This window comes from Accumulibacter sp. (genome assembly GCF_029255285.1).
Lineage (GTDB): Bacteria > Pseudomonadota > Gammaproteobacteria > Burkholderiales > Rhodocyclaceae > Accumulibacter.
Genome location: NZ_JAPUVI010000023.1, coordinates 55,449 through 113,119 on the forward strand (window position 1 = coordinate 55,449; position 57,671 = coordinate 113,119).

At 65.7% G+C, this 57,671-nt stretch carries 46 protein-coding genes (2 of these 46 cut by a window edge); 22 read left to right on the forward strand and 24 right to left on the reverse strand.

What is annotated here, in order from left to right; all coding sequences use genetic code 11:
• Positions 1 to 692 carry the 5' portion of a transcriptional regulator GcvA gene (gene gcvA / locus Q1M07_RS02815; RefSeq protein ID WP_300450406.1) on the reverse strand. 208 nt of this gene lie to the left of the window's left edge, so only the first 692 of its 900 coding nucleotides appear in the window; its start codon is at positions 690 to 692; the stop codon falls past the left edge of the window.
• A 6-nt stretch (positions 693 to 698) separates the two neighbouring features.
• Positions 699 to 1,739 carry a helix-turn-helix domain-containing protein gene (locus tag Q1M07_RS02820; protein WP_300450409.1) on the reverse strand — a complete coding sequence of 347 codons (1,041 nt, stop codon included), beginning with the start codon at positions 1,737 to 1,739 and terminating at the stop codon, positions 699 to 701.
• Between the two features lie 134 nt (positions 1,740 to 1,873).
• On the opposite strand from Q1M07_RS02820, the gene Q1M07_RS02825 reads away from it, so the two are divergent.
• Positions 1,874 to 2,641, forward strand: coding sequence for an HD domain-containing protein (locus tag Q1M07_RS02825; RefSeq protein ID WP_300450412.1), 768 nt, complete (start codon positions 1,874 to 1,876; stop codon positions 2,639 to 2,641).
• Between the two features lie 234 nt (positions 2,642 to 2,875).
• Positions 2,876 to 3,067: a hypothetical protein gene (locus Q1M07_RS02830; RefSeq protein ID WP_300450415.1), complete on the forward strand. Its 192-nt coding sequence runs from the start codon at positions 2,876 to 2,878 to the stop codon at positions 3,065 to 3,067.
• Between the two features lie 60 nt (positions 3,068 to 3,127).
• Here the strand turns inward: Q1M07_RS02830 and Q1M07_RS02835 are convergent, their stop codons facing one another.
• The 7 genes from Q1M07_RS02835 to Q1M07_RS02865 all read right to left on the reverse strand — a co-directional run bounded on the left by Q1M07_RS02835 (position 3,128) and on the right by Q1M07_RS02865 (position 8,836).
• Positions 3,128 to 5,065, reverse strand: a complete 1,938-nt coding sequence (locus tag Q1M07_RS02835) for a tetratricopeptide repeat protein (RefSeq protein WP_300450418.1) — start codon at positions 5,063 to 5,065, stop codon at positions 3,128 to 3,130.
• 102 nt (positions 5,066 to 5,167) lie between these two features.
• Entirely contained in the window at positions 5,168 to 6,061 is an 894-nt protein-coding gene (locus tag Q1M07_RS02840; protein ID WP_300450421.1) for an ABC transporter ATP-binding protein, read from the reverse strand.
• A complete protein-coding gene (locus Q1M07_RS02845) occupies positions 6,058 to 6,903 on the reverse strand; it encodes a hypothetical protein (protein WP_300450424.1) in 846 nt (281 codons plus the stop codon). The genes Q1M07_RS02840 and Q1M07_RS02845 overlap by 4 nt, the downstream gene beginning before the upstream one ends.
• Entirely contained in the window at positions 6,903 to 7,706 is an 804-nt protein-coding gene (locus Q1M07_RS02850) for an ABC transporter permease subunit (RefSeq protein ID WP_300450427.1), read from the reverse strand. The genes Q1M07_RS02845 and Q1M07_RS02850 overlap by 1 nt, the downstream gene beginning before the upstream one ends.
• Before the next feature lie 72 nt (positions 7,707 to 7,778).
• The gene (locus Q1M07_RS02855) at positions 7,779 to 8,174 is read right to left on the reverse strand and encodes a hypothetical protein (RefSeq protein ID WP_300450429.1); all 396 of its coding nucleotides are present in this window, start codon (positions 8,172 to 8,174) and stop codon (positions 7,779 to 7,781) included.
• A gap of 30 nt (positions 8,175 to 8,204) precedes the next feature.
• On the reverse strand, positions 8,205 to 8,387 hold the full coding sequence (locus Q1M07_RS02860; RefSeq protein WP_300450431.1) for a prepilin-type N-terminal cleavage/methylation domain-containing protein: 183 nt from the start codon (positions 8,385 to 8,387) through the stop codon (positions 8,205 to 8,207).
• Positions 8,388 to 8,650: 263 nt separating this feature from the next.
• Complete coding sequence (locus tag Q1M07_RS02865; protein ID WP_300450433.1) at positions 8,651 to 8,836, reverse strand: type IV pilin protein; 186 nt, start codon at positions 8,834 to 8,836, stop codon at positions 8,651 to 8,653.
• Between the two features lie 201 nt (positions 8,837 to 9,037).
• Between Q1M07_RS02865 and Q1M07_RS02870 the strand changes: the two genes are divergently transcribed.
• The 11 genes from Q1M07_RS02870 to Q1M07_RS02920 all read left to right on the forward strand — a co-directional run bounded on the left by Q1M07_RS02870 (position 9,038) and on the right by Q1M07_RS02920 (position 23,717).
• Positions 9,038 to 10,609 carry a cytochrome b N-terminal domain-containing protein gene (locus Q1M07_RS02870; RefSeq protein WP_300450436.1) on the forward strand — a complete coding sequence of 524 codons (1,572 nt, stop codon included), beginning with the start codon at positions 9,038 to 9,040 and terminating at the stop codon, positions 10,607 to 10,609.
• Positions 10,602 to 11,099, forward strand: a complete 498-nt coding sequence (locus Q1M07_RS02875) for a hypothetical protein (RefSeq protein ID WP_300450438.1) — start codon at positions 10,602 to 10,604, stop codon at positions 11,097 to 11,099. The genes Q1M07_RS02870 and Q1M07_RS02875 overlap by 8 nt, the downstream gene beginning before the upstream one ends.
• Positions 11,100 to 11,192: 93 nt before the next feature.
• Positions 11,193 to 13,106 (forward strand): 2Fe-2S iron-sulfur cluster-binding protein, encoded by a 1,914-nt coding sequence (locus Q1M07_RS02880; RefSeq protein WP_300450440.1) that lies wholly within the window; start codon positions 11,193 to 11,195, stop codon positions 13,104 to 13,106.
• 332 nt (positions 13,107 to 13,438) lie between these two features.
• Positions 13,439 to 13,750 (forward strand): metalloregulator ArsR/SmtB family transcription factor, encoded by a 312-nt coding sequence (locus Q1M07_RS02885; RefSeq protein ID WP_300450443.1) that lies wholly within the window; start codon positions 13,439 to 13,441, stop codon positions 13,748 to 13,750.
• Positions 13,751 to 13,780: 30 nt separating this feature from the next.
• Positions 13,781 to 15,016, forward strand: a complete 1,236-nt coding sequence (locus Q1M07_RS02890; protein WP_300450446.1) for an amidohydrolase family protein — start codon at positions 13,781 to 13,783, stop codon at positions 15,014 to 15,016.
• On the forward strand, positions 15,013 to 16,893 hold the full coding sequence (locus Q1M07_RS02895) for an MFS transporter (RefSeq protein ID WP_300450448.1): 1,881 nt from the start codon (positions 15,013 to 15,015) through the stop codon (positions 16,891 to 16,893). Before Q1M07_RS02890 ends, Q1M07_RS02895 begins: the two co-directional genes overlap by 4 nt.
• Before the next feature lies 1 nt (position 16,894).
• Positions 16,895 to 17,797 carry a 4-hydroxybenzoate octaprenyltransferase gene (gene ubiA, locus Q1M07_RS02900; RefSeq protein ID WP_300450451.1) on the forward strand — a complete coding sequence of 301 codons (903 nt, stop codon included), beginning with the start codon at positions 16,895 to 16,897 and terminating at the stop codon, positions 17,795 to 17,797.
• Positions 17,794 to 18,222: a cytochrome C gene (locus Q1M07_RS02905; protein WP_300450453.1), complete on the forward strand. Its 429-nt coding sequence runs from the start codon at positions 17,794 to 17,796 to the stop codon at positions 18,220 to 18,222. Before ubiA ends, Q1M07_RS02905 begins: the two co-directional genes overlap by 4 nt.
• Positions 18,219 to 19,682 (forward strand): 4-hydroxy-3-polyprenylbenzoate decarboxylase, encoded by a 1,464-nt coding sequence (gene ubiD, locus Q1M07_RS02910; RefSeq protein ID WP_300450456.1) that lies wholly within the window; start codon positions 18,219 to 18,221, stop codon positions 19,680 to 19,682. The genes Q1M07_RS02905 and ubiD overlap by 4 nt, the downstream gene beginning before the upstream one ends.
• A gap of 82 nt (positions 19,683 to 19,764) precedes the next feature.
• On the forward strand, positions 19,765 to 20,163 hold the full coding sequence (locus Q1M07_RS02915; RefSeq protein ID WP_300450459.1) for a hypothetical protein: 399 nt from the start codon (positions 19,765 to 19,767) through the stop codon (positions 20,161 to 20,163).
• Between the two features lie 80 nt (positions 20,164 to 20,243).
• Positions 20,244 to 23,717 carry an EAL domain-containing protein gene (locus Q1M07_RS02920; RefSeq protein ID WP_300450461.1) on the forward strand — a complete coding sequence of 1,158 codons (3,474 nt, stop codon included), beginning with the start codon at positions 20,244 to 20,246 and terminating at the stop codon, positions 23,715 to 23,717.
• A 192-nt stretch (positions 23,718 to 23,909) separates the two neighbouring features.
• Here Q1M07_RS02920 and tmpT read toward each other — a convergent pair whose 3' ends face one another.
• Positions 23,910 to 24,557, reverse strand: a complete 648-nt coding sequence (gene tmpT / locus Q1M07_RS02925; RefSeq protein WP_300450463.1) for a thiopurine S-methyltransferase — start codon at positions 24,555 to 24,557, stop codon at positions 23,910 to 23,912.
• Between the two features lie 96 nt (positions 24,558 to 24,653).
• Complete coding sequence (gene hrpA, locus Q1M07_RS02930) at positions 24,654 to 28,685, reverse strand: ATP-dependent RNA helicase HrpA (protein WP_300450464.1); 4,032 nt, start codon at positions 28,683 to 28,685, stop codon at positions 24,654 to 24,656.
• Positions 28,686 to 28,919: 234 nt separating this feature from the next.
• On the opposite strand from hrpA, the gene Q1M07_RS02935 reads away from it, so the two are divergent.
• Both Q1M07_RS02935 and Q1M07_RS02940 read left to right on the forward strand, forming a co-directional pair.
• Complete coding sequence (locus Q1M07_RS02935) at positions 28,920 to 31,802, forward strand: toll/interleukin-1 receptor domain-containing protein (RefSeq protein ID WP_300450466.1); 2,883 nt, start codon at positions 28,920 to 28,922, stop codon at positions 31,800 to 31,802.
• 264 nt (positions 31,803 to 32,066) lie between these two features.
• Positions 32,067 to 35,021 (forward strand): hypothetical protein, encoded by a 2,955-nt coding sequence (locus Q1M07_RS02940; protein ID WP_300450469.1) that lies wholly within the window; start codon positions 32,067 to 32,069, stop codon positions 35,019 to 35,021.
• A 97-nt stretch (positions 35,022 to 35,118) separates the two neighbouring features.
• Here the strand turns inward: Q1M07_RS02940 and Q1M07_RS02945 are convergent, their stop codons facing one another.
• Positions 35,119 to 35,475 carry a hypothetical protein gene (locus tag Q1M07_RS02945; RefSeq protein WP_300450471.1) on the reverse strand — a complete coding sequence of 119 codons (357 nt, stop codon included), beginning with the start codon at positions 35,473 to 35,475 and terminating at the stop codon, positions 35,119 to 35,121.
• 63 nt (positions 35,476 to 35,538) lie between these two features.
• Here Q1M07_RS02945 and Q1M07_RS02950 point away from each other — a divergent pair, with 63 nt between their 5' ends.
• Positions 35,539 to 36,882: a phospholipase D family protein gene (locus Q1M07_RS02950; RefSeq protein ID WP_300450474.1), complete on the forward strand. Its 1,344-nt coding sequence runs from the start codon at positions 35,539 to 35,541 to the stop codon at positions 36,880 to 36,882.
• A 253-nt stretch (positions 36,883 to 37,135) separates the two neighbouring features.
• Here the strand turns inward: Q1M07_RS02950 and Q1M07_RS02955 are convergent, their stop codons facing one another.
• From Q1M07_RS02955 to Q1M07_RS02990, 8 genes are all read right to left on the reverse strand, one after another.
• On the reverse strand, positions 37,136 to 37,276 hold the full coding sequence (locus Q1M07_RS02955; protein ID WP_300450526.1) for a hypothetical protein: 141 nt from the start codon (positions 37,274 to 37,276) through the stop codon (positions 37,136 to 37,138).
• A 16-nt stretch (positions 37,277 to 37,292) separates the two neighbouring features.
• Positions 37,293 to 37,937 carry a hypothetical protein gene (locus Q1M07_RS02960; protein ID WP_300450477.1) on the reverse strand — a complete coding sequence of 215 codons (645 nt, stop codon included), beginning with the start codon at positions 37,935 to 37,937 and terminating at the stop codon, positions 37,293 to 37,295.
• A 3-nt stretch (positions 37,938 to 37,940) separates the two neighbouring features.
• Complete coding sequence (locus Q1M07_RS02965) at positions 37,941 to 39,176, reverse strand: AAA family ATPase (RefSeq protein ID WP_300450479.1); 1,236 nt, start codon at positions 39,174 to 39,176, stop codon at positions 37,941 to 37,943.
• Between the two features lie 37 nt (positions 39,177 to 39,213).
• Complete coding sequence (locus tag Q1M07_RS02970; RefSeq protein ID WP_300450481.1) at positions 39,214 to 42,099, reverse strand: site-specific DNA-methyltransferase; 2,886 nt, start codon at positions 42,097 to 42,099, stop codon at positions 39,214 to 39,216.
• Positions 42,100 to 42,103: 4 nt separating this feature from the next.
• Entirely contained in the window at positions 42,104 to 43,192 is a 1,089-nt protein-coding gene (locus Q1M07_RS02975; RefSeq protein WP_300450483.1) for a Fic family protein, read from the reverse strand.
• Positions 43,193 to 43,282: 90 nt separating this feature from the next.
• Positions 43,283 to 46,336, reverse strand: coding sequence for a BPTD_3080 family restriction endonuclease (locus tag Q1M07_RS02980; RefSeq protein WP_300450485.1), 3,054 nt, complete (start codon positions 46,334 to 46,336; stop codon positions 43,283 to 43,285).
• A 217-nt stretch (positions 46,337 to 46,553) separates the two neighbouring features.
• Positions 46,554 to 47,030 (reverse strand): TlpA disulfide reductase family protein, encoded by a 477-nt coding sequence (locus Q1M07_RS02985; protein WP_300450488.1) that lies wholly within the window; start codon positions 47,028 to 47,030, stop codon positions 46,554 to 46,556.
• A gap of 61 nt (positions 47,031 to 47,091) precedes the next feature.
• Complete coding sequence (locus Q1M07_RS02990) at positions 47,092 to 47,427, reverse strand: DUF1622 domain-containing protein (RefSeq protein WP_300450490.1); 336 nt, start codon at positions 47,425 to 47,427, stop codon at positions 47,092 to 47,094.
• Between the two features lie 206 nt (positions 47,428 to 47,633).
• Here Q1M07_RS02990 and Q1M07_RS02995 point away from each other — a divergent pair, with 206 nt between their 5' ends.
• Positions 47,634 to 48,221 carry a ferritin-like domain-containing protein gene (locus tag Q1M07_RS02995; protein ID WP_300450521.1) on the forward strand — a complete coding sequence of 196 codons (588 nt, stop codon included), beginning with the start codon at positions 47,634 to 47,636 and terminating at the stop codon, positions 48,219 to 48,221.
• A gap of 2 nt (positions 48,222 to 48,223) precedes the next feature.
• A complete protein-coding gene (locus tag Q1M07_RS03000) occupies positions 48,224 to 48,592 on the forward strand; it encodes a c-type cytochrome (protein ID WP_300450491.1) in 369 nt (122 codons plus the stop codon).
• Positions 48,593 to 48,789: 197 nt separating this feature from the next.
• Here the strand turns inward: Q1M07_RS03000 and dacB are convergent, their stop codons facing one another.
• From dacB to Q1M07_RS03015, 3 genes are read right to left on the reverse strand one after another with little or no spacing between them, the layout of a single operon-like run.
• On the reverse strand, positions 48,790 to 50,268 hold the full coding sequence (gene dacB, locus Q1M07_RS03005) for a D-alanyl-D-alanine carboxypeptidase/D-alanyl-D-alanine-endopeptidase (RefSeq protein WP_366983900.1): 1,479 nt from the start codon (positions 50,266 to 50,268) through the stop codon (positions 48,790 to 48,792).
• A gap of 26 nt (positions 50,269 to 50,294) precedes the next feature.
• Entirely contained in the window at positions 50,295 to 51,773 is a 1,479-nt protein-coding gene (locus Q1M07_RS03010) for a CYTH and CHAD domain-containing protein (RefSeq protein WP_300450493.1), read from the reverse strand.
• 48 nt (positions 51,774 to 51,821) lie between these two features.
• On the reverse strand, positions 51,822 to 52,514 hold the full coding sequence (locus tag Q1M07_RS03015; RefSeq protein ID WP_300450495.1) for a Crp/Fnr family transcriptional regulator: 693 nt from the start codon (positions 52,512 to 52,514) through the stop codon (positions 51,822 to 51,824).
• 225 nt (positions 52,515 to 52,739) lie between these two features.
• On the opposite strand from Q1M07_RS03015, the gene Q1M07_RS03020 reads away from it, so the two are divergent.
• Together Q1M07_RS03020 and Q1M07_RS03025 are read left to right on the forward strand one after the other, a co-directional pair.
• A complete protein-coding gene (locus Q1M07_RS03020; protein ID WP_300450498.1) occupies positions 52,740 to 54,104 on the forward strand; it encodes a cbb3-type cytochrome c oxidase subunit I in 1,365 nt (454 codons plus the stop codon).
• Positions 54,101 to 54,685, forward strand: coding sequence for a TlpA disulfide reductase family protein (locus tag Q1M07_RS03025; protein WP_300450501.1), 585 nt, complete (start codon positions 54,101 to 54,103; stop codon positions 54,683 to 54,685). Before Q1M07_RS03020 ends, Q1M07_RS03025 begins: the two co-directional genes overlap by 4 nt.
• A gap of 18 nt (positions 54,686 to 54,703) precedes the next feature.
• Here Q1M07_RS03025 and Q1M07_RS03030 read toward each other — a convergent pair whose 3' ends face one another.
• Positions 54,704 to 56,344 carry an ATP-binding protein gene (locus Q1M07_RS03030; RefSeq protein WP_300450504.1) on the reverse strand — a complete coding sequence of 547 codons (1,641 nt, stop codon included), beginning with the start codon at positions 56,342 to 56,344 and terminating at the stop codon, positions 54,704 to 54,706.
• Between the two features lie 224 nt (positions 56,345 to 56,568).
• Between Q1M07_RS03030 and Q1M07_RS03035 the strand changes: the two genes are divergently transcribed.
• Positions 56,569 to 57,189 (forward strand): response regulator, encoded by a 621-nt coding sequence (locus Q1M07_RS03035; RefSeq protein WP_300450507.1) that lies wholly within the window; start codon positions 56,569 to 56,571, stop codon positions 57,187 to 57,189.
• 210 nt (positions 57,190 to 57,399) lie between these two features.
• Positions 57,400 to 57,671: the 5' portion of a response regulator gene (locus Q1M07_RS03040; protein ID WP_300450511.1), read on the forward strand. The gene runs 97 nt beyond the window's last position; the window shows 272 of its 369 coding nt (coding positions 1–272); it begins with the start codon at positions 57,400 to 57,402; its stop codon lies off the right edge, out of view.

Below are 57,671 nucleotides of genomic sequence, written 5' to 3' on the forward strand. Positions count from 1 at the left end.
CCGGCGACGGCGGTTTCGATCATCATCACCGCATCGTCGAACTGCACGCCGCTGCCGGGTTCCGGCCAGTCGAGGCCCGCCGCGTCGAGCCAGGGCCGCCAGGGCAGGCTGGGGTGACGCAGCAGCCTGGCTTTGGCCAGATCGTCCGGCTTTTCCAGGCCGCCGACGCGCGCCGGATAGTCCGGGCTGCACACCGCCACCAGCACTTCGTCGGTGAGTTTGTAGGCCACCAGGCCCGGCCAGTGGCCGAGGCCATAGCGCACGCCGACGTCGACCTCGCCGGACTTGATGTTGACCAACTGGGTCGACGCCGAAAGAATGAGATCGATCTCCGGGTGCTGGCGCTGGAAGTCCGCCAGCCGGGCGACCAGCCACTTGCTGCCGATTGCCGGTGCGACGCTGATGCGCAGCGTATGGCGCACGGCGTGCGTCACGCCGCGTGTCGCCAACTCGATGTCGGCCAATGCCTTGCGGATCGCCCCGAGGTAGACCTCCCCTTGTGGCGTGAGCGCGATGTTGCGGCTGATGCGCAGGAAGAGCTTGACGCCGAGGTCGTCCTCGAGCTGCCGAATGCGATGGCTGATCGCCGACTGCGTGACGCACAGTTCGTCGGCCGCCTTGACGAAGGACTGGTGACGGGCGGCGGCCTCGAAGGCCACGAGGGCATGCAGCGGCGGCAGGCGGAAGGCCATCGCGTGCTAGCGGCGACCGCGCAACTGGCCGGGTGCCAGGCGCAGGTTCTTGAGCGTCAGTTTTCTGAGCGCCGTGGCGTCGGCGTAGCCGACACGGCTCGCCACTTCGCTGATCGGCAAGCGCGTCGCCTCGAGCAGATGCTGGGCGTGTCGCAAACGGACAGACTGGATCACCGCCAGCGGCGTCTGGCCGGTAGCACGCCGCACCCGGCGGGCAAGCGTTTTTTCGGACACGTGCAGCGAATCGGCGAGAGCCGACAGCGACGGCACCTCCGGCAGGCTCTTCTCGATCAGCATCTCCAGCCGCCGCACCGTATCGTCGGTGCTTTGCAGGTGCGACCAGGCCATGTAGCGCGACTGGCTCGGCCGACCGTCGAGCAGCAGATAGCGCATCACCAGGTCGGCGACCTCGAGTCCGTAGTGCTCACCGATCAAGACCAGCATGAGGTCCATCTGAGCCAGCGCCGCGCCTGCCGTGAGAATGTTCCCGTCGCGCAACACCATCTGCGTCGTATCGACCTTGCAGGCCGGGTAGCGCCGCTGGAGGTAAGCGTTGAGACGCCAGTGGGTGGTCGCCCGGCGGCCGGCCAACAGCCCGGCGGCGGCCAGTACCAGCACGCCGGAGCACGAGGCACTGACCAACTCGCCGCTCGCCGCCAGCGCCTGCGCCTTGGCCGCCAGGAGCTGCGCATCCGGCAGCTCGATCCGTCGGCCGACGAGATTCCCGTCGAAACGGCGGGCCGCGTCGGACGCGGCGGACGCTTCGCCGGCCGCGTCCAGCGACGGATGGTCGAGGCCCAGGCCGGGAATGATCAGCGTCGTCCGACCGAGTTCGGTTTCCGCCAGCAAGGGTTCGGCCGGCAACAGGAGGCCATTCGACAGCGGCACCGAAGCGCGGCTGCCGAGCACCCGCCACGCCAGCCGCCGCCGGCCCAGCGCCTCGGCCAGGCGATTCGCCGAGCGCAAGGCATCGAGCGTGACGGCCACGCTGGATGCCAGCGCCCAATCGAGAACCGCAACAGTGAACTCGGGTTCGGCAGCGCTCACGTCTTTTTTCGCCTCAAACAAGTCGTATTGGACACTCGCATCATGAAGCGATCGCTGCTGAAATGCAAGCAGCCATCACGGTTGGAAAAAATAGTCGCTGTCTGGCACGCTCACCTTGAACGGAGAAGGGAATCATGAAAAACACGGGATCTCTCGCCTGGTCGCGACGCACGGGTGGCGCCCTCAGTCCCGGTGACCGCCTGCACCTCGTCGTCCAGGCGCTGCTCGCCCGCCTGACGCGTCTGACGCCGCACAAGCCTCGGCGCATCGGTCTCGAGAGCGACGCCTGGCGCCGCTTCGACGTGGACAGCCTGCGCCTGCCCGATACCGCCGATGCGCGCCGGGCAGTCGAGCACTCCGCCCTGCTCACCCCTGGCTGGCTCCACCAGCACAGCCTGCGCACCTATTTCTGGGCCGCCTTGCTGGGCAAGGCGCGTGGCGTCAGCTTCGACGAGGAACTCCTGCTCGTCGCCAGCGCACTCCACGACCTGGGCCTGGCCGAAAAACCATGCGGCTGTGACTTCGATCATGCCTGTTTCGCCGTCGAGAGCGCCACGGCGGCAGGCCGCTTCGTCGACCGGCTCGGCTGGTCGGCCGAACGCCGCGACCGCGTCGCGGAAGCCATCACCTTGCACCTCAACATCCGCGTCGGCCTGTCGGCCGGCCCCGAAGCCCATCTGCTGCACGCCGGAGCGGCGCTCGATTGCGTCGGCAGCGGGTGGCACGAAATCCCGTCGCCACTCATCGCCCAGGTGCTCGCGCGCCACCCCCGGCAGAGCTTCAAGCAGCACATGAGCACCGTCATGGGCGATCAGGCGAGCGTCCGTTACGCCTCGCGCGCCGCTTTTCTCGGCAGCCAGGGGTTCACCCGTCTGATCCACGCGGCGCCCTTTGCCGAGTGATCGCCCCACCGACGGCGGCGGCTGGCCGGCCTCCGCCGTCGGCGTGCTGCGCAAGCGCAAGCGACGTTTGCCCGTCGCCTTTCGTCATTCAAAATCGCGGCCACCCGCCCTGGTTAGGCCTTGCAGGCCGGCCAGCACGTCACCGACGGGGCGACGCGGCGCCATGCAACAGAGACCGACGCCTTCCTGCACAGCACTTCACTTGAGAAGCCTGGGACAAGCATGAGCGCCAGCGTGACACCCCCCATGGTCGACAACGTACGAGTCGTCGTCCCCGATTCTCTGGATTTGATCACGCCTTACGTCCTGCTGGAGCAACAGGACTGGTTCGAAGACGAAATCAAGTTTCTGCGACGGCTCCTGCAACCTGAGCAAGCAGTCATCGACATCGGCCCAAGTGCCTGCTTATGGCCCCACCGCGCTTAGCGGCTATGCAGGGCTATTACGGCAGCGAAATGGAACGTCCGCAGCGGCTGCGGGCGAAGGTCAAACCTGGACTTCTGGCCTACCGTTCGCCGAGAGCTCGGGCGTCGCGCCTCCGGGATCGAGCCTTGACTGTTGCCATCTGTCCCACATTCCGAAGTACACCCTTTCCAGCGAGCCAACGAAGCGCGGCATGTCGAAGAGCGGACAGCGGCTTTTCTCCTCGGCCAATTTCATCCTCAGGCCCCGCAGTCGCTCGGGGTGGCGCGCCAGCGCCAGAGCCAATTCGTAGTATTCATCGGGCGAGCCGGCAATCAGTTCGCCAAGGCCCGCCGCCTGCAGCAGACTGGCACCCACCCGTCCGGGAAAGGTATCGCCGAGTAGTGCGACCATCGGCACGCCGGCCCACAAGATATCGACTCCGGTCGAATGCGAGTTGTACGGAAACGGATCCAGCGCCAGATCGGCCAACTGCAGGCGCGTCAGGTGGTCAACCCGCGTCTCGACTCGCGGAGCGAAGATCAGGCGCGCCGGATCGACGCCGCGGACCTGCACCTCGCGCCGCAGACGTTCCGGAGCGGAGCCTGCCGGCAGACTCAACCACAGGTAACTGCCGTCGGACTCGCGCAGCAAGCGGCACCAGAGGTCGAAGACCTGCGGGTTAAACTTGTAACTGTTGTTGAACGAGCAGAAGACGAAGCCCTCGGCCGGCAGTCCAGCGTCACGTCGCGACGGTGGCCGACCGAGGGCGATCGTGCTGTCCGCCGGCAGATAGCAGTGCGGCAGATGCGCGATCGTCTCGGTGTAGTAAGGCGCCTGCGACAGAGGCGTGACCACCGGATCGCCGAGAAGATAATCGGCCAGCCTCGGGTGCCCGATCGTCCCTGCGTAACCCAGCCAGTTGACCTGGACTGGCGCACAGCGCAAGGCCAGCGCCTCGGGCCGGCCATCGGCCGTCCAGCCGCTGAGATCGATCAACAGGTCGATCGCGTCAGCCCGGATGCGCTCGGCGGTCTCGCTGACGCTGCAGTCGCGCAGATCGACGAAATGATCGAAAGCCGCTTCCAGGCGTCGTCGAACGTCGCTCTGGTCGTCTGGCCCCATCGAATAGCCGAACACCTCGACGCGCGCGCGGTCGTGCAACTCGATGACTTGCGGCATGATGAAGCCCACCGGATGATTGCGGTAATCGGCCGACAGATAGCCAAGCCGCAGACGCGCCGGTGCCGCCGCACACCTCTTGCGCTCCGTCCAATCGACTGCGGGCGCTTCGAGTATGCTCGCCGGAATGCTGTGGCGAGCGAAATTGGACGCCACCCGGCGCTGCTCCTCGGGACTTGCCCCGGGAAACGACAGGATGACGAAGGGGTTGTCACTCAGTTCCCGATAGCCCTGGCTCAGCGATCTCAGCCTCTCCAACCTTGGCTGCAGTTCCTCCCAGTCGCAGCGCTTGAGGCTCGCGCAAAGGAGCTGCGACAGGACGCCGGGGTTCGCCGGATCGTTCTTCCACAGCTCGTTGAGGCAGACCCAAGCCTCGTCGGTCCGATTGCTGCTGAGCAGTGCGGCGGCCAACTGCTCGATGGCCTCGACATAATCACCGGGATGAAACTCGATCGCCTTGAGGAAGTACGGAACCGCTGCGTCCCACTTGTGCATGCGCACCAGCGCCACGCCGTAGTTCTTGAGCACCTCGGGGTCATCGGGTTTGAGTTCGATCGAACGGCTGAAGCAGGAGATGGACTCATCCCAGCGCATCATCGCCGAAAGCACGATACCGAGGTTGTTGTGCGCTTCCGGGTCCTCCGGGTGGCGGGTCACCGACAAGCGGGTGACCGGCAAGGCTTCTTCGTAACGCCCCTGCCCGATCAGGGCGAAGCCCAGGGCTTTCAGTGCCAGCGAATGATTCGGCTGCACGGCAAGTAGCCGCTTGGCCGCCGCCTCGACCTCGGGATACCGGAATGCCTCGACGAGACGCAGCAGGGCGATACTGTCCGGACTCAAGGTCCGCCGTCCGCCCCTTACGGTCGACTTCCTGCCCGAATGCTTCATCGACTCCCCGGCATTTTCTCCCGCCCGTGGCGGGCAAGTTCGCAGCGTGGCAATTCAGGACTTTCCGACGGCGTGCATGAACGCGACTTCGAGCGACAGCGTCGGGCGCACCTCGAGCAGCACGTGCCCGGCCTGGCGCAGCGCTTCGAGACGCGGCCACAGATCGGCACGCGGCACTTCGCCGATCCAGCGTCCGGAAAAATCCTCGCGCATCCCGGCCACCGGCACCTGGCCGAAGGTGCGGACGAGCACCTGTTCCTGATCGCCGCTGAGTTCGGCCGGCGCGCGCACGGCACGCAGCACGCCCTCGTGAATCAGGCCGAAACGGTCGGCGAGTCGCTCGACGTCATGCAGCACGTGCGAGGTAAAGAAGAGGGTTCCGCCGCTACGCTTGTAGTCGGAAAGAATCTCGACGACATCGCGCCGGCCGATCGGGTCGAGGCCGGACAAAGGCTCGTCGAGCACCAGCAGGCGCGGCTGGAGGCACAGTGCCTGGGCGATCGCCACGCGCTGCGTCATCCCTTTGGAAAAGGAGCGGATCGGCTTGCCAGCCACCGCCGCCAGCCCGAGGCGTTCCAGCCATTGGCGACAGTGCGCTTCGAGCCGGTCGATCTTGACCCGATGCAAACGCATGCCCATCGCCAGGATTTCGAGCGGCGTCAGGTAGTCGTAAAGATAGGGGTTCTCGGGCACGTAGCCCAACCCCAGCCGCGAGCGCGGGTCGTCCACCGGAACGCCGAAGATCTGCGCGCTGCCGGCACTGGCGCGGATCAGTCCGATGAGGATCTTGATCGTCGTGCTCTTTCCCGCGCCGTTTGCGCCGATAAAACCGAAGGCCTCGCCGGCCTCGACGGTCAGCGAAACGCCGCGCAGCGCCAACACCGACGACGGCGTCCATTTCTTGCGATACGACTTGTCGAGCCGCTCGATAATGATGGCGTTGGTCATGGCTTCGCCTGTGCCGTCGGCGTATTGAACACCGGCCATCCGGACGGATCGAGAGCGAACCCGACGCCCAGCGGATCCTGCGGGATCTCGGTCAGCAAACCCGCCTCGACCAGCTCGTCGAGCCGAGCCACACCCTGGCCGTGGCGTTCGCGGTACTGCGTCACGGCGTTCTGCAGGCGCTCGAGATCGCGCAGCCGGCTAGCCCTGACTTGCAGATACCTGCGGAAGTTGCCCGCCGGCGAACCCGCCGCCATCGCCTCGACCATGCCGGCCGCATCACCGGTCTGGTAACCCTTCTCGATCCACAGCGCGGCCATGTTTTGCAGCGCCCACTGGTCCTGAACGCTATCGGTCACTCGCGGCACGCCCTGCAGCAACCAATGCGCCCCGGTCGCCGGGTCGCGGCGAAAATGGTAAAAAAGAAATCCGTAGTGAAAGAGCGGATACCAGTCGAAAGTCCGCGCTGCCGAGGCCCGGCCCAAGACGTACTGCGCGGCGTCGAGCTGGCCATTCCAGGGAAGTATCGCGGCCGCGATGTAATAATTGTCGGCGTGCATCGGGTTGAACCAGGCAATGTCGCGCTGCAGTTTCGCCTGCACCGCGTAGTCCGCTGGCGCCATCCGCCCCGTGTCGGCCACCAGAACGCGAAAGCCGGCCAGATTGGCCGCCAGGTAGCGATCGCCGCCGGCCATCAAGACCTGCGCAAAGCGCGGCAGAGAGATCAGCAGTTCGGGCTCGGTGCGATCCCTGGCAAGACCGGACAGGCGCTGCTGAGCCAGGCCGTAGACCAACAGCGACAAGACCCCGGCCAGCCAAATCAAGGCGCCCAGCGAGCGATGCATCAGGAAAACTCCCGACGTGCGAAGAGCAGGCTGGCGCCGCTTAACAGCAGGGCAATGTAGGCCACGGCCATGCTCACCGACCATATGATCGCCTCGTTACCCGGCGGTACCTGATACATTGCCCATTCGCGCCAGTCGAGGCGCGACAGGTCTGGTAACACCCGCTGGATCAGATCAATCGTCGGTTGGTAAGTACCGAGCAATTGTTGATCGCCGTCGGCACCGCGCGCCAAGTAGTCGACCGTTGCGCCCAGCGCCTTTCCCGCCACCGCGAAAGCCGCCCCAAGCGCCAGAGGCAAAACGGAAACGGTGGACAGCGCGGCGATGCACAGCGAAAAAGCGCCGACCACAGCGGCATCGAGGGTAAGGCCGGCGATCGTGCTCCAGAACGGCAGGCCCAGCGCGGGCGGGAACTCCTGCGCATATCCGCCGCCGGCCAGCAACACGGACAGCAAGAGCAGCAAACCGAGCACCGTCGCCGCCAGCGTCGACAAAATCATGATCGCGACCAAGCGACCGGTCAGGAAAGCGGCACGCGAAACCGGATAGGCAAGCGAGAAGAGGATGACCCGCCGGTCGATCTCGCGTGCCACCAGCTCCTGCACCCAGAACAGGTTCATCAGGATGAGCGAGAATCTGACCCCGGAAAACCCGACGTCCAGCGCCACGGTCTGCGGCTGACGCGGTGAAAAGAACCCCGAAAGATAGGCGACGCCGATCAACAGAACACCGAGGACGAAAACCGCCTGGAAACTTCTCCCCCGCAAGCCGGAACGCAGCCCCGAGACGATGAACTCACGCATGGATGGCATCCAGCAAAGGGGCGCACCCGCGGGTGCGCCCCGATTTCGAAGCCGTACTGGAAAAAGCGTCGACTAGGTCGCCGGACAAGTGGTTGTCGCTGGAGTTGCCGATTGTGCAGTCACTTCCGCCGCCGTTGCCGCAGTCGTCAGGGCAGCGGTACAGCCGCTAGAAGGGCAGTCACTTGCCGCGGCAAGCGCGCAGACGGCCCCGCCGTTGCTCGAGCCGACGAACAGCTTCTTGCCCTTGGCCGATCCCGCACCGACGACAAACAGTGTGCTGCTGGAGTCAACACCGTCCACGAAAGTATTCGCCGAGCACTTCGGTGTGAAGGACACTTGGACGAAACTGCCCGTGGCGACCGACGCCCCATCCTTGGCAGGCCCCCCGGCACAAATGGTCGCGGCATTGGCCGACATTGACGCTACCGCAGCGATGGCAAACACTGCACCAAGAACGATCTTCTTCATGTCATATCTCCTGTCATCATTCCGTGTCGGTTAGCGGGTCGAGTTGCCGATGGCGGCAGTCAACAAGTTGCGAGCGTCCGACTGCGCCGACTTGTCTTCACCTTTCTTGGTGTACTCCGAGAACTGCGGAATGGCAATGGCCGCGAGAATGCCGATGATCGCGACAACGATCATCAGTTCGATCAGGGTGAAACCCTTTTGCAGCTTTTTCATATGAATGAACTCCTTCGCGTTGAGTGCAACGGACAATCCGTCGAACGAGTACTATCAAGTTCCGTGCCAAGATGGAATCTTCGAAAAACCTCGGCTTTTCGCTTCGTTTGATATCACCGACTGCCCATTGGCGTCACCTGCCTGACGAAAAGCGTCAGCACATCCGATGTCGAAGCCTTCCGCAACCAACCTCGAACTCGGATTTAACAGTCGATGTGGCTGTGACGAACCGGTCGTCGGCGCCCGCCGATCAGCGATGACCACTACGGCCGAAAACTGGCGATCGTCGCCGCCGTTAATAGATTCCTCGCATCGGACTGCGCCCCCTTGTCCTCACTCTTCTTCATGTACTCGGAGAACTGAGGCATCGCGACGGCGGCGAGGATGCCGATGATCGCCACGACGATCATCAACTCGATCAGGGTGAAACCTCGTTGTGGCATCTGCATGGATTCAAGAACTTTCCGGTAGATGCGACGGCCAATCGGTCGCGTCGTTGGTTATCCACAAATTGTACGCCATAGCCAAGAGCCAGCGACACGGCCCGCATCTGCTTCTGTGGAATTTGACACGAGTCAATTCGCCGCCGGCTTCCGGCCAATATAATCAACGGCTAATAGTTACCGCCGAAACGGGTCCAGGATCTTTCCTTGAGTTTCCACGCGACATTGCGCCAGGGCGTGAGCAGCGTCTTGCGGCGCATCGAAGAAGCTCTCGATGCTCCCTTTGGCGGCGAGGACAATCCGCTACGCCACCTCGGGGCGGTGGGGCTTTATCTGCTATGGATCGTGGTCGGCACGGGTCTCTATCTGTATACCGTCCTCGACACCGGCATCGACGCGGTCTACCGCTCGATCGGCTACCTGTCGCTCGAACAGTGGTATCTCGGCGGCGTGCTGCGCAGCCTGCACCGCTATGCGTCGGACGGTTTCATGCTGATCATGCTGCTGCATCTGCTGCGCGAATGGTCGTATGGGCGCTACCACGGCTTCCGCCTTTATTCGTGGATGACCGGCGTGCCGCTGATCTGGCTGGCCTACGCGGCGGGAATAGGCGGCTACTGGATCGTCTGGGATCAACTGGCGCAGTTGTCGGCTACGGCGACCACGGAACTGCTCGACTGGCTGCCGATCTTCAGCGAACCGGCGGCACGCAACTTCCTGGCCCCCGACTCGATTACCGACCGCTTCTTCACGATGCTGATCTTCATCCATATCGGCCTGCCGCTGCTGCTGATCCTCGGCCTGTGGGCACATGTCCACCGCATCGCGCACGTCGACTACCTGCCATCGCGGCGCGTCATGCTCGGTACGCTGGCCGCGCTGCTGGTGCTCGCGCTGCTGCGGCCGGCGCTCAGCCATCCGCCGGCGAATCTGGCGACGGTGCCGGGCGCGCTCGCTTTCGACTGGTTCATCCTGTTCATCCATCCGTTGACCGACCTCACGTCGCCGGCCATCGTCTGGGCGCTGCTCTTCAGCGTCACGGCGCTGCTCTTCGCGCTACCGCTGCTGCCGCACCCGGCGCCGGCACCGGTCGCCGTGGTCGACGCCGCGCACTGCACCGGCTGCGACCGCTGCCTCGCCGACTGCCCGTACGCGGCGATCGGCATGGCGCCGCACCCGACGCGGCCCGGCGTGAAACTCGCCGTGGTCGACGCCGATCTGTGCGCCGCTTGCGGGATCTGCGCCGGCTCCTGCCCCTCGTCGACGCCTTTTCGCCGACGCGAGACGCTCGTCACCGGCATCGACCTGCCGCAACGGCCAGTCGATGCCTTGCGCAAGCAGCTCGAGAAGGCGCTGGCGGAACTCACCGGCCGCTGCCGGATCGTCGTTTTCGCCTGCGCGCGCGGCGCGCCGGCGAAGGCGCTGGCGGCCGACGACACGGCAGTGATCGATCTCCTCTGCAGCGCCCAATTGCCGCCCGCTTTCGTCGAATACGCCTTGCGCAGTGGCGCCGACGGGGTGCTCGTCGCCGCTTGCCGTGTCGGCGGCTGCGAATTCCGCCTCGGCGAGCGCTGGACCGCCAAACGCCTGCTCGGCGAACGCGAGCCGCACCTGCGCCGGACGGTTCCGCTGGCGCGCCGGCAACTCGTCTTCGCCGCGGCGCCAGACACCGCTGCGCTGGCCGCCGCGCTGGCCGAATTCAGAAGCCGGCTGGAGAGACAGCCGGCGGATAGCGACCGCCTTCCAACCTACCTGCGGAGAACTTCCGATCATGCCTAAACCCGCCGCCATCGTCGGCCAGGTGATCCTCTACGGCGCCTTTGCCGCTTTCATCGGCACCTTTGCCAGTTGGCCGAAGTACCGCCAGATCCCGGACGACGTCGCGCTGATCAAGCTGTCGATCAGTCACCTCGGCGACCGCGAATGCCGCAAGCGAAGCCCGGAAGAATTGGCGAAGCTGCCGCCGAACATGCGCGCGCCGATGGACTGCCCGCGCGAACGCTCCGACATCCGCCTCGAAGTCGACCTCGACGGCCAGCCCATCCTGCGCACCGTGATGCATCCGACCGGCCTCTACAAGGACGGTGTATCGACGGTTTACAAGCGTTTCGAGGTGCCGGCCGGAACGCACCGGCTGGCGGTCAGGATGGACGACAACCTCGTGCGACCCGGCTTCGACTACGTGAAGGACGAGCCGATCACGCTTGCCCCGGCGCAGGTGATGGTGGTCGACTTCAATCCGGACCGCGGCGGCCTGTTCTTCAAGTGAGCGCCCCTTCCGCCACGCGACGCCAGGCTGGCGGCCGACTCCACGCCACACCGGCCAGCCGCGACGCTTCACCCATTTCCTGAGCCGACATCCATGGTCAAACTGCTGCAACGCCTCCTGCGCTGGCTGTTCATGCGCATCGAGAATGTCTTCAACGTCGCTTTCGGCGACAAGCTGAACCCCTTCTACCATCTCGGAACGATCAGCTTCTGGCAATTCTGGCTGCTCGTCGGCTCCGGGCTCTATCTCTACATTTTCGCCGATACCGGCGTCCACGACGCTTTCGACTCGGTCGAACGGATCACGCACGACCAATGGTGGGCCGGCGGCATTCTGCGCAGCATTCACCGTTACGCGACCGACGGGATGATTCTGACGATGCTGCTGCACATGCTGCGACACTTCGCCTACGACCGCTATCGCGGCTTCCGCTCGTTCTCCTGGCTGACCGGCGTCGCCTTGCTGTGGCTGGTCTACGTGGCCGGCGTCAACGGCTTCATGCTGGTCTGGGACAAGCTCGCCCAGTTCGTCGTCATCGCCACGGCCGAGTGGTTCGACATCCTGCCGATGTTCAACGGCACGCTGATCCGCAACTTCCTCTACCTCGAAACGGTCAATAGCCGCCTGTTCACGCTGCTCGCTTTCATCCACATCGGCGTGCCGCTGATCGTCGCGATCATCATGTGGGTGCACGTGCAGCGTGTGCCGCGCGCGCACATCAACCCGCCGCGGCCGATCGCCATCGCCGTGACGCTGATGTTTCTCCTGCTCTCGCTGGTCAAGCCGATTCTCAGCCAGGGCGGCGAGGCCGACATGGCGGTCGTGCCGACCGGCATCGAGTTCGACTGGTTCGAACTGCCGGTACTGGCACTGGTGTACGTGCTGCATCCACTGCACGTCTGGTACTGGGTGCTCGGTCTCACGGCGCTGCTCTTCCTGGTCCCCTGGCTGCCGCCGAAGCGACTCGGTTCGGCCAAGGCGCTGACCACGATCACTTTCCACCCCGACCAGCGATCGGTCAGCGCACGCTTCGACGAAACCTTGCTCGACGCCGGCCTGCGGCAGGAAATCGACCTGCCCTACGAATGCCGCAACGGGGGTTGCGGCGTCTGCAAGTGCACCGTCCTGCAGGGCAAGGTCGACCCCGGCCTCTACCAGCCAAGCGCGCTGTCGGCCGAGGAACTGGCCCAGGGCAAAGTGCTGATGTGCTGCGCCTCCGCCCTCGAGGACGCCGTCGTCGAGTACGAGGCCGGCGCTTTCGCCCGCAGTTTCCAGGAATACCGCGCGCGCGTCGTCGGCCTCGAGAAGCTTACCCACGACGTCATGCGCGTTCTGCTCAAGTTGCCGGACGGCCAGCAAATCCGCTTCAAGGCCGGGCAGTACGTGAACATCCTCCTCGACGACGGGCAACGGCGTGCCTTCTCGTTTGCCAATCCGCCGCACGAGGACGAATTCGTCGAACTGCAGATCCGTCTGATGCCCGGCGGCCGCTTCACGACGCATGTCTTCGAACACATGAAGGAAGGCGACGAAGTCCGCTTCGAGGGGCCGATCGGCGACTTTTCGCTGCGCGAGTCGGAGCGGCCGATCGTTTTCGTTGCCGGCGCCACCGGCTTCGCGCCGGTCAAGAGCATGGTCGAGGACGCTTTCGCACGCGGGCTGAAGCGTGAAATCCATCTCTACTGGGGAGTCAGGAGCCTGCGCGACCTCTACCTGCCCGAACTGCCGACGCGCTGGGCGCGCGAGCACGCCAACTTCCACTTCATCCCGGTGCTCTCCGAACCGGCACCCGACGACCACTGGAACGGACGCACCGGTCTCGTCCACGAAGCGATTCTCGAGGATTTCCCGGAGCTCAAGCAGCACGAGATCTACGCCTGCGGTTCGGTGCGCATGGTCGAGGCGATTTTTCCCTTCCTCAAGCAGCACGGGGCGGAAGACGGCGCCTGCTTCTCCGACGCCTTCAGCGTCTCGGCGCGCTCGCTGGCTTTCCAGCCAAGAAAGTAGCCGAACCGCCGCAGCGAGGCGGCGAAACCCAGTCACCGCCGGCACCTCGGTGCGACCCGTCGTCGGGCGACGCGCCGGGCGCACGGCTTCCCGCCAGTCGACCCGCGTCCCGCCGTGGAAGCGACGGTTTGCCTGCGGCAACACGACGGTGAGGCTTGACTTCTATATCGATACACCTACACTGGTCGATACGTTTTTGAGTGGAGTTATGCTGATCGGCTGGTGCGGCCGCGCAGTGGTCGGCGAGGATGGCGGCCGGCGCGGCGCCAAGCCAACGCATGAAGCCCGCGGAGCGGCGCAGCGACAACACTCTCGGGTTGGAAAGGGAAAGCATGCGGCGTGATTACGGCCGGACGATTCCGGCGGAGTGGCAGGCCATGTCGAAGGTTTTTGCGGCGCTCGGCGACGAGCACCGGCAGCGCATCGTGCTGCTGTTCGAGGACGGCGAGCGTCTGAACGTCGGGCAGATAGCCGAGGTGTCCACGCTCGCGCGATCGACCGTTTCGCATCATCTCAAGACCTTGCGCGAAGCGCAGGTGTTGTGCTCGGAAAAGGTCGGCAAGGAGGTCTTCTTCTGGGTGAATAAGGCTTTCCTCGAAGACTGCCTGAGCCGCGTTCTCGGCTACCTGCAGGAATCGGTCTGATGCCAGCCTCGTCTGCGGCCTGGAAATGAGATGAGCCCGCGGCGTCGTCGGCTGCTGCTCGGTGGTCTGGCGCTGGGCGGCGTCGGGCTGTCGGCCTTCGTCGCCGATCGCTCGCCGACCGTCTTCAATAGCTGCCTGGCGAGTCTGCCGCAGAGCGCGGCGGTGGACGATCTGGTCGCCGAAGCCTGGTCCGGCATCAGCGCGCAACGCTTCCTCGATTGCCACGTGCATCTGGTGGGCACCGGCGATTCGGGTAGCGGCATCGAAATCAATCCGCAGATGGAAAGCCTTTTCCACCCGCTGCAATACGCGCAGCGCCTGTTCTATCTCAACGCCGGCTGCGTCCATGACGCTCCCGGACAGGTGGACGAAAGCTACGTCGAGCGGATGCAGAACCTGGTCGACGGTCTGCGGCCGGGAGCCCGGCTGCTGCTCTTCGCCTTCGACCGCTACCACACGGCCGACGGCCGTGCCGATCCCGAGCGGAGTTCGTTCTACACGCCCAACGCCTACGCGCGCGCCGTCGCCGCGCGCCACCCGCGGTACTTCGAATGGGCGGCGTCGATCCATCCGTATCGTCCCGACTGCGTCGACGAGCTGGCGGCCGCCGTCGCCGGCGGCGCGCGGGCGCTGAAGTGGCTGCCGCCGGCGATGGGAATCGACCCCTCGTCGCCACTCTGCGACCGCTTCTACGCCGCGCTCGCCAGCCACGACCTGCCACTGATCAGCCACGCCGGCGAGGAAAAAGCCGTGCATGGCGGCGACCAGCAGGCGCTGGGCAATCCGCTGCTCCTGCGGCGCGCGCTGGACCACGGCGTACGGGTGGTGGTGGCGCACTGCGCTTCGCTCGGCAGCGCCGTCGACCTCGACCGCGGCGGGACGCTCGTTCCCTGTTTCGACCTCTTTGCCCGCCTGATGGGCGAAGCGCGTTACGAAAAACGGCTGTTCGGCGACATCTCGGCGCTGACGCAACGCAATCGCAGCGAAGAGACACTGCGCGTCCTGCTCGAGCGCCGCGAATGGCATCCGCGCCTGCTCAACGGTTCGGACTATCCCTTGCCTGGCATCGTGCCGCTGATTTCGCCCGACGAATTCGCCGCCCGCGGCCTGCTGCCGGCCCCGGCGGCGGCGGTACTCGAGCGCATCAGGCAGCACAATCCGCTGCTCTTCGACTTCGTCCTCAAGCGACATCTGTCGTCGCGCGGTCAGCGCTTTTCCCCGACCGTCTTCGAAACACGCGCCTTCTTCGAAAGGAAGACCGTATGAGTTCCCAATTTGGTCTGCTCCAGACCCGCCGCTTCGCCCCCTTCTTCGGCACGCAGTTTCTCGGCGCCTTCAACGACAACCTGTTCAAGAACGCCCTGATCGTCCTGCTCACCTTCCAGGCGGCAAAGTGGACGGCGATCCCGCCCGAGGTCCTGACCAACTTGGCCGCCGGCATCTTCATTCTGCCCTTCTTCCTGTTTTCCGCCACCGCCGGGCAACTCGCCGACAAGTACGACAAGGCCAAGCTGGCGCGCCTCGTCAAGCTGCTCGAAATCGTCATCATGGGCGTCGCCTGGCTGGGTTTCTCGGCACACAGCCTGCCGCTGCTGCTCGGCGCGCTGTTTCTGCTCGGCCTGCATTCGACGCTGTTCGGGCCGGTAAAGTACGCGATCCTGCCGCAGCATCTGCGCGAAAACGAACTCGTCGGCGGCAACGCGCTGGTCGAAGCCGGCACATTCGTCGCCATCCTGATCGGCACGCTCGCCGGCGGCCTGCTGGCCGGCGCGGCCGATCATCCAACCTGGGTTGCCTACGCCGGACTGCTGGTCGCCGTTCTCGGCTACCTGGCCAGCCGGGGCATTCCGGCAGCACCGGCGCCGGCGCCAGGCCTGGTGGTCAACCTCAACCCCTTGTCGGAAACCTGGCGCAATATCGGCTTCGCGCGCGAGAACCGAACAGTCTTCCTGTCGATTCTCGGCATCTCCTGGTTCTGGCTCTACGGCGCGTTGTTCCTGGCGCAGTTTCCGGCCTACGCGAAGAACGTCCTGGGCGGCAGCGAAAGCTCCGTCACGCTCCTGCTCGCGGTGTTTACGATCGGCATCGGCCTCGGGTCGCTGCTCTGCGAGCGGCTGTCGGCCGGACACATCGAAATCGGCCTGGTACCCTTCGGCTCGATCGGCCTGACGATCTTCGGCATCGACCTGGCGTTCGCCTCGCCCGACCTGCTGCCAGCCGGCGCACCGCTGGCACTGAGCGGGCTGCTCGCGCTGTACGGAACCTGGCGCGTCCTGTTCGATCTTTTCGCGCTGGGTCTGTTCGGCGGCTTCTTCATCGTCCCGCTGTACGCCCTGATCCAGATCCGCAGTGCGCCGGAGCAGCGCGCGCGGATCATCGCCGCCAACAACATCCTCAATGCCTTGTTCATGGTCGTCGGCTCGCTGGCCGCCGCCGGGCTGCTCGGCGACGGTCTGTCGATTGCCGCGCTGTTCGGCGTCGCCGCGGTGTGCAATGCGGCCGTGGCGGTCTACATCTACAGTCTGGTTCCCGAGTTCATGCTGCGTTTCATTGCCTGGCTGCTCGTCCACTCGGTTTACCGCCTGCAGCAGAAGGGGCTGCAGAACATTCCCGAAGAAGGGGCGGCGGTTCTCATCTGCAATCACGTCAGTTTCGTCGATCCGCTGGTCATCGCAGCCGCCAGCCGGCGACCGATCCGCTTCGTGATGGACCACCGGATCTACCGCCGCCCGCTGATCAGCGTCGTTTTCCGCCACATGCACGCCATCCCCATTGCGCCTGCCAAGGAAGATCCGGCGATGATGGAAGCGGCCTTCGAAGAAGTGGCGCGCGCGCTCGCCGCGGGCGAACTGGTGGCGATCTTCCCGGAAGGCAGGATCACCGACACCGGCGAACTCTATCCCTTCCGCCCCGGCGTGCAGCGCATCGTCACACGCACTCCGGTGCCTGTGATTCCGATGGCACTGCAAGGTCTGTGGGGCAGCTTCTTCAGCCGCAAGGACGGGCCGGCGATGAGCAAGCCGCTGCGCCGCGGAATGTTCTCGCAAATCGCGCTGACCGTCGGCGCGCCGGTGACGCCGGAAGCGGCGACTCCCGAGCATCTGCAAGCGATCGTCGCCAGCCTGCGCGGCGACTGGCGTTAGAATGACCGGCATGGAAACCTGGTCAAGACTGGGCGAGCGGATCGACCGCTACGAAAAACTGATGCGCCTCGACCGGCCGATCGGCATCCTGCTGCTGCTCTGGCCGACGCTCTGGGCGCTCTGGCTGTCGGCACGCGGCGAACCGAACTGGCTGGTGGCCTGGATCTTCGTTCTCGGAACGGTTTTGATGCGCTCGGCTGGCTGCGTGATCAACGATCTCGCCGACCGCGATTTCGATCCGCACGTGGCGCGCACCCGCAACCGGCCCCTCGCCGCCGGTCAGGTATCGGTCAGGGAAGCCTGGCTGCTCTTTGGCGTCCTGATCGTCCTCGCCTTTTTGCTCGTCCTGCTCTTCTGGAACTGGCTGATGGTCGGACTTTCCGCCGCCGCGCTGTTCCTCGCCGCCAGCTACCCGTTCACCAAGCGCTTTCTCGCCGTGCCGCAGGCCTACCTCGGCCTCGCCTTCGGCTTCGGCATTCCCATGGCCTATGCGGCGCAACTCGGCAGGGTGCCGACGGAAGCCTGGTGGCTGCTGCTGGCCAACGTCTTCTGGGCGATCGCCTACGACACCGAATACGCGATGGTCGACCGGGCCGACGATCTCAAGATCGGCATCCGGACGTCGGCCATCACTTTCGGCCAGGCCGACGTGGCGGCGGTGATGATCTGCTACGCCCTGGCGCTCGGGCTGCTCGCCGCCATCGGCACGCGCATCGGTCTGGGCGGCTTCTTCTACGGCGGACTGGCCGGCGCGGCGGCGATCGCCACCTATCACTACACGCTGATCCGGCACCGCCTTCCCGAACGCTGTTTCAAGGCTTTCTTGCACAACAACTGGCTGGGTGCCAGCGTTTTTGCCGGCATCGCCATCGATTTCTCCGTTGCGAAAGGACTGTTTGCATGAAAATCCTGCTTCCCGCCTGGCTGGCGCTGTTTGCCGGCGCTCCGCAGGCGGCCGAGGACACGCGCCAACTGGTAGCCATGCCGGCCGCGGCGGACGCCAACCTGCGCAGCGAAATGCGCGCCAGCCTGCTGGCGCTGAACGAGATTCTCGGGCTGGTGGTGGCCGGCAAGCTCAAGGAAGCCGGCGAGATGGCCGAGAAGGAGTTGGGCCTGTCAGCCATGGGCAAGCATCGCCAGCAGCCCTTCGACGCCCGTCCGGGGCCGCACATGCCACCCGCCATGCACCGCCTCGGCATCGACGGCCACCAGGCGGCAAGCGAGTTTGCGCGCCTCGCGGCGAGCGGCGACCGCGAGCGAACGATCGCCGCGCTGCCTTCACTGACCGCCGCCTGCGTCGCCTGCCACTATTCGTACCGGATTCGATGAAGTACCACGACCTGCGCGACTTCATCGCGCAACTCGAAGCCCTGGGCGAGCTCAGGCGTATCGGCGTCGAGGTCGACCCGCGGCTCGAGATGACCGAAATCTGCGATCGCGTTCTGCGCGCCGCGGGCCCGGCTCTGCTTTTCGAGAATCCACGCGGCCATTCGATACCGGTCCTCGCCAACCTGTTCGGAACCGCACGCCGCGTGGCGCTGGGCATGGGACAGGAATCGGTGCTGGCGCTGCGCGAAGTCGGCAAACTGCTCGCCTACCTCAAGGAACCCGAACCGCCGAAAGGTCTGCGCGACGCCTGGGACAAGCTGCCGGTCCTCAAACAGGTGCTCAACATGGCGCCCCGCCTGCGCTCGTCGGCGCCCTGTCAGGAAATCGTCCGCGAGGGCCGCGACGTCGACCTCGCCAGCCTGCCGATCCAGCTTTGCTGGCCGGGCGACGCCGCGCCGCTGATCACCTGGGGACTGACGGTGACGCGCGGACCGCGCAAGACGCGCCAGAATCTGGGCATCTACCGCCAGCAGGTGATCGGCCCGAACAAGGTGATCATGCGCTGGCTGGCCCACCGCGGCGGGGCGCTCGATTTTCGCGAGCACTGCCTGGCCAATCCCGGCCAGCCTTTTCCGGTCGCCGTGGCCCTCGGCGCCGATCCGGCGACGATTCTCGCCGCCGTCACGCCGATCCCCGACACGCTCTCCGAATACCAGTTTGCCGGTCTGCTGCGCGGCGCCAAGACCGAACTGGTGAACTGCCTGGGCTCGGAGCTGCAGGTGCCGGCGTCCGCCGAGATCGTTCTCGAGGGCGTCATCGATCCGGCCGAGAGCGCGCTCGAAGGACCGTATGGCGACCATACGGGCTATTACAACGAGCAGGCGCGTTTTCCGGTGTTCACCATCGAGCGTCTGACCAGTCGTGCAAAGCCGATCTATCACAGCACCTACACGGGCAAACCGCCCGACGAACCAGCGATGCTCGGCGTCGCGCTGAACGAAGTCTTCGTGCCGCTTCTGCAGAAGCAGTTCCCGGAGATCGTCGACTTCTATCTGCCGCCCGAAGCTTGCTCGTACCGCCTGGCGACGGTCAGCCTGCGCAAGCAGTACCCCGGCCACGCCAAGCGCGTCATGTTCGGCATCTGGAGCTTCCTGCGCCAGTTCATGTATACCAAGTTCATCATCGTGGTCGACGACGACGTGAACATACGCGACTGGAAAGAGGTCATCTGGGCAATGACGACGCGCGTCGACCCGGCGCGCGACACGCTGATCGCCGACAATACGCCGATCGACTATCTCGATTTCGCCAGCCCGGTCGCCGGCCTGGGCAGCAAGATGGGGCTGGACGCGACCAACAAGTGGCCCGGCGAGACGAATCGCGAGTGGGGAACGCCGATCGTCATGGATGCCGCCGTGAAACAGCGCATCGACGCGCTGTGGAACGATTTGGGTGTGTGAGTGACAGACTGCCGATACGGCCCCGGCAAGCGACCGACGATCGATCGCTCGCGCCGCTGCGCCAACCATCCTGGAGAAAGTGATGAACGACCAGTTGATTCCCTACACCAACCTTGACGGCGCACGCGCCTGGTGCCATGTCATCTACGGCCTGCATGCGCTGGCCGTGGTGATCGGCGTGACCGGCGCGGCGACGGTAGCCGGCGCCTTCGTTTTTGGCGTTCCGTCGCTGCTTGCCGTCATTCTCAACTACGTCAAGCGCGGCGAGGTCGCCGGGAGCTGGCTCGACAGCCACTATCGCTGGCAGATCCGGACCTTCTGGTTCACCCTGCTGTGGCTGCTGGTCTATGGCCTGCTGGTGATCACCCTGATCGGCATCCCGATCGCCTGGGTACTGATCGTCATCCTCGGCCTGTGGGTCGCCTATCGCGTCATCCGCGGCTGGCTGGCGCTCGCCGACCGACGGCCGGTCGGTCGCTGAACGGCACTCCGCTGTCCACCATCGACCGAGCGTCGCATCGATCGACTGCCCGCACGGGCCTGCTGCGGTATTGTCTTCTCGTGTTGTTCGGAATCACCGCGGCACTCCTGACGAGTTCCGGCGCCGCCGGCGAAAGCCCCCACCAGACCACGCCGCCGCGCCTGCTGCGGGTAGCCATCGACGACAACTATCCGCCCTACGTCTTTCGCGATGCCAGCGGCGCGCTGACCGGTTATCTGGTCGAACTGTGGCGGCTCTGGGAAACGAAGACCGGCGTTCGCGTCGAGCTACTCGGCAGCGACTGGGCGACGGCGCAGCAGCGCATGGCCGACCGCCAGACAGAAGTCATCGATACGGTTTTCCGGACACCGGAACGTGAGAAGACGCTCGACTTCTCGCCACCCTACGAAAACATCCCGGTGTCGATCTACAGCCAGGCCGGCATCGGCGGCATCGTGGACATCGACACCCTGCATGGCTTTCTGGTCGGCGTGAAGGCGGGTGATGCCTGCGTCGACACGCTCGCCGAAGCCGGCCTGACCACCATCCAGCCGTTCGCCAGCTACGAAGATCTGGTTCGCGGGGCGGTCGAGGGCAAGGTCCGGGTCTTCTGCCTGGACGAGCCGCCAGCCAATTACCTGCTTTATCGCAAGCGGGCCGAGCACCAGTTCAACCGGGCCTTCACGCTCTATTCCGGCGAGTTCCATCGCGCTGTCCACAAAGGCAATCGTTCTACCCTGGCGCTGCTGGAAAGCGGTTACGCGGCCATTCCCGCCAGCGAATTGCGAGCCTTGCGACAGAAATGGATGGGCACCCCGGTCGCCTCATCGCCGGCGACGCGCTTGCTCGGCTACGCCTTGCTGGTTGGCTCGCTGGTGGCGGTGCTGCTGCTGGTCTGGGTAGTCACCTTGCGGCGCATCGTCCGGCAACGAACGACGACGCTGAAAGCGACGCTCGAGGCGATTCCCGACCCGATGTTCGAACTCGGACTCGATGGTCGTTACTACGAATGCCATTCGCCGCGCCGCGATCTGCTTGCCGCCGCACCGGACCGCCTGATCGGCCGACGGGTTTCCGATGTCCTGCCCGAGCAAGCGTCGGCCGTCTGTCTGTCGGCCTTGCGCGAAGCCCAGGAAAGCGGCTACTCGACCGGCCGACAGTTCGAACTGTCGCTACCCGGCGGCAAGCACTGGTTCGAGCTGTCGGTCGCCCGAAAACCGACTGGCGAGGGTCAGGAAGCGCGCTTCGTCGTACTTTCGCGCGACATCACCGCACGCAAGTGGGCCGAGGCGGCGCTGCGGCGGCGCAGCGAGCAGCTCGAACTGCTGTCGGCGGCCGGCCAGGAGATCAACCGCCGGCTCGACGTTCCGGTCATCCTGCGGCGGCTCGTCGGCGCTGCGCTGAAGCTCACCCGCGCCACCGGCGGCGCCGCGGCGCGCTTGTCGGCCGGGCAAATGGTGTTCACCGAGTATTACCGGAACGGCCAGTGGCTGCCGGTCGACTACCGCTTCGCTGCCGGCCACGGCGTGCCGGGCCGGGTGATGCAGACGCGCCGCTTCCATCTGAGCAACGACGCGGGAAGCGATCCGTGGGTCGTACCCGAGATTCGTCAGGCGATCGGCTTCGACAACCTGCTCGACATGCCCATCGTCAGCCGCCACGGCGATCTGCTCGGCTGCTTCGAGATCCACGACAAGCCGGGCGGCTTCGACGAGAGTGACGCGCGTCTGCTGCAGGGTTTGGCGGCCAGCGCCGCGGTGGCGATCGAAAACACCGCCCTCCTCGCCCAGCGTGGTCAGGCGGAACAGGCGCTGCGTGCCAGCGAAGCGCTCAAGGCATCGGTCCTCGCCAACGCCGCCTGCGGCATCGTAGCGACCGACCCGCGGGGACTGATCACGGTCTTCAACCCCGGCGCCGAAGCCATTTTTGGCTACCTGGCCGACGAGGTCGTCGGCCAGGTGACGCCGACCCTGTGGCACGACAGCGACGAAATCGCCGCTACGGCCGCGACGCTGAGCCGGGATCTCGGCTTCCACGTCGAGCCCGGTTTCGACGCCCTGGTCGCCCGGGCGCGCAACAGCGGCGAAGCCGACGAGCGCGAGATGATCGGGGTGCGCAAGGATGGACGGCGCATCACCATTCGCCTGGCGGTGACGGTGATGCGCGACGCCCAGGGAACGCTCGGCGGCTACCTGGCGACCATCGTCGACATCACGCAACACAAGGACGCCGAGGCGAGCATCCAGCGCCTGGCGCATTTCGATTCGCTGACCGGGCTGCCGAACCGCAGCCTGCTCGCCGAACGGGCGAGACACGATCTGGCGCGTGCGCAACGCGGTCGCGAGGCGCTGGCGCTGATGTTCCTGGACCTCGACCGCTTCAAGAACGTCAATGACTCGCTGGGCCACCGGATCGGCGACGCGCTGCTGATCCAGCTTGCCGAGCGACTGCGGCGTGCGGTGCGCGACGAGGACACGGTATCGCGCCTGGGCGGCGACGAGTTCATCGTCCTGCTGCCCAACACCGACGCCGACGGTGCAGCGCATGTCGCGGCCAAGCTGCTCGACATCACGGCGCCTGCCTATCGCATCGAGCAGCATGAGCTGAACTGCACCTTGTCGGTCGGCATCGCCATCTACCCGGCCGATGGCAAGAGCTTCGAGGCCTTGTCGATGAGCGCCGACACGGCGATGTATCGCGCCAAGCAGCGCGGCCGCAACGGCTATTGTTTCTTTACGCCCGAGATGCAGGAGAAGTCGGCGCGCAACCTGCAGATCGAAAACGACCTGCGGCGGGCGCTCGACAAGGATGAGTTGCACCTGCACTTTCAGGCGCAGTTCGCCCTCGCCGACCGCCGGCTGGTCGGCGCCGAAGCGCTGCTGCGCTGGCAGCATCCGCAACTCGGCGCCATCCCGCCGACCGAGTTCATTCCGATCGCCGAGGAGTCGGGGCTGATTCTGACGATCGGCGAATGGGCGCTGCGCGCCGCCGCCCGTCAAGCGCGCCAGTGGCAGCACAGCGGCCTGCCGCCGATGACCGTCGCCGTCAACCTCTCGGCGGTACAGTTCCGGCAGGCGAACCTGACCGACAGGCTGTCGTGCATCCTCGACGAGGAGCAAATGCCGGCGCAGTTTCTCGAGCTCGAACTGACCGAAAGCGCGGCCATGGACAACCCGCTGGCCGCCATCGCGACGATGGACAAGCTGCGCGCGCGCGGCGTACGCATGGCGATCGACGACTTCGGCACCGGCTATTCGTCGATGAGCTACCTCAGGCGCTTCCACGTACACAAGCTCAAGATCGACCGCTCCTTCGTCGCCGACCTGGCGGCCGATCCGGAAGACGAAGCGATCGTCGCGGCGACCATCAGCCTGGCGCGCAACCTCGGCCTGCAGACGCTGGCCGAGGGCGTCGAAAACGAGGCACAACTGGCTTTTCTGCGCGACAAGGGTTGCGATGAAGCGCAGGGCTACCTGTTCAGCGAACCGCTCCCGGCAGCGCAGTTCGAAGCCTTCGTGCGCGACCACGCCAAACCTGCCGTGTCTCGGCCATGATCTTGCCTCAGCCTCGGGTAGTGCTTCCTTCCAGCCAGGGTGGACTCGCCGTCTCCGTAGCCGTCACGATTCGGCCTCCGGCGCCGTTGAGCCGGCCTTTTCCCGCCGCCGCCTCGATCCTGTTGCGCAACGTCTCGTCGCTCCGCCCCGGTTCCCGGCAAACCGCGCCGAAGCTTTGCCCGTCCTTCATTCTCAAGACCCGCGCCCTCGCCCCAGCTGCCAAACGCTCTCCTTTGCCGGAATTTTCCCCTTGAAGCCTCCCGGGATTTCTTCTGACGACAGCAGGCTCACGGTGTAGTGATCGCGGTAATGCCGCGCGACTTCGTCGGCGAAGATCGGGAATGGCGGCCCGGGCATCAGGTGGGGTTCGTACTCGAAGCAGATCAGGAGTTGCGGTGCGCACGCGGTGATCGCCCTCAGGTGAGCAGCGTATCGCCCGCGCATCGGTTCCGGCAGCGCGACCAGCGCGGCGCGATCGTAGGTCGCGTCGACGAGGCCGAGCAGTTCGGCCGTGAGCGCGAAGAAGTCGCCGAGGTAGACGTCGAGGTCGGGAACGCTGTAGCGCTGGAGCCGCCCGCAGGAGGTGATGTCCGGTTCGGCCCCGAGTTCGCTGAACAGCTGCTCGACGGCGAGCGGGCTCAGTTCGACGCCGACCACCGGGTGGCCCTTGTCGAGCAGCCAGTGGATGTCGAGCGTCTTGCCACACAGCGGCACGAAGACGCGCGCGCCGTCCCCCAGCCCGAGCGCCGGGAAGTGCCGCACCAACAGGGGGTTGGCCTCGCTCTCGTGAAACCCGATCTCGTTTTGCGCCCACTTGCCGTGCCAGAAATCCGCGTCCATCGTCCGTTCTCCATAAGGTGTCGCCGGACCAGCCAAAGCCGGCCCGACGCCCAGGATTGATATTCGCCGCGCCCTGGCGCGGCCCCTCGTGCTCCGCTACCGCCCCATCCCTTCCCACATCGTCTTCAGTCGCTTCACCGAGACCGGCACCGGCGTACGCAGTTCCTGCGCGTAGAGCTGCACGCGCAGTTCCTCGAGCAGCCAGCGGTACTGCTCGAGTTCCTCGTCGATCACACCGGCCTTGGCGAGCTGGCCGGCGCGGCGCTCGTAGTGCGTCCACAGCGGTCCGTACTCGGCCATCGCCGCGGCGTCGCGGGCGGCGTTGGTGCGCAGCTTGTCGAGGCGCATCTGTGCGGCCTTCAGGTAACGCGGCAGGTGGTTCAGGCGCTCGAAGGGCAACTCGGCAAGAAAGCGCTTGTGCACCAGGCGGCCAACCTGCTTCTCGATGTCGGCGACGGCCTGAGGAAACGCCTTGGCGAAGGGCGGCAGCTTCTTTTGCAGAGCCGCCCATTCGGTGAGAATGGCGAGCGCAAGGCGCGCGATCTCCTGCAGCACGAGCCCGAGGCGCGGCTTGGCGTCGGCGCAGCGCTGGCGGAAGCCGGCCTCGTCGGTCGGCCACGGTTCGACCAGGCAGGCGCGCGCGAAGGCGAGGTCGATCAGTTGGCGCTTCAGTTCCTCGGTGGTGCCGAGGGCCATGAACAGCAGGCCCATCGGCGTGCGGTTGGGCACGTTCTTCGCGAAGTACTTGATCTGCTCGCGGAAGTGGATCAGGAACAGGCGTTGCAGTCCCTTGGCATGCGCGACCTTCGCTTCCTCGGGCGAGTCGTAGACGCGCAGCGTGACGGTGCCCTGCTCGGGGCCATCGTCCGACAGCCCGGGGTAACCGATCACACTCTGGCCGCCGGCCTGGACTTCCATCAGCTCGGGCAGCGCGCCAAAAGTCCAATCGGTGACGCCCGCGTGCTGCGCCGGCGTTTCGTGCAGGCCGGCGAATTCCTGCTTGGCCTCGCGACCCCACTCGGCGCGCAGGTCGGTGAGGCTGCGCGACAGGTCGAGTTGGCGTTGGTGCTCATCGACCAGCTTGAAGTTCATCGACAGGTGCGGCGGCAGCGCATCGGGGCGGAAGGCGTCCGGCGTCACCGCCCAGCCGCGCGCGTGCAGGGCGCGCGTGTCGAGGATGAACTGCACGAGCGCCGGCACGACGCCGGCCTGCCGCAGATTGGCGCCGGCGCCGCCTTCGGCGACCTTGGCGTCCATCCAGTCGACGAACTCCTGCGCGAACTCGGGCACCGGCACCAGCTTGGCGCGCAGCTTCTGCGGCAGTGTCTTCACGAGCTGGACGACCTTCTCCTTGAGCAGGCCGGGCACCAGCCATTCGCAGCGCGCCGGGGTGATCTGGTTGAGCTGCGCGAGGGGTAGCGTCAGCGTCACGCCGTCCTTCGGGCTGCCGGGTTCGTGGTGGTAAGTGAGCGCGTAGTCGATGCCGGAGAGGCGGATCGACGACGGGAAGGCGTCGGTCGTGATGCCGGCGGCCTCGTGCCGCATCAGGTCTTCGCGCCGCAGGTGCAGGAGCTGCGGGTTGGCGCGCTCGGCCTCGCGCCGCCAGTGCTCGAAGGCCGCGCCGTTGTGCAGGCCCAGCGCCGGGTCGTCGGGGATGTGGGCGTCGTAGAAGGCGGCGATCAGTTCGTCATCGACCAGCACGTCGGGCCGGCGCGACTTGTGTTCGAGCTTCTCGATCTCCTCGATCAGCTTGCGGTTGTGCTGCCAGAACGCCCACTGCCGAGCGTAGACCTCGTCGATCTCACCGCCAACCAAGCCCTGGCGAATGAAGATGTGGCGCGCCTCGGACGGGTTCAGCGGTCCGTAGTGGATACGCCGCCTGGCGTAGATGACGAGGCCGTGCAGCGTCGCGCGTTCCCAGGCCGAAACCTGCATCGGTTTCTGCTCCCAATGCGGATCGAAGGTCGATTTGCGGATCAGGTGGGCGCCGACTTCCTCCAGCCATTCGGGCTCGATGCGCGCCACACAGCGCGCGTAGAGCTTGGTGGTCTCGACCAGCTCGGCGCAGACGATCCACTTGCCGGCATTCTTGGCGAGCGCCGACGAGGGATGTACCAGGTACTTCATGCCGCGCGCGCCGAGGTAGTAGCCGGATTCTTCGCTCTTGCAGCCGATGTTGCCGAGCAGGCCGCAGAGCAGGGCCTTGTGGACGCTGGCGTAATCCGCCGGCTGTTCGTTTTCGCGCCAGCCGAGCTCGCCGACCATGCCGTGCAACTGGCCGTGCAACTCGCGCCATTCGCGCAGGCGCAGCGGCGAGAGAAACCGCCTTCGTAACTCCTCGGCCAGCAGGCGGTTCGACTTCTTGTGCTGCAGCGCCTCGGCGTACCATTGCCAGAGCTTCACCCAGGCCAGGAATTCGGAGCGCGGCGGCGCCGAGCCGTCGTTCCCGGTCGCCTTGCCAATCCAGAAGCCATGCGCCTGGTCGGCGGCCTGCTGTTTCTCCTGCGGCCGTTCGCGCGGGTCCTGTACCGAGAGCGCGCTGGCGATGACCAGCATTTCCTTCAGGCAGCCGTACTGCTTCGCCGCCGCGATCATGCGCGCGACGCGCGGGTCGATCGGCAGGCGAGCGATCTCGCGGCCGGTCGGCGTCAGCTCGTTCCGCGCGTCGAGCGCGCCGAGTTCCTGCAGCAGCGCGTAACCGTCGGCGATGGACTTCGGCTGGGGGCGTTCGAGGAAGGGAAAGTCCTCGACCTTGCCGAGGTTGAGCGCCTTCATGCGCAGGATCACGCCGGCCAGCGAGGAGCGCAGGATCTCCGGGTCGGTGAAATTCGCGCGCTGCTTGAAGTCGGCCTCGTCGTAGAGGCGGAGGCAGACGCCGGCGGCGACGCGGCCGCAGCGCCCGGCGCGCTGGTTGGCCGAGGCGCGCGAGATCTTCTCGATCTGCAGTTGCTCGACCTTGTTGCGATACGAGTAGCGCTTGACGCGCGCCAGGCCCGTGTCGACGACGTAGCGGATTCCCGGCACGGTGAGCGAGGTCTCGGCGACGTTGGTCGCCAGCACGATGCGGCGGCCGGTGTGGGAGGCGAAGACGCGGTCCTGCTCGGCGGCGGTGAGGCGCGAGAAGAGCGTCAGGATTTCGGTGTGCGGCGGGTGGTGTTTGCGCAGGGTCTCGGCCGCCTCGCGGATTTCTCTTTCGCCTGGGAGGAAGACGAGGATGTCGCCCTGACCCAAGCGCGCGAGTTCGTCGCAAGCGTCGGCGATCGCGTCGAAGAGGTCGCGCTCTTCGCCCGCTGTTTCGTACATGGCTTCGACGTCGTCGTCTGGCCGGGTAACCGGTCGGTAGCGCACCTCGACCGGGTAGAGCCGGCCAGAGACCTCGATCACCGGCGCCGGCACCGGCTTGTCTCCGCCCTGCGCGAAGTGCTGCGCGAAGCGTTCGGCGTCGATGGTCGCCGAGGTGACGACGACCTTGAGGTCGGGCCGCTTCGGCAGGAGCTGCTTCAGGTAGCCGAGCAGGAAGTCGATGTTGAGGCTGCGCTCGTGCGCTTCGTCGATGATGATCGTGTCGTACTTCGAGAGGAGGCGATCCGACTGCGTCTCGGCGAGCAGGATGCCGTCGGTCATCAGCTTGAGGTAGGCTTCGTCGCGCGTCTGGTCCTGGAAGCGGACCTTGACGCCGACGCCCTGCCCGACCGAGGTCTTCAGCTCCTGCGCCAGGCGGGCGGCGACCGAGCGCGCAGCCAGGCGCCGCGGCTGCGTGTGGCCGATCAGGCCGCGCGCGCCACGCCCGAGTTCGAGGCAGATCTTCGGGAGCTGTGTCGTCTTGCCGGAGCCCGTCTCGCCGCAGACGATGACGACCTGGTGCGCGTCGATCAGCCGGGCGATCTCCGCGCGCCGCGCGTTGACCGGCAGATCTTCGGAATACCCGGGCGTCGGCAGGCGGGCGCGACGCTCGGCGCAGGCGGTCGTCGACTTCGCCAGCAGCGCCGCGAGGTCGGCCTCGAGCTTCGTTCGCTTCTCGCCAGCGCTGCGCTCGGCGTTCTTCTTGAGACTCAGCAGACGGCCGACATCGGACGACAGGCAGTCGTCGAAGGGCCGGCGGCGTGGGCGAACAGGGGCAGAAGACATCGAGGGAGCGCCAAGCGGCGAGAGGTACGAGAGGCACGCATTGTGCCATCGTCCCCGTCGCCGGGTGGAGCGCTTGCACGCCCCTGGCCGGAGAATCGCTCCTCGGCTTCCTGCATCCCCACTGTGGCTCGCCCCTTCAAGCTATGATGGCAGGCGGCGGCGAGTTGCCCAAATGCCGCGTGGCGCCGGCCTGCGCGGCCTCACTTGACGATTCGACCGGGTCCAGCACGACGCATGAAAGACTTCTTCCTTTCGTACAACCAGGCCGACAGGGACTGGGCCGAGTGGATCGCCTGGCAGTTGGAAGAGGCCGGCTACTCGACGGTGATCCAGGCCTGGGATTTCGCGGCCGGCGGCAACTTCGTGCTGGAAATGGACCGCGCGGCCAAGGAAGCGCGCGGCACTGTCGCGGTCCTGTCCGAAAACTACTTTTCCGCGCTCTACACCCAGCCAGAATGGGCGGCTGCCTTCGCGCAAGACCCCACGGGCGCGCAGCGCCAGCTCATTCCCGTGCGCGTGCGCGAGTGCACGCCCGCGGGCCTGCTCGCGGCGATCACCTACATCGACCTGGTGGGGCTGGAACCCGCCGGGGCAAAGACGCAATTGCTCGCCGGCATCCAGGAAAAGCGTCTCAAGCCCGCTCGTGAGCCGCCGTTCCCGGGCGGCGCAGCCGGCCAAGGCGCCGCGCCACCGGCTTTCCCGGCGTCGCCATTGCCACCAATCGACCTCTCCCACCTTCCCGCCGGCGCGCCGCACTTCCTCGGCCGGCAAGCGGAACTGGCCGCCCTCGACCAGGCCTGGGCGGAAACCGGCCGCACCCCCATCGTGCAACTGATCGCCCCCGGCGGCACCGGCAAGACGTCGCTGATGACGCGCTGGGTGGACAGGCTGCGCGCGGAAAACTGGCGCGGCGCGAAGCGGGTATTCGCCTGGAGCTTCTACAGCCAGGGCAGCGGCGAAGACCGTCGGGCGTCCGAAGACGGCTTTCTGGACGCGGCGATCCGATTTTTCGGCGTGACCGTAGAGGCTGCCGCCTCGCCCTGGGACAAGGGCGAACAACTGGCTACCACCGTGGCGGCGTACCGCAGCCTGCTCATCCTGGACGGCCTGGAGCCCTTGCAATACCCGCCGGGCCACGCGCTCGCCGGGGAACTCAAGGCGCCTGGCGTGCAAACTCTGCTCAAGCGGCTGGCCGCGCGCGGCCAGCGCGGACTGGTCCTGATCACCAGCCGCGAACACCTGGCCGATCTAGCCGACCGGGCGCGCGACGCCGAGCGCCCGGATGCCGGCGTGCTGCTGCTCGACCTGGACAACCTGGTGGATTCCGACGGCGCCCGGCTGCTGTACAGGCTGGGCGTCCGGCGCGCCGGCGCGGCGGCCATCGCCGAGCACGCCGCCGCCACCGACGCCGAACTGCAGGCGGCGAGCCGGGAAGTCGAAGGCCATGCGCTGACGCTCGCCCTCCTGGGCAGCTACCTCGCGCGCGCCTGGGGCGGCGACGCGCGCAAGCGCGACATGGTCGATTTTGCCCGCGCCAACGAGCGCACCCACCGCGGCCACGCCTTCCGCGCCATCGCCGCCTACGAAACCTGGTTTACGCGCGAGGGCGCGGCCGGCGAGCGCGCCCTGGCCGCGCTCCGGCTGGTCGGCTTTTTCGACCGCCCGGCAAGCCGCGCCAACCTCGCCGCTTTGCGCCAACCGCCGGCCATCGCCGGGCTCACCGAAGCGCTGGTCGGCCTCGACGAGCCGGACTGGCACGGCACGCTCGCCGACCTGGCGCACGCCGGTCTGCTGCGTTTCGACGCCGGCAGCGGCAGCGTCGATGCCCATCCGCTGCTGCGCGAGTATTTCGCGCAGCGCCTGCGGCACGACCTGCCCGCCGCCTGGCGCGAAGGCCACCGGCGCCTCTACGAACAGATCAAGACCGACACCCCGTACCGCCCGGACGGACTGGCCGGCCTGCAGCCGCTCTACCAGGCCGTCGCCCACGGCTGCCAGGCGGGACTGGTCCAGGAGGCCTGCGACGAGGTATACCGCGAGCGCATCCTGCGGGGCACCGGGCTCGACGGCTTTTACAGCGCCAAGAAGCTCGGCGCCTTCGGCGCCGACCTGGGGGCGTTGGCCTGCTTTTTCGACCCGCCCTGGCGGCGGCCGGTGCCGCAACTGGAGGAGGCCAACCAGGCGTGGCTGCTCAACGAAGCCGCCATCCGCCTGCGCGCGCTCGGCCGGCTCGCCGAGGCGCTGGAGCCCGTGCGCGCGGGGGCAAAAATGCGCGTGCGCCAGAATGTCTGGAATAACGCCGCCGCAAGCTACAACAACCTCAGCGAACTGCAACTCAGCCTGGGCCAAATCGACGCCGCCGTGCAGGAGGCGGCACTCGCGGTGGAGTACGCCGACCGCAGCGGCGATACGTTTTTGCGCATGGTCATGCGTACCGCCCTGGCCAACGCCCGACAGCAGCAGGGCGAGAGCGAGCTGGCGCGGCAGGGCTTCGCCGAGGCCGAGGGCATGCAGGCCGAATGGCAGCCCGAGTACCCGCTGCTTTATTCGCTGCGAGGCTTCCAGTATGGCGAACGGCTGCTGGCCGCGGCCGAGCGCGCGGCCTGGCGCGGCGCGGGGGATGCGGCGACGCTGGCGGCCTGTGCCGGGGTGGCGCAGCGGGCGACGCAGACGCTAGAGTGGATCAAAGGCAAGCTCGGGCTACTCGATGAGGCCCTCGACCACCTCACCCTGGCCCGCTGTGCCCTCTACGCCGACCTGCTGCAAGACCAGCCCCCCGGCGCCGACGCCCGCGGCGAATGCGAAGCCGCCGTATCCGGCCTGCGCGCCGCCGGAACGCAGCACGAACTTCCCCGCGGCCTGCTCACGCGCGCCTGGCTGCGCCACGCCTGCGGCGACGCCGACGGCGCCCGCGCCGATCTGGCGGAAGTGGAGACTCTCGCCAGCCGCGGCGGCATGAAACTGTTTCTCGCCGACCTGGCGCTGACCCGCGCCCGCCTGTTCCGCGACCGCGCCCAACTGCAGCTCGCCCGCGAACTGATCGACGAATGCGGCTACGGCCGCCGCCGGCCGGAACTGCAGGACGCCGAGCAGCAGGCCGAGCGGGATGACGGGTAGCCGCCTTGCGCGGCGAGTCCTGGGCACGCAAACCGGAACGAACAAATGGCAAGGATTACCGTCCTCGGATGACTCGTAGCACGCGCGCACGAGGAGCCGTTGGAAGTCGCGGGAGGGCATCGCAACGCGATCACCTTGCGATTGGGAGAAGGGCAAGGCCGAACGAACAGACTGCCGCGTGGTCTTGCTTTCTAGAGGATTTCTTCATCGCTCCGGATTTCCGCGCCGCGTGCGCCATCGCGGCCAGATGACAGGAGGACGGCCATGCAACCGGAAGAGCTGTTTCGCTTCGTCGCCTTGCGCGCGCCACGTGCGCGCCGGCAGCGACTGGATCTGGGGTTTTCGACTGGCTCGACACCCTTCATGCGCGAACTGCTGGACGACCTGCGCCAGCCCGACGCGTCGGCGCGCGCACTGGCGCGCGCCGACGCGCTGCTCGCGGGTGACAGCGTCCCGCGCGACCCCGCGCAAAACCCGCAGTTCGAGCGGCTCGAGCGCTTCCTTGCGCGCTATCGGCGCCACCCACCGGCGGACGTGGCCACGGCGAACGCGTTGGCCGTCGATGTCTTCGGCCGTGATGCAGCGGCGGTCATCGCCAACCGCCGCTTCGGCGCGGCGGAGCGGAACGCCCGCGACGCCGTCGTCGCCCTGAAACTGCGTTCGGCCGGCCGGGCGGGCTTGCTTGCCCGCTATACGCGCATCGTGCAGTGCGCGGACTTTCTGCGCCGGCTGGCGCGCGACCCGGAAGGCATCGACTTCGCGCGCCCGTCCGCCGCGCTCGCGCGCACGCTGAGCCTGCCGGTCGAATTCGCGGCGCTTGCCGTGCGCGCCGGCCCGCCGACCGATACGCCCGAGGAACCCACGGAGGAAGGCGACGCCGCCGGGGCCGGGCGCGAGATCGAAAGCCGCGTCTCCGCCCTCGATCGTGCCCTGGTCGAACTTTCCGCCAACGCCACCCAGCTCGAACGGCGCACGGCCACGACGCCTGCCGCGCAAGCGGCGCTGGTGCTCTCCGCCCGGGCGCGCGAGCGCCTTTCCGCGCCGACGCGCGCGCTGCTCGCGAGCGAGCGGATCAACCTCGCCACGACCGCGTTCGGCGAGGCGATCGACGCCCTGCACGGAGCCCGGGCCGCGCTGGTGGCGGCCTTGCCTGCCGGCGACGGCGATGTGGACGCGGGCGACGGCGACCAGGCGCGCACGGCGATCGCCGCGCTGGTGCTGCCGCAACCGGCGGCGCAACCGTCGATTCCGCTCGACCCGGCGTTCGTCGATCCGGGAACGATGCCGCCGACCACGGTCGGGCCGCTGCGGCCGACCGGCGTGGGCCAGCTTCTCATCGTGCGCCAGCAACTCCTGCGCTACGAGGCGGCCGACATCAGCCACGTACACAACGTCATGCGCTCCGAAACGCAGTCGCGCAGCACGCGGCGCCTGACGCGCAGCGAAGAAACTTTCCAGACCGAAGAAGAGAGAAGCAGCGAAGAGGAACGCGACCTGCAAAGCACGGAGCGCTTCGGGCTGCGTACGGAAATCGAAAATACCCTCGCCAACACGCGCCAGTTCAATGTGGGCGCGTCCGTGTCGGCCGGCTACGGCCCGTTCGTGCAGGTCGAGGCTTCGACCCAGTTCGAAACCTCGGCCTCGTCCGAACAGGCGGAATCCTCGGCCACCGAATATGCGCGCGAGGTCACCGAAAGCACGGCCAAGCGCGTCGCGCATCGCGTGCGTACGCAGCAGACGCGTACCACGCTCGAAGAATTCGAGGAAAACAACAGTCACGGCTTCGACAACAGCGCTGGCGACAGCCACGCGGTCGGCATCTATCAATGGCTCAATCGCGTCTATCGGATGCAGATTTACGACTATGGCGTGCGCCTGCTGCTCGAATGCACGGTGCTGGAGCCGGCGGCCCTCTACCTCAATGCGCTGAAGTCGCAGATCGTCAAGCCGGCCGGGCTCAACCAACCGAAGCCGCTGACGATCAGGCCCGACCAGATCACTACGGGCAACTATCGCCAGCACGTCGCCACTTATCGTGCCGAGGACGTGAAGGCGCCACCGCCCGAGCGGCGCACGGTCGCGCACACCTTTTCCCACAATTCGCCAGACGGCACGCGCGTCGAACACGCCGCCGAAACGAACCTGATCGTACCCGAAGGTTACCGTGCCTACGAGGTACGCGCCGCGATCGTCATGGACCCGCCCGTGGCGCCAGCGCTGCCGCCGGATTTCGGCGGTGACGACGGCGGCGGTCCGGCGTTGGCCGACGACCCGACCAACCGCGTCGACATCCTCGTCGCGCACCAGCGCGTCTTCCGGCACCAGGCCGTCGACGGCGGCAGCGTCACTGTCACGGAAGACCAATACGATCCGCTGGACCTGCCCGAAGGCGAGGTGCCGGTCGCCGTCAATGCCGTGAACGTGCGCTCCTATGCGGCCACGGTAACGGTCGTCTGCGTGCGCACCGCGCACGGCTTCGAGAAATGGCAGCTCGACACCTACGCGGCGCTGGCGCGCGCCTACGCCGCGCGCAAGACCGAATACGAAGAAAAGCTCGCGTCGCTCGCTGCCGCGCAGGGGGTCACCCCCGAAGGGCGCAACCCGGCCATGAACCGCATCCTGGAGCGCAACGAAATGAAACGCCTCGCGATCATGATGCTGAGCGGTCAGCGCTTCAGGTCGACGGCCGTGCCGCTGTCGCCGCAGGCTGCGGAATTCGATTTCGACCGCATGCTGCGCGCCGGCCGCTACGCGCGCTTCTGGGAAAGCGTGATCGACTGGCGCAATCTCGATTACGAATTCCTGCCCTACTACTGGGCGCGCCAGTCGACCTGGGGCCGGCTGTTGACCGAGGGCGAAGACCCGCTGCACGCGCAGTTCATCGCCGCCGGCGCAGCGACGATACGGCTCGCCGCGACGCCAGGCATGGAAGCGGCTCTGCTGCACTTTTTCGAGACGGGTGAAATCTGGGATGGCGGCGAATTGCCCGCTGTCACGCGCGACGATTTTGTCGCCTTCCTGGAAGAGATTGCCGAGCGCCGGCCCGACCCGGTCGATGCGGGCGTGGCACCGCTGGGCGGCATGCCGTCCGTGGAAATTCCGGTCGGCGACCCCTGGGAAGTCACGCTGCCGACCACCCTGGTACGGCTGCGCCCGGACAACACGCTGCCGCAGTGGCAGCAGGAGGCCGACGGACGCTGGGTCGAGGCGGAAGCCTAGAGCGGCGGGCAAGATGGCACGGGAGAGCCCCGCCGACCGCTATTTTCTGGACGAGGTTGCGAGCAGCGATCCGTTTTTCCGCGCGCCGATGCGGCGCTCATGCCTGGTCGAACCGCTGGTGGACCGTGCTCCGGCGCTGGCGGCCATCGAACGCGCGATAGCGGCGGCCCGCCGGAGCGTCATGCTCGCGGGTTGGGTGTTTCTGCCCGCGACGCCGCTGCTCGATGCGGGCGTGGGCAAGCTGACGCGCGGGCGAACCTGGCTCGACCTGGTCGAATTCGTGCTCACCCAAGCGGAGCCGGTCAACGTTCGCCTCATCGTGACCGATTTCGACCCCTTGTTCGAAGCCGGCAATCACCGCCTGTGCTGGAGCGCGCTCTCCGAATTCGCCAGGCTGCGGGCGCGCCTGCCTGCGGACCGGCGAGCCAACTTCGAATTCATAGGCAGCCTGCACGGATTCTTCCTGACGCCATCCTTCCTCACCCTGGGTTTCCTGTCGCTGACCGAGCAGATAAAGGTGCTGGTCGCCGAATACAACAAAGCGAAGTTCGTGACCGCCCTGGCGCGCTATAGACGCACGCCGGGCCACTGGTCGAGCATCGACGTGGACGAAGGGAAACGCCGCTTCGCGATGAGCGGCACGCCGGAGACGCGTGTGTTCCTGGCCAGCCACCATCAGAAGACCTGCGTCGTCGACGGCGAGGTCGCCTTTTGCGGAGGCATGGATATCACTCCGCTGGCGCTCGACAATCCGACGCACGCGACGCGCCGCCATCCCTTCCGCAAGGGCGAAAACGACCTGTCGTGGCACGACCTGCACGCGCGCCTGGAAGGCGACGTCGTCATCGACCTCGAACGCAACTTCCGCGAGCGCTGGAATCTGGAACTGTTGGCCTTCAGCGCGCGCATCGGCGGCTTCGCGGCCGTCATGCCCGCGAAAGGGGAACTGCCGTTCTCTGCGCTGACCCCGATCCGCGACCCTGGCCGCCGCACGGGCCGGACGCCGGGCACCGACGCCGCCCAGGTGCTGCGCACGATCAGCGCCGACAAGGCCGGGCAGTTCGTGCCGGAAATCAAGCGCGAAGACATCTTCGAGGCCTATGCCAGGGCGATCGGCGGGGCCGAGCAATACGTCTACCTGGAAAACCAGTATTTCCGTTCGACGCCGCTCACCGACGCCATCATCGCCCGTCACGCCGAAGCACCGCGACTCCAGGTGATCCTGGTCATTCCGGTGGCGCCGGAAGAGCTGACCGATCTGGCCGCCGCCGACCCCAAGGCGCTGCACCCCGTGGCCGTGCAGATCAAGGAACTCAAGCGCCTGCAGGCGGCGTTGGGACCGAATTTCGGCGTGTTCTCGCTGGTGCTGCCGCAACGCGCGCGACGCAGGAAATTCACCGACGTCGCCGGCAGTCCGCAGCTCTACGTGCACAGCAAGATTTGCATCGTCGATGACGAATTCGCGACCATAGGCTCCGCCAACGCCAATGGCCGCAGCTTCGCGATGGACACGGAACTGAACGTCGGCTGGTTCCAGCGTTCGCACGTCAAGCGCTTCCGGATCGACCTGTGGCGCCATCTGCTCGGCCGCGCGGCCGCGGACGTCGATACCTGGCCCGCCACCGCGTTCACTGCCACATGGCGCGCCATCGCCACCACCAATCTCCTCGCTCCGCCCGCCGCCCGCTCCGGCTTCGTCGTTCCCCACGACTTCGCGGCGCTGGACGCCGTGGCCAAGGAAATGCCGCTGGTGCCGCCAACCTTCATCGATATCGCGGACATCCTGCCGGAATCGGCCTCGCCCGACCTCGTTTCCGCCGACGAATCGCGCGACGAGCTGGCGGCTGCGCCGCTGAGCTGAGACGGCGCGAGGAAATCGTCGCGCGCAGGCCGAGATGCCAGCAGCCTGCCGGACTTGCGGCTGGCTCGTTGCCTGACATGTAAGCGTCCATCCGCCCCACCGGTAAAACACTGGCGATCTTGTTCACTCTTCGGGTTTTCGACAGGAGACCGAGATGGACAAGAGTGGGGAACGGGAAGCGTACTGGCGAGAGCAGGTGGACGCCTGGCGGGCAAGCGGCGGGCCATTGAACACCGATACGGTATCGCGGCGATCAATCCACCTTGTGGAAACTCATGCCGGGGCTGGCAGGGTTCAACTGCAAGTCGAATGCTGTCGCCTCGACAGCCTTCTGCTCGTCGCCCGTCAGGCGCCCCAAACTGTCGGTGAAGGTGTCGGCAATGCGGAATTTCATGGGAGAGTCGGTCGGATCAGGCAATCAAACGCAAGATTCCGTCGCGGAACTTGGCGAAACTGGGGGACTTGTTCTTTCCCAAATTCATGTGGCGCGAAATGGCTTCGGCCCATTCGTGCTTGACTTGCCCAGGCAAGGGGCCGCCGATTCTGCGTATTGCCGCGCTTCCTCCCGGAAACACCGCATCAGCGAGGCGTTCCCATGTGCCGCAAATGCTGTCTTGCTCATAGCGATCCAGCACAGCCACTTTCGCTCTTGGGTAAGCCAAAAGGATCGCCTCTCTGTCACCTAGAAGCCAGGCTTCCATCTCTTCGATTGCCAATCGGAAAAGCGTATTTGGGACGGGATTGCACTGCGCCAGAAGCGCTTTCAACTCCGCTAGAAATGCCTTGCAATCCCGATGGTCAGTGTCGACTACAACCACAACAGCGTCGACACCAGGGGTCTTGCCGTATCCAGCCAACAATCTTGGAAGCCGATTGAGCAGGGCACGCTTTGCAGGGTCACCCCCAGCGGCCAGATTGGGTGGCAGGCGCCCTATCCCCTTGTACGGATGAATGCGCCAAGTATGTGGCTCATCATAGTTCCCGATCAAAGCAGGCAGCAAGGTCTCGATCAACTTGGCTCCCGAGCCGTCCTCCACAAGCACTTCGATATGCATGGTTCAGTTCGCGTCCAGATAGTCGCTGTACCAGAGGCTACCGAGCGGCAAACCCTCATCGACCAGATTCCTCACCAATGCTAGGTCGGATACGCGTTGCACCGTCGAGTAACCGTCCGCGCCCTTTTTCAGTATCCAGACTTCCTGGGGAGTCAGCGCGTCCACGAAGTAAGGCTGATGCGTCGTCACGAAAATCTGCGGCGCGTTCTTCTTTCCAGTCGCGTGGTTTCGCAATTCGGTGGCGAGCGTATCCAGCAACCTGTGATACAGCCCGTTTTCCGGTTCTTCGATGCAAATGAACGGAGGTGGCTCCGGGTCTTCCATCAACAAGAGGTAAGCAAATATCTTCAATGTGCCGTCCGACATCTGCCCCGCATAAAACGGATCGGCGAACGCCCCGTCATTGAATTGCAGCAGTACCCGCTTGTCCTCCGTCACCAGGGTCTTGATGCGCTGGATACCGGGGATTTTTGCCGCGATCCGGTCAAGAATCGACTGGAAGCGCTCCTTGTGCTCCCGTTCCATGTATTGCACGACGTTGCCGATGTTGTCGCCATGCATGTTCAGGTGACGCTGCGCGCCGGCGGATGGAATAGAGCGTGCCGCGTCGGGGTGGAAGTACGACAGAAACCAGCCTTTCAGAAAATCCCTGAACCGTTTGATACGCGGATGCTCCTTGAGGGTTCCCAGGGTGGCGATCCCCAGTTGCCGGAGATCGGTGAGGGTGACGTCCATCTTCGTATTCGGCTCTTCGTCGCCCTCGCCTTCCAGAGCGGTGTCTCCCGCCCATGCCGTCCCCGAGCCCTGCGTCAAGCGCAGAAAGGGATAAGGCCGACCGAAGCGCTGGCCTTTTCGGCGTTGTCCGAGAAACTCGTAACGCACATAGGGACGACACGATTCATCCAGATCGATGTGCAGATCGTAGGTGATTGGCCGCTCACTCGTTGACTCGCGGTAGTAAATCTCGAAGCAGATCGGTTCGCTCGTGGCGAGCGAGCGCATCCGCTCGAATCCGCCACGCTGTTTTGCATCGCAGGCCGTTTCCAGGTCGGTGGAAAGACAATCGGCGACGAAGCCGAAAGCATCGAACAACGTGCTCTTGCCCACACCGTTCTTGCCGATCACCACGGTGAAGGGCGTCAGAGCTTCGGCCTGCTGCTGTCCGGTCGACAATTTGCCCAGCGTCACGTCGCGGAGCGCCCGGTAATTCCTCACCCGAAATCCTTCGATCAACGCCATTTTGTTCCTCCAAAAACGCCCAGCCACTTAAGCATCGTTACACCCTGAACACCTTCATCACCTCATCCCCCAGGTGATTGATGACCTTCACCGCGATTCGCCCGGATTTCGGTTTCTCGAATGGGCGCGAGGTGTCGCTGTTGAGCGAGGCCCAGGCTTCGGCGTCGATCTCGGCCTTCAGCGTGGTCTTCAATGCGCGGTAGGGGTCGTTGGCGCCGAGGAAGTAGGCATGGCGGACGAAGAAGCTTTCCTCGTTGTAGTCCGTGTCGACGAACCAGCAGGCGATGCCGTCGGCGCCATCGCTGATGACCTCGCCGGTCTGCGGCTTGAACACGTCGACACCATTCACCTTCACGCGTAGGGTGTCGTGGTCTTCCCGGATCAGCGTGATGTCCGGCTCGCCGAAAATCACGAACAGGTTGCCCTTGCCGGTGTTCTTGAGGTCTTCGGCCATGTGCAGGTCGGCGTTCATGCGCGCCTTGAGCACCGGCAGCTTGCCGAGCTTGGAAAACTCCGTGGTGTGCGCCTCGAAGTTGAAGGCGCAGGCGATCAGCACGTCGAAACCGGCATCGGCGGCCTCGCGTGCCGCCTCGACCAGATCGGCGCGCTGCACGGTGCCGAATTCGGGGCCGATGAAGATGGCGGCACGCTTTTCCACGCCTTCCGCTTCCAGGTAGCGGCCTTCCGCACAGACCATGTCACCCGGCCAGGCGACCAGCGAAATGAAGGCAATGCGGTCGGCCTTGTGCGCCTGCTGCACGCCGGCGGTCTTGAGGTTGTCCAGAATCATCTGCGGGAAAGACTGCTTGACCGCATACTTGGCCTCCTGCTGGCGCAGAGTGTCGATCAGTTCGTCGTCTTCATCGACGCCCAATACGCGATGCGGACTCAGGCTCTCGACGGTGAACGGCCCCGCCACGCGCACCGCCTTCCTGTTCTCGTAGGGCTTGTCGTAGAGATACTCGAATTCGGCTTTGGCGGCGATGGAGGCGTCGATTTCCTTCTGCCGCGCGATACGCGCCTGCCACCAGTCGGCGTGGAGCTTCTTCGTCGCGTCCGGCCAGTTCGCATCGGCCTCGCGAGGAATTTCCCATTCCTGCCAGCACTTCTTCAGCGCGGCATTCATTGACTCGCGCAGAGGCTCCAACTTGGCCTGCCATTGCTCCCAGATCACGTCGATCTCCGCATTGTTGGCGATTGATCCTGACGTAATGTAGGCACAACGGCGATAGACAAAGCCGTGGCGGATGTTGCCATGGGTCGGCTGCGAACTGGGCGCCGTACGCGTGACTTCGGCCTCCTTCCATTGGCCTTCGCGGGAATCGGCGAGCAGGTAGTAGGGATAGCGGGTGCCCATGATGCGGGCACGAGCCAGCGCCAACGCGACGCGCGAAGTGTCGATGGTGATCCAGCGACGACCCCATTGTTCTGCAACCGTGGCGGCGGTGCCGGAACCGCAAGTGGGGTCGAGGACGAGGTCGCCGGGGTCAGTCGCCATCAAGATACAGCGTTCCACAATGCGCTCGTTCGTCTGCACGACATAGACTTGATCGGATGCTCCGCCAAGTCCATCCCACCAATTTGAAATGCCTTTGTATGGGAAGTCGTCCAAATAGCGCTTGAAGTCAAGGCTCGATCGCGAGCGAACCAACCTTCCAGCAACCAAGTTGCGCATCATCCCACTCAAACCTATTGCTGGCGTCTTAGACGTATGGCTCCAACATCGCCCTTTGGGGGGATGGGTCAATTCGCCATCTAGGCGTATAGGGTCCATCTGCGAAGCTCTCTCGCCACCATTGGTAACCGGCCATGGTCGGAAGAGGCGACCACCGGGGAACTGTTGGTCAATCCGTCTTGGGTAAGCACGGAAATCGAGTTTTTCACCCGACGAGTCAGTGAAGCTCTTTAAGTTCACCGTCTTTCCAGTCGGTAGCTCGATTCGCGAAAACTCGTCGATAGTCTCACTGTCGAGCATCCGCGCTTCGTAGAGCGTCCTGAACTTCGTTATCCCGTCGGCACGCTTGGACTTCGAGTACCACAGAATGAAGTCGTTTACGGGGTCCATCAATGAAGATTTTTGGCTTCCCTTTTTCTTTACGAGAATCTCGGTTACTACGTTTTTGTCCCCAAACACCTCATCCATCACCGCCCTCACCCGATGCACATTCTCATCGCCAATCTGCACAAAGATCGACCCCGAATCCGTCAGCAGATCGCGCGCCACCGTCAGCCGGTCGCGCAGGTAGGTGAGGTAGGAATGAATCCCGTCGCGCCAAGTATCGCGAAACGCCTTGACCTGCTCCGGTTCGCGGGTGATGTGACTGGCATTACCGTCCTTGACGTCGCGGCTGGTCGTTGACCACTGGAAGTTGCTGTTGAATTTGATGCCGTAGGGTGGATCGAAATAGATGCACTGCACCTTGCCGCGCAGCCCCTCACGCTCGGCAAGGCTGGCCATGACCTGAAGGCTGTCGCCGAGGATCATGCGGTTGCTCCAGTTCTGGTCGTGCTGATAGAACTCGGTCTTGTCGACGCCCTGCGGAATGCCGTTGAAATCGGCGAAGAGGTCGGGCGTCGTCTGCCCCGCTTCGTGCTGGCGTTCCTTCGATGTGCGCAGCAGGTCGTCGATCAGCGCCTTGGGATGCACCTTCTCCTGAATGTAGAGCGGCGGCGCATGGACGACGAGATCGCTCCAGTCCTGTTCGTCCTTGCCGCGCCAGACCAGTTGCGGGTCGAGGTCGCGGTTTCTGGACGACGCTTCCGCAGACAGCGCAGAAACGTCGGGGCGCGGGTAGCGCACCTGCCTGGGGTTTTTCTGCGCGTCGTCGAGCACCGACTGGTATTCGGCGGTGGGGATGTTCTTGCGCTTGGCGTCGTCGTGCTTGATCGCGTCGACGGATTTGGAGGCGGGTGGTTTGGCCATGGTGTCACTCCCGCGCGGCCGGCAAGGCTTCGCCGGTGAGGATGCCGTAGAGCGGCATGTTGATGTAGTAGTTATTGCGACCGACCTTGCGCTTGGCGAGAAAGCCGCCGGCCACCAGCGCATCCAGATACTTGGTGGCGGTCAGGCGCGAGACTTTGAGATCGTGCTCGATGAATTCGATCTTGGTATAGGGATGGGAGAACAGGTTGTTGATCAGGTCCTGGCTGTAGAAGCGATGCCCGGCGCGGATGCGATGCTTGGTGTCCATGAGCAGTGCCTTGATGGCCTGGATGGTGGCGATGCCTTCGGCGGCGGTGTGCTCGACGGCCGCCAGCATGTAGCGCACCCAGTCTTCCCAGGCGTCGCGGTCGCGCACTTCCTGCAACAGGCGGTAGTAATCGGACTTGGTGCGGACGATGTGGCGGCTCATGTAGAGCACCGGGATGTCGAGCAGGCCCTGCTTGACGAGATACAGCACATTGACGATGCGGCCGGTGCGGCCGTTGCCGTCGTAGAAGGGGTGGATGCTCTCGAACTGGTGGTGGATGAGCGCCATCCTGATCAGGGGGTCGGCATCGAACAGGCTGCCGTCGTTGATGAAGCGTTCGAGGTCGGCCATCAGCGCGAGAATATCGTCGGGATTCTGTGGCGGGGTATAGACGGTGCGGCCCCCTTCGCCCTTGAGCGCCGTGCCAGGCAGCTTGCGGAAGCCGGCGTGATTCTTTTCGAGTTCGGCCTGGATTTGCAGGATGTGGTTGCTGGTCAGCAGGCCGGTGCTGCGCACCGCCTCAAAGCCCACGTGCAGCGCCTGGCGGTAGCGCGCCACTTCCTTGGCGGCGGCGCTGCCGGCGCCCTCGGGGAAGGCCGCCTCGCGGAACAGCTCGTCGTGGGTGGTGACGATGTTCTCGATCTCGGAACTGTCCTTGGCTTCCTGCAGGCCCAGGGTGCTGATCAGGATGCCCTGGTTCGGCATCGAAGCGGCGACTCCCTTGAGCTCGGCCAGCCTGCGGCTGGCAGCGTTGAGCTGCTTGAGGATGTCCGGCCTGTCGAAGCGCTCCGATCGCAGTTTCGTCAGCGGCTGAATTGAGGTCATTTGTTTACATGTCCCGATTGACGCGTATAGATATATGCGATTTTATATGCACAATATGCGGGACATGCCAACCGTAGGCGTGAACGGCATTCATTTCCCCGCCACGGCGCCGATCATTCTGGCGAACTCGGCTTCCACCTTCCTGGCGAAGTCGTCCTGCATCTGGAACACGTCGGTGAACTCGGCGAACGCCCAGCGTCCATAGGCGCCGAGGTGATTGACGCCAGGCACCCAGTAGGTGTCCATGGTCGATTTCTTTTCCTTGGCGTCCTCGCGCCGGTAACCCTTGATTTCGACGAGCAGTCGCAGCAGGTCATGCGGCCCCTTGCCGTCGTCGACCAGCACGATGAAATCGGGCAGGTATTTGCGCGTTTCCGAGCCGTAGCGGTAAGGCACCTCGAAGCCCAGGCCGTGGTTCTTCACGTAGGCGCGCACCTTTGGATGCGCTTCGGCCACCCGGCAGAATTCGCCTTCCCAGTCACTGTCGAGCACCACCCAGTTGATATGACAGTGCCGGGAACTGGTTTGCCAGCGGTTGGGTTTCGAGGTATTGAAGCGCACATGCCTCGTCGAGCCGCTGGGGTTGTAGGGGTCGAGCAGCGCCTTGATTGGTCGTTCGCCGAGAAACTGTCGAGTGATGGCGGCGGTGATCCTGTTGCACGCCATGTCGGCCAATTGCAAATACATGAGCTGGGCGGGACAGGTGCCGCCCTTGCACTCCAGATGATGGTCCAGCCATGCCTTCGCGATGCGCTTGAGCTGCCCGAACAGGTGCAGCTTCGGCGGCTCTCCAGGATCGCGCCAGTGGGTATAAACCAGCCGGCGAGTGAGGTGGTAGAGCAGGCTGGAGGAACGAACGTCGCTCAGGTGATCGACAGTCAGGTTGACGCCTTCGCCGATGATGCCCTCGTTCCGAGTTTCGCAGGGACCCACCAGGTCGGGGGTCAGGATGAGCGTTGAGTCGTCATTGAATTTGGCCTGCAATCGCTCTTCCGGCAACTCGATGCGGTAGCCTTCGACGCGCGGGAAGGTGATTTCGAGGGCATCGCGGTCGGGGCGAATCGCCTTGACCTGTACCGTTTCGCGCGGCGGTTGCGGTTTGGCGATGACCGGCTTGGCGGTGAAGTCGAAGGGGATGCCGAACACGTCGGCGTATTCGACGTTGAACTGGCCTTCCTCGTTGAGTTCGTAGGACTGACGGCGCAAGGCGCGGCCGATCACCTGTTCGCACAACAGTTGCGTGCCGAAGGCGCGAATGCCGAGCACGTGGGTGACGGTGTTGGCATCCCAGCCTTCGGTCAGCATCGAGACCGACACCACGCAGCGGATCGAGCCGCCGAGCTGCCCCGCCTTGCCGACCGTGTTCATGACTTCGCGCAGCAGTTCCTGGTCGGTGAGCTTGTCGCCGGCGCGGGCATCGCCGGACCGCTCGACGATCTCGCGGCGGAAGCGATCGATTTCGTCGGCGGCCATGTCGTGGAACTTGTCGTCGAGCGCATCGCCGGCTTCGAGCTGCTCGCTGTCGATCAGCAGGGTGTTGGGGCGCGGCAGGGGGTTGCCGGTGGTTTCGTCGAAGTTGCGGAACAGCGGCAGTCGGCCGTTTTCGAGCGTGCTGCTGCCGTCGTCGTTCTTGCGCTGGAAGCCGGAAATGAAGTCATAGACGAGCTTCGAGATTGCGGTGTTCTGGCAGACGACGATGAAGCATGGGGGCACCTTGATAGCGGCGTCCTGCCAGAGTTTGAAGGTCTTTTCGTAGTGACCGTAGAGTGCTTGCAGTGCCGTTTGCAGCCGGGTCGGCAGCTTGAGCGGGTCGAGTTCCTGATTCGAGCCGCGTCCCTTCTTCGGCATGTCCTGGCTAATGTTCTTCCACAGATCGCGGAAGACCGGCAGTTCGTCGCCAGGGATGTTCTCGGCCACCGGCACGCGAGGCAGCTTGACGATGCCGCATTCGATGGCGTCCATCAGCGAGAAATCGCTCATCGTCCAAGGGAACAGCGTGCCCTCGGCGTAACCCGAGCCGCGCAGGAAGAACGGCGTGGCCGAGAGGTCGATGACACGGGACAAGCCAAGCTTGCGCTTGACGGCTTCAAGCCCGGAGATCCACAACCGGGCAGCCTCGTTGTTCTTCTCGGCTTCCTTCTTGTCGTCGCCTTTCAGTTCCTCGTCGTCGATCTCCTGCGGTTTTTCGCGGTAGCAGTGGTGGGCTTCGTCGTTGATGGCCAGAATGTTCTTCATGCCCATCAGGTCGGGCATGACGCGCTGGATCATCTGGCCTTCGGTTTCGACGGTGATGATTTCGTCGCCTGTGCGGCCCTTCAGCAGTTGCCGCCCGCCTTTGGAAATCTCGACGCGCTCGCGCGGTTTGAACGCGTGGTAATTGGTAATGACGATCTTGGCGCGGCCCATGTCGTCGAGCAGGTCGCTCGGCACCAGTCCCCGTTCCTTGTAGTAGCTGTCAGGGTCGCTGGGCTGGAGGACGCGCAAGCGGTCCTTGATGGTGAGGCCCGGCGCACAAATCAGGAAGCCGCGCGTGAATTGCTTGGCTCCGGGGCGGCGCACGGCGTTGATCGTCTGCCAGGCAATCAACATCGCCATCACGGTCGTTTTGCCCGCCCCCGTGGCCAGCTTGAGCGCGAGCCGCATCAACTCGGGATTGGCATCCTTGTTGGCTGCCGCAAGGTGTTCGAGCAGCCGCTTGCCGTATTTGGTGCCGGGCGCAACCTCGGTCAGCCAGATCGCCGTTTCGACCGCCTCGACCTGACAGAAGAAAGGACGAACGCCACTGAACCCGTGATGGCGCCAGTGCTGAAGGAGTCGCGCGGTCTCGGGGGTCACCTGCCATTGGCTCGGACTCGGGAGCGCACGCCACGTGTCGACGTGATTCCGCACCTCGTTGATGATCGAGGTGGGGTCGTACTGCTGCGTATTGCTGGATAGCCCCTCGCCCTCGTCGAAGATGAAGACTTCCTGCCTGGGTGTCTTCCTTTGCTTCTTCGGCTTCGGGATCGGCGTGATGAACTCGGCGCGACGACGCGTTTCCAGAACTTGTTGCGTCGGTTGACCCGACTCGTCCAACTCCCAATGCCGAGCCGGACGCTCATAGGGAGAGTTCAGGATTGGATGATCGAAGAAGGGGTTCGACATAGCGACGGCTTACACGCTGGCGTTATTCTTGTTGATCGAGTGGGAGGCATTGTCCAGCAAAAGCGATATTTGGGCCATTGCGTAAGCGTCAGGCCTCGACTCGCGCCGCCGAGAACGACTCCCCGCGCGACGGCAGCCGGCAGCGGCAGCCGATCGGGCCAGGCCAGACGCGGGGTTTTCAGCCAGGGGAGCTTTCGGCCTGCTCGCGACGATTTCTTCACCAGCTCCCGGTCAACAACTGCCCGAGCGCAAAGCCGAGATGGAGATCGTCGAGCCGGCCGAAGTGGTGCAGGCGAATCCGTCCGTGGCGGTCGAGCAGTACGGTGGAGGGAGTTCCGCGCAGCCCCAGCTTCTCCATCGTCAGCGGCACCGGGCCGTCTGCCGCGGGTTCGTCTACGCCGATCGGAAAGCTCAGACGGTACTCGTGGATGAACGCGGCGAGTGCCTGCGGCGACATCGCTGCGTGGTGTTCGAAGACGGTGTGCAGGCCGACCACGGCGAGATCGTCGCCGGCAAAGGCGTCGCGCACGCGCTGCGTCTGCGGCAGGCCGTGCGCGACGCAGGCCGGGCAGAGCATCTGAAACGCGTGGATCAGCACGACGCGGCCGCGCAAGTCACCGACGCGCAAGGGGCGCTCGCTGTTGAACCACTGCGATACCTGCCATTCGGCCATCGTCCCCGGCGATTCCGGCATTTACGCTACCCCTTCGCAGTCCGCTGACGCGCTCGACGAGACCGCCGACCCGCCGTGCGGTTCACTTGTCTTCCGATGACTTGAGCTCGCGCTCGAGGAAATAGTTCAGCGCCGTGCGCAAGGTGGCGATCGCCGCCAGCTGGCCGATGTCGTTCCAGTTCGGAGCGACGGCGGTGCGCAGGATGTCGGCGCCGAGCAGAAACTCGAGCGCCAGGGCCAGCGACTTGCCGAGGTTGAGCCGAATCAGCAGGCGCGGCGTGTAGCCGGCCGACCGCAGGCTGCTGTCGCGGACAAACTGGACGAAGGCCTTGAGCGAGGCGAGACAGATGATGGCCGCCGCCATGACTTCGATCAGTTGCGCCAGTTGCAGCGTCGCCGTCTTGATCAGTTCTTCCATCGCGTTGCTCCGGGTGAACGTCCGGCAATGATCGCACGAATCGGCGGCTACGCCGGTGTCGCCGAAAGATCGCGGATCCCGCCCACCGCGCGCGTTCGCGCATCCGTCTTTCGCTGGCGTGCGTATTCGTCACCAGGGAGTCCGTACGGGCGCCCGAGCAAACAGAGCTTTCCCACCCAAACGTTTCTCGACTGAAAGGATCCATGATGCTGATCGAAACCCTGCGTCCGCCCTACGCCGCCCGTCGCAACTTCTTTGCTCGCGGTTCCGGGCTTGCTCTCTCGGCGACAGCCTTCGCGCTGCTCGCCGGCAACTCGCGACTCGCGGTCGCGGAAGCCAAACCGATGGCCGACGTCAATATCCTCAACGTCGCCCTGGGCCTCGAGCACGAGGCGATCGCCGCCTATCAGCTCGGTGCCGAAAGCGGGCTGCTGCAGAAGCCGGTGCTGGATACGGCGGTGCTTTTCCAGAGCCACCACAAGGCGCATCGCGACGCTCTGCTGGCGACGATAGAGAAACTCGGCGGCAAGCCGGTGGCGGCGAAGTCGAACGGTGACTATGCTGCCGCGCTCGGTGCCGGCGGCCTGAAGTCGCAGACGGACGTGCTCGATCTCGCGGCCCGGCTCGAACTCGGCGCCGCCAACGCCTATCTCGGCGTCATCCCGTCGTTCGCCGAGAAGAACCTGGCCAAGGTCGCCGCGCGGCTGGCCGCGGACGAGACGATGCACTGGTCGCTGCTCGCCAACGCGCTGGGCAAACCGGTGCCGCAAGCGGCACTGACTTTCGGCGCCTGAGCATGCGTGCTGGCGACCACTTGCTGGCGGCGACGCTGCTGGTCACTGCCGGCGTTGCCAGCGCGGCGGGCGACGCCGCGCGCGGTGCGCTGCTCTACGAGGCGCGCTGTGGCGCCTGCCATAGCATCGACGCCCACCGCGTCGGGCCGCTGCACCGTGGCGTCGTCGGCCGCCGCGCCGGTTCGGCGCCCGGCTACGACTACTCGCCGGCGCTCGCCGCCGCCGGCTTCGTCTGGGATGCGAGCCGCCTCGCCGCCTGGCTACGGGATCCGGAAGCGCTGGTTCCCGGCCAGCGCATGGCTTATTCGGTGCCGGAGGCGGCGGATCGCAACGACCTCGTCGCCTACCTGAAAAGCGTCTCGTCTCCCTGAACCGGCTTCGCGTCGATCAAGGCAGTCGATGCCTGGCAGCCGACATTCCGGGCACCTGGCGGTGATCGATCCCGCATGGCCAGCAGCCCGCCACGCACCCGACGGGGCGGCGCGGCGACGAAGTCGTGCCGCGGAGCAAGGTCGGCGACGCCGTTCCCACCCGGCCGACGCCCCCGTGCGGACGCGCTGTGCGGTGCTCAGCGCCTGGCCAGCCAGAGCAGCAGCGCGTCGATGGCCGGCTTGCCAAGCCCGGCTTTCGGATCGTTGATCAGGCAGACGACGATCCAGCGCTTGCCGCCGTTGTCGAGCAGGTAGCCGGCGATCGCCCGCACGCCGTCGAGATAGCCGGTCTTCAGATGCGCACGGCCGATCGTCGCCCGGTCGCCGAGGCGTTTGCGCAAAGTCCCATCGACCCCGGCCAGCGGCAGCGAGGCCATCAGCTCGGGCATTACCGGGCTTTGCCAGGCGGCACGCAGCAACTGCGCCAGCCCATCGGCTGAAATCCGCTCGCGGCGCGACAATCCCGAACCGTTGTCGAGCACCAGTTCCGGCAACGCCATTCCCTTCTCCCGCAGCCAGCCGGCGATCTGGCGACGTGCTCCGTCGGGCGTCGCCGGACGCTCGCTGTCGAGGCTCAGGAACAATTGGCGGGCCATCACGTTGTTGCTGTACTTGTTGATGTCGCGCACGATCTCGCCCAGCGTCGGCGACTCGTGGACCGCCAGCGGAAGCGCGGTCACCGGCGTCCGGCCTTCGCGTACGCGGCCGCTGAAGCGACCGCCGAGTTCTCGCCACAGGGCGCGGAACAGGCCGTCGACCTGAACGTCGGCTGTCCACGGGGCCAGATGCAGCGCCTTCTCGCCACAGGCGGTGGAAAAACTGCCCTTCAGATCGATCGTCAGGCCGCTGGCCGTCGGTCTGATCTGCTCCCGCCAGTCACCGCAGGAATCCCGCCCAAGCGTCAGGTGATTGTCGATCCGCAAGCCTTCGCCCGGCGTTTCGACGATCACCCGGACGGCCTTGCGCGCCGGGTCCGGCTGCAAGGTCAGGCGTATGCTCTTGAGGTTGACCAGCAGCGCGTCGGGGCCAGCGTTGTAAGGACGCAGCGGGGCGTTGTCGAACTCGCCGGGATCGTGCGGCGGCAGCGCAAAGGCACTGCGATCGAGGATCAGATCGCCGCCGATCTCGCTCAAGCCACGCGCGCGCAGCTGGCGAAGCAGCAGCCAGAAGTGTTCGAGCGCCAACTTGGGATCGCCACTGCCGCGCAAATAGAGATTGCCGTCGAGTCGTCCGCCGTTCGGTTTGCCCTCGGCAAGCACTTCCGTACGCCAGGTGTGGGCCGGGCCGAGCAATTCGAGGCCGGCGTAGGTGGTGACCAGCTTCATCGCCGAAGCCGGGTTCATCGCCTGTTGGGAATTGTGGCTGACGAGTGGCGGCCCGCCGTCCACCGCCTGCACGACGACGGCGACCGAACGCGCCGGGATCCCGGCCTCCAGCAGCGCCTCGCCGACCACCGGCGGCAGCTCGCCGGAAGCGGCTGCCGGCCGAACGGCGCCGAGAAGCACCGCCAGGGCCAGGCAAAGCAGTCCACCCGGCCAGCCGAAGCGGCGCCGACCGAGCGGCGCCAGCCACGGGCAACGATTCGCCGTCAGTGCCGGTTTCCGCTCATCCGCCAATGCCTCCCCCCGGCCGGGCGCATCGTTCAGCCGTGCTCCCAGGGCGGCTGGTGGCTCAGGAACTCGCCGAGCAGGGAGTCGAGCTGGCTGAGCATCAGATGGCTTCGTCCGGTCAGCCAGGCCCGCACGAGATCGCTATGATGGCCAGGCAGTGCCTGGATGGCCAATTGTTCGGCGACCACCGAATCGTTCATGCGGCCGAGCAGGTCGAGCAGGCCGGCCGCACTCTCGTGATAGCGCTGCAGGCGGCGGGCCGGAAAGAGCGGGGCAAAAAATTCGAGCGCGTAACGCAGCCGCTTCAAGGCGACGCGCAAGGCATGCCGCGCTTCCGGATTCGAATCCTTGGTTTCGCTCGCCAGCGCCGCCACCCGCTTGGCGCGCTTGTTGAGCGAGCGCGGCGCGAAAGCGGTAATCGGCGGCTTCTTGCTTTCCGGCAGGGCGACCGTCGCCGCCGAGAACTCGAGCAGCAATCGCGAGTAGTCCGGCGAAGCGATCGCCGCCTTGGCCAGCTTGCGACAGGCCGCGAGGTGCGTCTTCGCTTCGCCGGCCAGCCGCTTCACATCGCCGTGCTCGGGAAACGCCTGCTGGATCGGCGGCAGGATCTCGGTGATGAAAACGTCCCAATTGCGGGTATCGCCGAGCTGATTGGCCAGCGCCCGCCAACGCGGGTCGAAGTTGCTCACGTAATCGGCCGGCAGCAGCGGTCGCCAGAGCCGGATCGCCGAGCGCAGGCGGCGCATCGCGACGCGCGCCTGGTGGATGAATTCTGGCGCATCGCTCTCGCGCACACCTCGCTCGTTGCCCTGCAGTTGTCCCAGACACGAAAAGGCCGTGCTGCGGAACACGCCGACGCTGCTCATTCCCATTTCCAGCGTCGCATTGGTCGCCCGAACCGGTACCAGAGGAGTCTCGGCGGCCAGCCGGTAGCCGCGCTCGGCCTTGCTGGCGGCTTCCGGGTGCAGGGGCAGATCGCCCTGCAGCGCCAGCGCGGCGGCGAAAAGGTCTCCCACCGGGCCATCGAGCAGTTCGAGTTCGAGCTCGCAGATGACTTCGCTGCGCTCGCCGGCGACGATCTTGCCGCGGTCCAGCGCGACCTCGATGCGTGTCCCTTCCTGCGGCGTCAGCAGCCATTGACTGCGCGTGAAGTCGGTCGTGAACACCGGCACCAGCTCGGGCGTCACCGATTCGAGAAAGCGGCGCAGCTTCGGGTTGTCGACATGCGAAAAGTCGAATTCGCCAGGCTGCCCGGCCACCTCCCATTCCCGGCGCTGGGCCAGGCCGCCGGGCGACGGCGCGTCGCTCTTGACGGTCAACAGCCACTCGCCACCCTTCTGGCGATAGCGTACGGCCAGCCGTTTGCGCTGCAGACGCCGGTCGGGGGTATCGTAGTAGGTATTGACCAGTTTCTGCCGCAAGGGCTGGCTGCCGGCCAGCAAGGGCTGGGCCGGCACGCGACGGGCGGCGCCCGCCGGCAGGCTCAGCTTGATCTCGGTTTCCAATGCCATTCCTGGTGTCTCCTCTGTGTCAGTGTAGGTGTGGTGGGTGAGCACGCTTCAGTGATCGTGGATGCGCAGTCTTTCGACATCCGGGATGTGGATTCTTCGACCCTCGACGACAATCAGACCCTTCTCGGAAAGCTCGTGCAGTATGCGCGAGAAGTGCTCCTGTGTCAGGTTGAGGCGCGAGGCGATGACGCCCTTGTTGGTCGGCAGCGTCACGGTGATCGTCTTTTCCCCGTCGGCGACCTGTTCGCGCAGCAGGTAGCCGATGATCCGCTGACGGCCCGAATGCAGCGAATACGATTCGACATCGGTAATCAGGTGATGCAGGCGCATCGACAGCCCGGCGATCATTCGGCGGCCAAGTTTCGGATCCCTGTCGAGTTCCTCGATGATCGCCGTCTTCGAGATGTGCAGCAGCAGCGAATCGGCCAGCGCCTGCGCATAGACCATGAACGGGCGATCCATGAACATGACGGCCTCGCCAAAGGTTTGCCCCTGGCCGAGGATGTCGACGACCTTCTCGCCGCCCTGCGGCGAAGTGAACGCCAGTTTCACCTGTCCGTAGACGATCAGGTAGAAACCGGCCGGCGTGTCGCCCTTGTGAAAAAGGATATCGCCACGCGCCGCGCTCACTTCGCGCGTACCGCGGGCCAGACGCGCGATTTCGTCGGTCTGGAGTTCGTTGAACAGCGGTACGTGCGTCAACAGCGCCTCGATGTTAACGCCGTGTGGGTGCAAGTGCATGTCGCATGCGGTTTCCGTTAAACAGCGGCCCGAAGCGGGCCAAAGGTCGCCAATATTCGCATTTGTAATCACCCTGGGCAAGCCCGTCACAGAATTCACTGCACATTCGCCGCTCGCCTGCCGAATCCACAGCGGCCACGGCCGAGGCGGACGGCGCTAGCGGCAGTTGTCATATTCGGCAGCCAGACCCTATACTGGCGCGTTTTTTTTCCACCCGAGGCCGCCGTGGATTCGCCAACGACAACCCTTTCTTCGCCCATGCCCGGGCGGCCGACGATCGCCGACGGAACTCCGGTTCGACTGGCGCGCGCCTGGTTGTGGCTGGGAGTCATGGCGCTCATCGGTTCCGGTCTGCTCGCCGTGCTGCTCGTCCTCTCGAGAACGCCCGGCGTACAGGATATCTTTCCGCTCAAGGACTTGTTCCGTGCTGCCCTGGTCGTGCACGTCGATCTTTCGGTCGCCGTCTGGTTCATGGCCTTTGCCGCCGTGATCTGGTCGGCCATCGGCTGCGCCGGACTGGCCGGACTCGGCTGGACGGGTTTCGGACTGGCGGCACTGGCCACCGCGCTGATGAGCGTTTCCCCGTTTTTCCCGGCCGCCGACCCGGTGCTCAACAACTACATCCCGGTCCTCCGGCAACCGCTGTTCTTCGCCGCGCTGTGGATGTTCGCCGCCGGCCTGAGCCTGACCGTGCTGCGCGCGCTGCTCACCACCTGGCCGGCACGCGGGCTCGCCGAGCCGCTGCGTCTCGGCGCCCTGCTCGGCGCCGTCGCCGGCGGCCTGGCGCTGCTCGCCTTCTTCTGGTCCTGGTCGATGGTGCCCTGGATCGAGGAAACCAATTACTACGAAGTCCTGTTCTGGGGCGGCGGTCACACACTGCAGTTCCAGCATGCGCTACTGATGGTCGTCGCCTGGCTGTGGATCGCGGCGCAGCTCGGCCGGCCGTCGCCAGCCTCGCCGCGCGCCGTTTCCGTTCTCTTCCTGGTCGCCGCCGTACCGCTGCTGGCCGTTCCGGCGATCTACCTGCTCGTACCGGCGGGTTCGCTGCCACACATGGAACTGTTCGCCAAGCTGATGCTCTGGGGACATCCCTACATGGGACCGCTGATCCTGCTCGGCGCCCTGTCGCTGTGGAGCCTGCGCGGCGTGCCGGCCGACCCGGCCAAATCGGCCTACGTCGCGTCCTTCACCCTGTTCGCCCTGGGCGGCGTTCTCGGCTACCTGATCCACGGCGTCAACGTCGTCATCCCGGCGCATTACCACGGGTCGACGGTCGGCGTCACGCTGGCGTTCATGGGGCTGGCCTACGTCCTGCTGCCGGAACTCGGTTTCGCACCCGCGGCCGGCCGGATGGCGGTCTGGCAACCCTACGTCTATGGTTTCGGACAGCTCGTCCATGTTCTCGGCCTGGCGTGGTCGGGCGGCTACGGCGTGCAGCGCAAGGTGGCCGGCGCCGACCAGTTGCTGACCACGCTGCCGCAGAAGATCGGCATGGGGATGATGGGCCTCGGCGGCCTGATCGCCGTTATCGGCGGGCTGCTGTTCGTCGTCGTCTGCCTGCGCGCGATGACGCGCCGCGCGCCGCGATGAAACCGCAAACGGCACTCGCCCTGGCTGTCGCGGCCGGCCTGCTGACACTGGCCAGCATCGCTTTCCTGGCTTATCGCCTGCTCGAACAGACCCGCTCGCCGATCGGCGGCCGGCCCGCCGACCTGATCTCGTCGCCGCAGTTGAACCCGCCCGACGGCCAGGCGGCGGCCGACGCCATCATGAAACTCACGCTGCCCGACCTCGCAGGCCGGCCGCAAGCCCTTGCGCAGTGGCGAGGGAAGATCCTGGTGGTCAACTTCTGGGCCAGTTGGTGCACCCCCTGCGTCGAGGAAATGCCGGCTTTCTCGCGGCTGCACAGCCAGTATGCCGGTCGCGGCGTGCAGTTCGTCGGCATCGGCATCGACGAGCCGGACAAGCTGCGCGCCTTCGTCGAAACGCGGCCCGTGTCCTATCCGCTGCTCGCCGCGACGCCGGCGATCAGCCAGACGCCTGGCCTCGAGATCAGGGGCCTGCCGTACACGCTGGTCATCGGCCGGCGCGGCGCCATCGAGCTGAGCCGCCTGGGCCGGCTCGACGAGGCGAAGCTGGAACCCGTCCTGCAGCGTCTGACGCTGCCGTAGGCCGACCGGCCGGCCGTCTCAGGCCTCGCCGGCCGGCGCATCGACGCTCGCTTCGGCGTACCAGGCAGCGCGCGGCAAGAGGATCGAGACCTCGGTGCCCTGGCCAGCCCGACTGACGATCAGCAGGTGTCCGGCGTAGAGGTGGGTCAGCCCGTGGACCACGGCCAGTCCCTTGCCACCCTCCGAAGGTACGGCCGCCAGCGAGAAGAAGGGGGCGAAAATGCGTCCCTGGAGCTTCTCCGGAAACCCTTCGCCGTCGTCGCTCACGGCCAGGCAGACGAACTCGCCGGAAAATTCCCGGTGGCACGAAGTGCAGGTCTGGGCGACAGCGAACACCTGGCGGCGCGCGCTGAGCACGACCGAACCCCGGTCGCCGGCCGCGTGGCCGGCGTTGAGGCAGAGGTTGACCAGCATGCTCTGCAGGTGCGAAGGGTCGATGGCCAGCGCCGGCAAGTCGTCGGCCAGGCGCAGCGCGATACCAAGCGTCGTCGGCAAGGACGCCGCCGCGACCGTGACCGCTTCCTGCAGCGCCGCCGGCAGCGTCACGCGCGTCAGCGGCAAGGGGTCGCCGCGCGCCAGCACCAGCCACTGCAGGATCAGGCTGCGCAAGCGCTGGCCGGCGCTCTCGATTCTCGCGAAGTACGTCGCGGCGCGCGGGTCGCCGTCCTGACCGGCAAAGATCGTCCTGCCCAGCTCGGCGTAGCCGAGAAGGCCGACCAGGAGGTTGTTGAAGTCATGCGTCAGGGTGCGTGCCATCGCCGACATCACTTCCAGGCGCTGCACCCGCTCGAGGCGAGCCTGCAACTGCTCGGTCAGCTCGTCGCGTGGCGGCCGGGTGCGCTGCCAGAACAGCAGAGCGCCGGCCGACAGGCCGGCCAGCGCCAGCAGGAGCCCGCCCTGACGCAGGGCCAGCGGACGCCAGTCGGCGCCCACCGCCGAGCGCGGACGCGAGACGCTGACGCGCAGCGGCCGCAGGGCGCCGATGCCGCTCACGGCAAGGTCTTGCGAGGCGCTGATCAGATCGTCGTCGGCCGCCGTCGCCGGCAGCGTGGCAAGCGGCACGCCTTCGCCGTCGACCAGCGCCACCTGCACGTCCGGTGCGTAGCGCACGGCCGCCAGCGCGCCCTGCAGGCTCGGCCGGTCGAAGACGACGATGGCCGCCGCCGGTCGCTCCCCGCCGCCGTCGGCAATCGTGCGCAGCAAGGCCGGCGCTGCCGCCACCGGCGCCTCCAGGCGCAACAGGTGCGCCCCGGACGAGCGCAGCGCGGTCGCCAGGTCCAGATCCCCGCCGTACTCCCGACCGACCCATTCCGGGCGGCTGGCGGCGCTCACGCGCCCCGCGCGGTCGACGATCATCATGCCGCCGCTGCCGGCCAGGGCGCGCAGACGAACTGGCCAAAGGTCACTGGAATAGCCGTCGCCGGGCGGCGCCGAAGCCGCGTCGACGGCCAGCATCGCCAGCGCTCGTTCGCCGGCCGCCAAGCGCCCGCCGACGATTTCGCCCAGCGCCTGCGCTGCGGCGCGCAGACGATCGCCCTCCAGGGCCTCGACCCGCCGCTGATACTGCAGCAGAGGATAGCCGAGGCAAGCGCCGAGCAACAGCCAAGCGGCCAGCAGAGCAAACCAGAGCGACCGGGAAGAGCGGCGGGCGGTCGCCATCAGCCGTTCACCCACGGTGTCCGGTGACGATCGCCGACGGCGATGGCATTCACGAGGCGGTGCATGGCTATCCCTGGAAGCATTTTCGAGCGGGCCCACCGCCCTGCGGCGACGGCGAGGATACGGCTTTCTCCCTGCTATTGTCCGTATTTTCCCGGAGACGCGATAGAATAATCGGCGCTCGGCATATCGCCACCGCCAGCCAATACGACATTTCGACATTCATGACATCACCCCAGAACCGGACCGTTTGCATCGTCGACGACGATGCGCAGGTCTGCCGCTTCCTGGTCGAAGTATTGTCCAGCATCGGCCTTTCCGCGCAGGTCTTTTCCAGCGGCGAGGACTTCATGCGCCGCTGGCGACCCGAGGGCACCGGCTGCGTGCTGCTCGACATCCGCATGCCGCGCATCACCGGACCGGAACTTCACGACTGGTTGCGCGAGCACAACCCGGAGGTACCGGTAATCTTCCTCTCCGGCTTCGCCGACGTGTCGACCGCCGTCCGTGCGATGCATCTGGGCGCTTTCGACTTTCTCGAAAAACCCTTTAACGTCCAGTACTTGATCGAACGCGTCAACGCCGCCGTACGGCTGGCCGAGGAAAGACGCAACGGTCTCCAGAGCGCCGGACAAGGCGACTGGCCGCACTCGCTGACGGCGCGCGAACGGGAAATCCTGCTCGCCCTGGTGGGCGGCAAACGCAACAAGCAGATTGCCGCCGAACTCGGTATCAGCGAGCGCACGGTCGAAAGCCACCGCGCCAGCGTGATGAGCAAGGCCAACGCCGGAAATCTCGCCGAACTGGTGACGCTGTACTTCGCCACCCACGGCAAACCACAGTAGACAGTAGGCGGCGCGCCGGCCAGAGCCGCGCCCGGCGCCCTCGCAGCGCTCTGCGGCACCCGCCGCCGGCTACGTAGTTCTACCCATCCCCCCGTATATCTCCGGATTGTTGCGCTTCCGGCGCGACCGTAGGATGCGTTCCGTCGAAGCGCAGGCGCTGGGCTTGCAGAGTTTCCCGACACAGATCTTCCACGAGGGGGAATTAACGAGATGTCCAAAACCATTTTCCTGGTCGACGATTCGGCGACCATTCTGCTCAGTGTGTCGAGCATTCTCGGCAAGGCCGGATTCGCGGTCGAAAAGGCGTCGAATGGCGAAGAAGCGCTGAAGAAGCTCAACGGCGGACTGAAGATCGATCTGTTGATCACCGACCTCAACATGCCGGGCATGAACGGCATCGAGCTGATCAAGAAAGTCCGCACGCTGGGCGCCTATCGTTTCGTCCCGATCCTCTTCCTGACCACCGAATCGCAACAGAGCCG

Excerpts from the sequence above, each read along its gene's own strand:
- Q1M07_RS02825 (WP_300450412.1), top strand. The coding sequence starts at position 1,874 with ATGAAAAACACGGGATCTCTCGCCTGGTCGCGACGCACGGGTGGCGCC.
- Q1M07_RS02840 (WP_300450421.1), bottom strand. The coding sequence starts at position 6,061 with ATGACCAACGCCATCATTATCGAGCGGCTCGACAAGTCGTATCGCAAG.
- Q1M07_RS02845 (WP_300450424.1), bottom strand. The coding sequence starts at position 6,903 with ATGCATCGCTCGCTGGGCGCCTTGATTTGGCTGGCCGGGGTCTTGTCG.
- Q1M07_RS02850 (WP_300450427.1), bottom strand. The coding sequence starts at position 7,706 with ATGCGTGAGTTCATCGTCTCGGGGCTGCGTTCCGGCTTGCGGGGGAGA.
- Q1M07_RS02855 (WP_300450429.1), bottom strand. The coding sequence starts at position 8,174 with ATGAAGAAGATCGTTCTTGGTGCAGTGTTTGCCATCGCTGCGGTAGCG.
- Q1M07_RS02860 (WP_300450431.1), bottom strand. The coding sequence starts at position 8,387 with ATGAAAAAGCTGCAAAAGGGTTTCACCCTGATCGAACTGATGATCGTT.
- Q1M07_RS02865 (WP_300450433.1), bottom strand. The coding sequence starts at position 8,836 with ATGCAGATGCCACAACGAGGTTTCACCCTGATCGAGTTGATGATCGTC.
- Q1M07_RS02875 (WP_300450438.1), top strand. The coding sequence starts at position 10,602 with ATGCCTAAACCCGCCGCCATCGTCGGCCAGGTGATCCTCTACGGCGCC.
- Q1M07_RS02880 (WP_300450440.1), top strand. The coding sequence starts at position 11,193 with ATGGTCAAACTGCTGCAACGCCTCCTGCGCTGGCTGTTCATGCGCATC.
- Q1M07_RS02885 (WP_300450443.1), top strand. The coding sequence starts at position 13,439 with ATGCGGCGTGATTACGGCCGGACGATTCCGGCGGAGTGGCAGGCCATG.
- Q1M07_RS02890 (WP_300450446.1), top strand. The coding sequence starts at position 13,781 with ATGAGCCCGCGGCGTCGTCGGCTGCTGCTCGGTGGTCTGGCGCTGGGC.
- Q1M07_RS02895 (WP_300450448.1), top strand. The coding sequence starts at position 15,013 with ATGAGTTCCCAATTTGGTCTGCTCCAGACCCGCCGCTTCGCCCCCTTC.
- ubiA (WP_300450451.1), top strand. The coding sequence starts at position 16,895 with ATGACCGGCATGGAAACCTGGTCAAGACTGGGCGAGCGGATCGACCGC.
- Q1M07_RS02905 (WP_300450453.1), top strand. The coding sequence starts at position 17,794 with ATGAAAATCCTGCTTCCCGCCTGGCTGGCGCTGTTTGCCGGCGCTCCG.
- ubiD (WP_300450456.1), top strand. The coding sequence starts at position 18,219 with ATGAAGTACCACGACCTGCGCGACTTCATCGCGCAACTCGAAGCCCTG.
- Q1M07_RS02915 (WP_300450459.1), top strand. The coding sequence starts at position 19,765 with ATGAACGACCAGTTGATTCCCTACACCAACCTTGACGGCGCACGCGCC.
- tmpT (WP_300450463.1), bottom strand. The coding sequence starts at position 24,557 with ATGGACGCGGATTTCTGGCACGGCAAGTGGGCGCAAAACGAGATCGGG.
- hrpA (WP_300450464.1), bottom strand. The coding sequence starts at position 28,685 with ATGTCTTCTGCCCCTGTTCGCCCACGCCGCCGGCCCTTCGACGACTGC.
- Q1M07_RS02935 (WP_300450466.1), top strand. The coding sequence starts at position 28,920 with ATGAAAGACTTCTTCCTTTCGTACAACCAGGCCGACAGGGACTGGGCC.
- Q1M07_RS02940 (WP_300450469.1), top strand. The coding sequence starts at position 32,067 with ATGCAACCGGAAGAGCTGTTTCGCTTCGTCGCCTTGCGCGCGCCACGT.
- Q1M07_RS02955 (WP_300450526.1), bottom strand. The coding sequence starts at position 37,276 with ATGAAATTCCGCATTGCCGACACCTTCACCGACAGTTTGGGGCGCCTG.
- Q1M07_RS02960 (WP_300450477.1), bottom strand. The coding sequence starts at position 37,937 with ATGCATATCGAAGTGCTTGTGGAGGACGGCTCGGGAGCCAAGTTGATC.
- Q1M07_RS02965 (WP_300450479.1), bottom strand. The coding sequence starts at position 39,176 with ATGGCGTTGATCGAAGGATTTCGGGTGAGGAATTACCGGGCGCTCCGC.
- Q1M07_RS02970 (WP_300450481.1), bottom strand. The coding sequence starts at position 42,099 with ATGGCCAAACCACCCGCCTCCAAATCCGTCGACGCGATCAAGCACGAC.
- Q1M07_RS02975 (WP_300450483.1), bottom strand. The coding sequence starts at position 43,192 with ATGACCTCAATTCAGCCGCTGACGAAACTGCGATCGGAGCGCTTCGAC.
- Q1M07_RS02980 (WP_300450485.1), bottom strand. The coding sequence starts at position 46,336 with ATGTCGAACCCCTTCTTCGATCATCCAATCCTGAACTCTCCCTATGAG.
- Q1M07_RS02985 (WP_300450488.1), bottom strand. The coding sequence starts at position 47,030 with ATGCCGGAATCGCCGGGGACGATGGCCGAATGGCAGGTATCGCAGTGG.
- Q1M07_RS02990 (WP_300450490.1), bottom strand. The coding sequence starts at position 47,427 with ATGGAAGAACTGATCAAGACGGCGACGCTGCAACTGGCGCAACTGATC.
- Q1M07_RS02995 (WP_300450521.1), top strand. The coding sequence starts at position 47,634 with ATGCTGATCGAAACCCTGCGTCCGCCCTACGCCGCCCGTCGCAACTTC.
- Q1M07_RS03000 (WP_300450491.1), top strand. The coding sequence starts at position 48,224 with ATGCGTGCTGGCGACCACTTGCTGGCGGCGACGCTGCTGGTCACTGCC.
- Q1M07_RS03010 (WP_300450493.1), bottom strand. The coding sequence starts at position 51,773 with ATGGCATTGGAAACCGAGATCAAGCTGAGCCTGCCGGCGGGCGCCGCC.
- Q1M07_RS03015 (WP_300450495.1), bottom strand. The coding sequence starts at position 52,514 with ATGCACTTGCACCCACACGGCGTTAACATCGAGGCGCTGTTGACGCAC.
- Q1M07_RS03025 (WP_300450501.1), top strand. The coding sequence starts at position 54,101 with ATGAAACCGCAAACGGCACTCGCCCTGGCTGTCGCGGCCGGCCTGCTG.
- Q1M07_RS03030 (WP_300450504.1), bottom strand. The coding sequence starts at position 56,344 with ATGGCGACCGCCCGCCGCTCTTCCCGGTCGCTCTGGTTTGCTCTGCTG.
- Q1M07_RS03035 (WP_300450507.1), top strand. The coding sequence starts at position 56,569 with ATGACATCACCCCAGAACCGGACCGTTTGCATCGTCGACGACGATGCG.